Genomic DNA, 57671 nt, shown 5'->3' on the forward strand with positions numbered 1-57671 from the left:
ACAGCGAGCATCACCACCACCGACGCCACGCCGATGATGATCCCGAGCAGGGTCAGGGCAGTGCGGAAGCGGTTGATCCACATCACCCGCCACGCCGCGTGCAAGGCGTCCACCAGTTCGCCTTTCCAGGCGCCGGTGGCCTCGGCGCCCTCGACCAGACGCTTGCGCAGATCCACCGCTTGCAAGGCGCCGGGGTTGGCCGTGGTTTGCGCCTCGGGATTGTCCTTGGCGCTGTCGCTGATGATCAGGCCGTCGCGTATTTCGATGATGCGCTTGGCCCGGGCCGCCACTTCGCGGTCGTGGGTAATGAGAATTACCACATGGCCCTGGCTCGCCAGCTCATCGAGCAGCGCCATGACCTCTTTGCCGCTGTGGCTGTCGAGGGCACCGGTGGGTTCGTCGGCCAGAATGATGTGGCCGCCGTTCATCAAAGCGCGGGCAATCGACACCCGCTGTTGCTGGCCGCCGGAGAGCTGGTGCGGACGGTTGCCGGTGCGCGAGGACAGGCCTAGACGGTCGAGCAGGGCGGCGGCGCGGGCATGGCGCTCGGCGGCCGGCGTGCCGGCGTAGATCGCCGGCATCTCGACGTTTTCCTGCGCCGAGCCGGACGGGATCAGGTGATAACCCTGGAACACAAAACCGAACGCTTCGCGGCGCAGCCAGGCCAGTTCGTCGCTGTCCAGGCCGGCGACGTTTTCCCCGGCGAAGCGGTATTCGCCGGACGTTGGCCGGTCGAGGCAGCCGAGAATATTCATCAGCGTCGACTTGCCGGAGCCGGAAGCGCCGACGATCGCGACGAACTCGCCGGCATGGATCGACAGGTCGATGCCACGCAAGACGTGAACTTCAGGGGCGTCGCCACCGCCGTAGGATTTGCGGATGTCCTGCAGGTCGATCAGGGGCGTCTGCATTCAACCACCACTGCCATCGGCCGGACCGATCAGCAAGTGATCGCCTTCCTTCAGACCATCGAGAATCTGCACCTTGAGGCGGTCACTGATGCCAGTGTGCACCTCTCGCGATTCGATGTTGCCGTTGGCGGCGACCACTCGAGCCGTTTGCCGATCGCCCTTGTTGCTGCCATTCAGGGCTGCCACCGGTGCGGTCAGGATGTCTTTGGCCTGATTGGCGACGAAGAACACCTGGGTGGTCATTTCGGCCATCAAGGCGTTGTCGGCGTTATCAACGTCGAGCAGCACGGTGTAAAGCACGACGCGGGCGCTGCCGCTTTTACTGCTGCTGGCCGGGCTGCCGCCGCCCTGGCTGGTTTGATCCAGCGGTTTGGGCGGCACCGGCAGGATCTGCCGCACGGTGCTGCTCCAGCGCCGGTTACCGCCGCTGAGGGTGGTGAAGTAAGCGATCATGCCCGGTTTGACGTGGCCTATGTCGGCTTCCGACACCTCGGCCCACACCGTCATCGGTGAGAGTTTGGCGATGCGCAGGATCAGCGGTGTCTGTTGCTGGGCGTTGAGGGTCTGGCCTTCGCGGGCATCGAGGGCGACCACGGTGCCGGCCATCGGCGCATAGATCCGGGTGTAGCCGAGTTCGGCCTGATCGCTGCGCAGGCTGGCTTCGGCCTGACGAATCTGCGCCTGGAACATGTCGACGCGGGCCTGCGTGGCTTTCAGTTCGGCGCGGGCGGTTTGCACGTCTTCTTCTCGGGTCGCACCGCCGGCGGCAAGATTCTGCTGGCGCTGGTACTTCTGTTGCGCCAGTTCATGCTGGGCGCGTTGTTCCTGCAATTGCGCCTTTAGATTCTCGACGGAGAAACGCCCGGCATCGAGCTTGGCCCGCTGCGTCGACGGGTCGATCTCCACCAGCAACTGGCCTTCCTTGACCACGTCGCCGACTTCCACGTGGATCTTCTGAATCTGTCCTGAAGCCTGTGCGCCCACGTCCACATAACGGCGCGGTTGCAGGGTGCCGAGCGCGGTGACGCTGCTTTCGATATCGCCGCGTGTGACTTGCACGGTGGCAAATTTATCCCGGCCCGGCGGCATGATCTGCCACGCGGCGTAAGCGACAACGGGTATCAGACAAAGGACTGCGAGCAGGGCGCGTCGGGCGGGGCGGGGACGTTTCATGCAGGGTTCCGGCCAGTGGAAATCGGCCCGTCGTTCGGCTGGCACACAGATTCGGGCAGCGCTGAACGCTGTCGCAGGGCACGACAGACACGGGAAGCTGTCCTGTAAACGAGGAAAGTGCAGGGGAATTTAAGCGCTGACACACGATGTAACAGCAATAGCGCAGGACTATTTATCGGGCAAAGACAAACGCTACTTTAAATCTATATGAGAATTACTATAAATTACGCACCTCACGTTGCCACTATCTTGCTACCGCTCATCGCGTGTTCATCGATCAGTGTGCTCAAGGACAGAAACCGCACCTTTTTGCGGCCGGGAGTCATGTTGGAAAACTACTATCGCGAGCTGGTGTGTTTCCTGAACGCCAAGCTGGGCAACCGTCAGGTTGCCGAGGATGTGGTGCATGACGCCTATCTGCGGGTGCTGGAACGTTCCAGCAACACGCCGATCGAGCAACCCCGGGCGTTTCTTTATCGCACGGCGTTGAATCTGGTCATCGACGATCATCGGCGCAATGCCCTGCGCCAGGTCGAACCGTTGGAAGTGCTCGACAATGAAGAGCGCTATTTCACGCCGTCCCCCCACGGCACCCTCGATCACGGCCAGCGCCTGGAAATGCTCCAGCGTGCCCTGGCCGAACTGTCATCCGCCTGCCGTGAAAGTTTTCTGCTGCGCAAGATCGACGGCCTGTCGCATCCGGAAATTGCTGAACAGCTCGGCATTTCCAAGGCTCTGGTGGAAAAGCATATCGTCAATGCCATGAAACATTGCCGTCTGCGGATCAAGCAATGGGATGCCCATTGAGCCATCGCCGGTAAATTTTATTTCACTGTCCTCGTTCCTACTCAACAGACGACCTGCTGACCTGCTCAAGGCCGGTCAGGTCACTTAGGCTCTCCTTCCCCTTGTTGAGGGGCTCATCCAGAGGACACTGGAAATGACACAGGCAATTGCATCGCCCATCGTTCACGACCTGATCGGCGTCGGTTTCGGCCCTTCGAACCTGGCACTGGCCATCGCTCTGCAAGAGCGCGGCCCGACGCACGGCGAACTGGATGTACTGTTCCTCGACAAGCAGGCCGACTACAGCTGGCACGGTAATACCCTGTCGACCCAGAGCGAATTGCAGATTTCCTTCCTGAAGGATCTTGTGACCCTGCGCAATCCGACCAGCCCTTACTCGTTCGTCAATTACCTCAAGTACCACGGTCGTCTGGTCGATTTCATCAACCTCGGCACCTTCTACCCGTGCCGCATGGAGTACAACGACTACCTGCGCTGGGTCGCCGGGCAGTTCACTGAGCAGAGCCGTTATGGCGAAGAAGTGCTGACCATCGAGCCGGTACTGCACAACCATCAGGTTGAAGCGTTGCGCGTGATTTCCCGCGACAGCCAGGGGCTGCAACATGTGCGCACAACCCGTTCGGTGGTAGTGAGTGCCGGTGGCACACCGCGAATTCCCGAGGCGTTCAAGGCGTTGAAAGGCAACTCACGCGTGTTCCACCACTCGCAATACCTGTCGCAGATGGCCAAGCAGCCTTGCGTGAACAATCAGCCGATGAGCATCGCGATCATCGGAGGTGGGCAGAGCGCGGCGGAGGCCTTTATCGATCTGAACGATTCGTTCCCGTCGGTGCAAGTCGACATGATTTTGCGTGGCTCGGCCCTCAAGCCTGCGGACGACAGCCCGTTCGTCAACGAAGTGTTCTCGCCTGAGTTCACCGATCTGGTGTTCCAGCAGAACAGCGCCGAGCGTGAACGTCTGGTCAACGAGTACCACAACACCAACTATTCAGTGGTGGACATCGACCTGATCGAACGCATCTACGGCATCTTCTACCGCCAGAAAGTCTCCGGGATTGCCCGTCATGCGTTCCGCACTTTGACCACCGTCGAGAGCGCCACCGCTACTGAAAACGGTATCGAGCTGGCCGTGCGCAACAACGCCACTGGCGAAGTCACCGTGCGCCTGTACGACGCCGTGGTGCTGGCCACCGGCTACGAGCGGCAGATGCACCGCAAACTGCTCGCGCCGCTGGAAGAATACCTGGGCGGCTTCGAGGTTGATCGCAACTACAAAGTGCTCACCGACGAACGCTGCAAGGCCGGCATCTACATGCAGGGCTTCTGTCAGGCCAGTCATGGTTTGAGCGACACGTTGTTGTCGGTGTTGCCAATCCGTGCCGATGAAATTGCCGGCTCGCTGTATGAGCATGGCAAGAATCGTGGGCACAGCCGTTCGATGGCGGATCTGCTGTTGGCGACTGCCAGCTGAATCAGCATTGCCTGATACACCGCATTCGCGAGCAGGCTCGCTCCCACAATGGTTCTGTGTACGCAGGACAAAATGTGGGAGCGAGCCTGCTCGCGAAGGGGCCATCAAAAGCACCACAAAATCCGAATCCTGAACCCTTCCTGAACGCCTCCCCACATTCCCCGAAACACCTCCTTTTGCCGGTTTACTCTCCAGACATCGAGGCGTAAGCTTCGCGCGTTTTCATCAATAGCGGAGACCCACAGTGGGTACTTGTTCGAGTGACAGTTGTCGGCCGGTCTCGGTAACCGGCAGATTCTCGGCAAGATAACGCGCCTCCTTTGTGCCGTTGTCTCGCCGTAATAGCGAGCAGCGGCATCCCGTGCATGGCCAGTCCTTGGTCGTGTCTCGACGTCCCTCTCATCGACACTGAAAGAGCGTGATTCCGACTTTTTAAAGTCGCCATCGCAGCCCTATCGACACGCCTGTCTTTTCTGACCGGCGCGCCAAACCTTGCCGTGCCGGTTTACCCGGCGAACGAGGCGCGGCCGTACCTGCTTGACGGTTTCCCGGCTGACCACAGGGGCAACAGCCATGAAACTTACGCTCAAGGAATTTTTCGCAGGCTTTCTGCGGACCCGCCACTTCGCCCGGCACTTCCGTCGCCTGGCGTTGCTGGAAACCATCAACGACACCACGGTCAGCCGTGAAGTCCCGCCCACTCTGGCCAACACGCTGGTCGATGCTGCGCATGGCGACAGCGCTGTGTTGCTGTCTTCAATGGGAACCCACGCCGAAGGCCTGACTGATTTCGAAGTCGACGCCCTGCGTGCGCAGTACGGCCTTAATGAAGTCGAGCACGAGCAGCCGCTGCCGTGGTGGACACACCTGTGGCACTGCTACAAAAACCCGTTCAATCTGCTGCTGACCTTGCTGGCGGTGATCTCGTGGCTGACCGAAGACCTCAAAGCCGCCGTGGTGATTTTCTCCATGGTGGTGCTGTCGACGCTGCTGCGCTTTTGGCAGGAAAGCAAATCCAACCAGGCCGCCGACGCACTCAAGGCCATGGTCAGCAACACCGCCACGGTGATGCGCCGTGACGCACCGCGCGCCGAGTTGCCGATCAAGCAATTGGTGCCGGGCGATCTGATCGTGCTGTCGGCCGGCGACATGATTCCCGCCGATTGCCGGGTGCTCAGCGCCAAAGACCTGTTCGTCAGTCAGGCGGCAATGACTGGCGAATCGATGCCGGTGGAGAAGTTCCCGCGTCAGGCTGATCGCGACACACGCAATCCGCTGGAGCTGGAAAATATCCTGTTCATGGGTACCAACGTGGTGTCCGGCACGGCGGTGGCAGTGGTTCTCACCACCGGCAACAGCACCTACTTCGGTGCCCTGGCGCAACGTGTCGGCGCGACTGATCGTGCGGTCACGTCGTTCCAGCTGGGCGTCAACAAAGTCAGCTGGCTGTTGATCCGTTTCATGTTCGTCATGGCGCCGCTGGTGCTGTTCATCAACGGTTTCACCAAGGGTGACTGGACCGAAGCGCTGCTGTTCGCGCTGTCGATTGCGGTCGGGCTGACCCCGGAAATGCTGCCAATGATCGTCACCTCGACGTTGGCCAAAGGCGCGGTGTTTCTGTCGCGCAAGAAAGTCATCGTCAAACGCCTCGATGCCATTCAGAACTTCGGCGCCATGGACGTGCTGTGCACCGACAAGACCGGCACCCTGACCCAGGACAAGATTTTCCTCGCGCGCAATGTCGACGTCTGGGGCGAAGACTCCGACGATGTGCTGGAAATGGCCTACCTCAACAGCTACTACCAGACCGGCCTGAAAAACCTGCTCGACGTGGCCGTACTGGAACACGTGGAAGTTCACCGTGAACTGAAAGTCGGCACCGCGTTTCGCAAGGTCGATGAGATCCCGTTCGACTTCAACCGTCGCCGTATGTCGGTGGTTGTCGAGGGGCGCGGTCAGCCGCATCAACTGATCTGCAAAGGCGCGGTGGAAGAAGTGCTGGCAGTGTGCAGCCGCGTGCGTCACGGCGACGTCGATGAAGCCTTGAGCGATGAATTGCTGACCCGGATTCGTCAGGTCACCGCAGCATTCAACGCTGAAGGCTTGCGCGTAGTGGCGGTGGCGGCCCGCTCGATGCCTGAAGGTCGCGACGTCTATAGCCTGGCCGATGAACAGGATCTGACGCTGATTGGTTACGTGGCATTCCTTGATCCACCGAAAGAAAGCACCGCGCCGGCGCTCAAGGCCTTGGCCGAGCATGGCGTAGCCGTGAAGGTGCTGACCGGTGACAACGAATGGGTGACCGCGAAAATCTGCCGCGAAGTCGGCCTCGCGCAACAGGGCTTGTTACTGGGCAACGATATCGAGCGCATGAGCGATGCCGAACTGGCCGAGGCGGTAGAGAAAACCAACGTCTTCGCCAAACTGACGCCGTCGCACAAGGAACGCATCGTGCGCATCCTCAAGGGCAACGGTCATGTGGTCGGTTTCATGGGCGACGGCATCAACGATGCGCCGGCGCTGCGCACGGCCGACATCGGTATCTCGGTGGATAGCGCGGTGGACATCGCCAAAGAGGCCGCGGACATCATCCTTCTGGAAAAGAGCCTGATGGTGCTGGAGGAGGGCGTGCTCGAAGGGCGGCGCACCTTCGCCAACATGCTCAAGTACATCAAAATGACCGCCAGTTCCAACTTCGGCAACGTGTTCTCGGTGCTGGTTGCCAGTGCATTCATTCCGTTCCTGCCGATGCTGCCCATGCATCTGTTGGTGCAGAACCTGCTCTACGACATTTCGCAGATCGCCATCCCGTTCGACAACGTCGATGAAGAGATGCTGAAAAAGCCGCAGCGCTGGCAGCCGGGCGACGTCGGGCGCTTCATGCTGTTCTTCGGCCCGATCAGTTCGATCTTCGACATCACCACGTTCGCTTTGATGTGGTACGTGTTTGATGCCAACACCCCGGATCACCAGACGCTGTTCCAGTCGGGCTGGTTCGTGGTGGGGTTGCTGACCCAGACGCTGATCGTGCACATGATCCGCACGCCGAAGATTCCGTTCCTGCAAAGCCGCGCAGCCCTGCCGCTGCTGGTAATGACCGGGATCATCATGGCGGTCGGCATCTTCCTGCCGATGGGGCCGCTGGCGCACTACTTCAAATTGCAGGCGCTGCCATCGCTGTACTTCGTGTTCCTGCCGGTGATTCTGCTGGCGTACATGGCGTTGACCCAAGCGGTTAAAGGTTTCTACATCCGCCGGTTCGGCTGGCAATAACAGCAGTACAACGCTGTTCCCCGTGTGGGAGCGAGCCTGCTCGCGAAGGCGTCGTGTCAGTTGCATTTATGTTGGCTGACATACCGCTTTCGCGAGCAGGCTCGCTTCCACAGGGGATTGGTATGTTTTCAAGGACAAGACTATGCAAGCCATCAACAACCTCAACCTGACCTCGCTGCTCGACACCCTGATCAGCCTCAGCGCCGCGTTCATCCTCGGCGGTCTGATCGGCTTCGAACGCCAGTATCGGCAACGCACTGCCGGCCTGCGCACCAATGTGCTGGTGGCGGTCGGCGCAGCGATTTTCGTCGACATGGCCAACCGTCTCGCCGGCGCTGAAGGCGCGGTGCGCGTGGTTGCCTACGTGGTGTCCGGTATCGGTTTTCTCGGCGCCGGCGTAATCATGCGCGAAGAGGGCAATGTGCGTGGCCTCAACACCGCCGCGACCCTGTGGACTTCCGCCGCCGTCGGCGCCTGCGCGGGTGCTGATCTGCTCGCCGAAGCCGTGCTCGGCACACTGTTCATCCTCGCCGCCAACACCTTGCTGCGGCCGATCGTCAACAACATCAACCGTCAGCCGCTGGACGTGGTCTCGGCGGAAGTCACCAACATCGTCTACGTGATCGCCCGCCGCTCGCAGCAGAAAGCCGTGTTCGCCTTGCTCGAAGCCGAACTGGAACGCAGCAATTACCCGGCCAGCGATGTCGACGTACATGCCTTCGGCGCCGATGAAATCGAGATCGAAGCGACGCTGGCAACCACCTCGGTTGATGGTGATGAACTGGACGCACTGGTCGCGCGGATCTCGACGTCGTCGCTGGTGGTGCAGGCGTTCTGGAGTCCAAGTACTACCGATTAGCGCTGGGAAATGTCCTACATCTCGGAGAGAAAGAACTTACATTTTCACTAGGGGGCATCACTCATTATTTTCCCCGGAGCAGAGATGCCCGGCGTCCTTAATAATCAGTGAGGCATCACTTTTTTCATAACTGTTGGGCCAAGAAAATACCGGCGGCGATGGCCAAAAGTATGGGGGCTTCAGTTGTCGAAATAAGCCATGGTTTATTTGTTACAGCGATAAACCAGGTTGCCGCTCGTGAGTTATTTGGGAAGCCAGGCCGCTGGGCCTGATAAATAACTATCCCTAGAGATGCCTACGATGAATAAGTTTTTCGCTGTGACTACCGCTGCTGTTGCCATGAGCCTTGCTTCTTTCGCCAATGCTGCGCCTGCAACCGGCAACCCGGGCACCGTGCGTTTTATCGGTGAAATCGTTTCCGGTGCGTGCGGTATCGACGCCAACTCCCTTGATCAAACTGTTTCGCTGGGTCAGGTGCCGTCGAACCGTTTCAAGGCTACCGGTGATCGCTCCGACCCGGTCAAGTTCGACATCGTCCTGACCGACTGCGACACCACCACCCAGAAGAACGCCCGCTTCACCTTCAGCGGCGTGCAGGATCCATCGGTTCCAGCGCTGTTCGCCACTACTGGCCTGGCCCAGAACGTCGGCATCCGCTTGCAGGCCAGCGCTGGTGAAATGCTCGATAACGGTAAGGAGCAGGTCGCGCCGGTCGTTCTGCAAGACGGCAACAACACCGTGACCTTCGCTGCCATGTACGAAGCCACCGCGGCTGCCGTGACCACCGGTGAAGCGGACAGCGTTGCCAACTTCACTGTTGCCTACAACTGATACGCCCGTATCGATTGTTTTAAGGAAAAGGGGCGATAGCCCCTTTTTTCTTATCCGTAAGAACACTGTTTAAAGGGTATTGCCCGTGTACTGCCGCACACTTTTCGTGTCTTGCGTATTGATCATCTCTGCGCGCTATTCAAATGCCGTGGAGTTCAATTCGGAGTTTCTGAATATTGATCGTAAAGACAATATCAGCCTCGGACAGTTTACCCATGCCCAATACACTGTGCCCGGCAGTTACTTGCTGGATATCACGGTCAATCAGCGTTACTTCGGCAACCGTTCCATTGAATTCAAAAGTGCTGACGATCCGCAGGAAAGTTACGCCTGCCTGCCGGAAGAACTGGTGGCGATGTTCGGTTTGAAACCGGACGTCTTGAAGGGCCTGCCAAGATTAGCTGGCGGCCAGTGCGTTGATTTGCGCGGGATCGACAACGCCAGCATCAAGTACATCAAAAGTCTGGGCCGACTCTCGATCAGTCTGCCGCAGGCGACGTTTGAATATGACGATCCCAATTACATTCCCCCGGCTGCCTGGAGCGAGGGGCTGGACGGCGCATTGCTCGATTACCGGGTGATCGCCAACAGCCGCCAGTCCACGGCGTCCGGAGACTCCCGTTCGTTGCAAAGTTACGGCACCGCCGGGTTGAACATTGACGCCTGGCGGATTCGTGCCGATTACCAGGCCCGGCAAGAGTCCGGTAACCAGAGCGGCGACATCAATAGCAAAGCGTTCCAGTTGAACCGTCTCTATGCCTATCGCGCCTTGCCGGCCATTCGCTCGAAACTGTCGGTAGGCGAAGATTATTTGAACTCCGATGTGTTCGATACGTTTGCGCTGCGTGGTGCGACGCTGAGCAGTGACGACCGCATGCTGCCGCCCAGTTTGCGCGGTTATGCGCCGTTGATCAGTGGTTTGGCGCGGACCAACGCGACCGTGACCGTGTCGCAGCAGGGTCGGGTGTTGTACTCGACCACGGTGACTCCCGGCGCATTCAGTATTCAGGATTTGAACAGCAGCGCCCAGGGCACGCTGGACGTCACCGTGCGCGAAGAGGACGGCACCGAGCAGACCTTCACGGTCACCACTGCGGCGGTACCGTTTTTGTCCCGCGAGGGCGAGTTGCGCTACAAGGTCTCGGCCGGGCAGCCGCGACTCAACGGCGCCGGCGGCACCGAGCCGGGGTTTATTGCTTCAGAGATCGCCTACGGTTTGCCTCGGGACTGGACGGTGTATGGCGGCGTGCTTGCCGCTTCGGATTACCTGTCGGATGCCATCGGCGTCGGTAAGGATCTCGGGGTGTTCGGCGCCTTATCGGCAGACGTCACCACGTCGCGGGCCAAGCTGCGCTGGAGTGGCGAAACGGTGGTGGGTAATTCGTACCGGATCAACTATTCCAAGCGTTTCGATGACATTGGCACAGACCTGCGGTTTCTCGGCTACCGCTTTTCTGACAAGACGTTTACCAACTTCTCGCAGTTTGTCGGCGACCCTGATTCCTATTCGCTGAACTCGGGCAAGCAGCGTTATTCGGTGACGCTGGCCAAGCATTTTTCCTGGCTATCGACGAGTGTCTCCTACGACCATTCCACCTATTGGGATGCGGCGCCTTCCGAGCGTTTCGGTCTGTCGCTGGCACGCAGTTTTTCCATCGGCAACGTCAAGAACATCAATGCCAACCTGTCGGCCTATCAAACCCGCAATACGCGGCAGAACGAATCGCAGATCTATCTTGGGATTTCCATTCCGCTGGGCGGTAACTCGATGCTGTCGAGCAATATGCAGCGCTCGGGGACCGGAGCGTCGTCGGGCAACGTCGGTTATAGCCATGACGACGGCGATGGCCTGAATTATCAGGTGTATGGCGGGATCGGTGACAACCGCTACGTCAACGCTTATGTCGGCAAACGAGCATCCACCTATCGCGCCAACGCTTCTGCTACCACCGATGGCAGCACCTACCGTTCGCTGACCGGCGAGTTCGACAGTTCGCTGGTCGCCACCCGCTATGGCGTGTCGGCCCATGGCAACGGTTCGAATGGCGATACCCGGTTGCTGGTGTCGACCGAGGGTGTGCCGGACGTGGCGTTCAGTGGTCAGACCCGCTCCAACCAGGCCGGCTACGCGGTGATGGACGGTTTGCCATCGTTCCAGGCCTATGAGGCGCGGATCAACATGGAAAAGTTGCCGCTCAACACCGAAGTTTCCAACCCGGTGCAGCGTCTGGCGCTCACCGAGGGTGCTATCGGCTATGTCAATTTTTCCACTGCCCGTGGGCGTAACGCCTACGTGACGTTAACCCGAGCGGATGGCAAACCGGTGCCTTTCGGCGCGTCGGTGCAGGACAAACACACAAACAAGGAAGTAGGCATCGTCGGTGAAGCCGGGGTGACTTATCTGCTGGGCGTCAAAACGCAGGCTGAGTTGGTCGCGGTGTGGGACGACGTCAATCGTTGTGCCCTGGCCGCACTGCCTGAGGAAGACGTCGTGACCAACATCGCCAAACCCGTGCGCTGCCTTTAATCCGGGCCCGAAGTTGACTCGGCCCTTATCCTTGCGGAGAACCTTCATGCAATCTCTTTCATTGTCCACAACCCGTGGCCTGTTCAATCGATTGGGCCTCATTGCAGGCCTGTGTGTGCCGTTGTTGGCGAACGCGGCCGTGGTGCCGGATCGAACGCGAATCGTGTTCGAGGAGAGCGCGCCGTCGGTAAGCGTCACGCTCAGCAACAAGAACGCGCAGTTGCCCTTTGTCGTGCAGTCGTGGATCGAAAACGAAGCTGGCCAAAAGGTCACGACGCCGTTCATGGTGCTGCCGCCATTGCAGCGCATTGAACCCAGTGAAAGCAGCGTGCTGCGCATCGTGAAACTGCCTGAGCTGGCCTTGCCCAAAGATCGCGAGTCGGTGTTTTACCTTAACGTGCGCGAGATTCCACCCAAGACCCAGGCCGTCAATTCGATGCAGATCGCCTTGCAGTCGAAAATCAAGCTGTTCTATCGCCCGGCCTCGGTCAAACGCGAACGTGGCGAAGATCTGGCATTGGGCCTGAAGCTGAAAATAGATCCGGGCAGCAAACAGCTTTTGGTGGACAACCCGACGCCGTTCCACATCACCGTTGTCGGGTTGCTGGCCGGTGAGCAAAAGACTCGGATGCCGATCGACACCATCATGATCGCGCCCTATGCCAACGCACGCTTTCCATTGACCAGCACCGCGCTTACCTCGCTGCGGGTATCGAACATGAACGACTTCGGTGGGCAGACCGATACGCTGTTCAATTGCGTGGCAAACGTCTGCACGGGCGTCAAACCATGAAGCGCACGCAGCTCAGGCTTTGTCTGGCGATGCTGTTGCTGATGTTTTCTCAGGCGTCCTGGGCGATGTTGTGTAAATCGTTGAATGACGGTTCCTACCTGAGCGAATACATCGGCCCGGTGTCGGTGCCCGATACAGTGCCGGACGGCACGATCATCTGGCGCTCGAAAACGCATGTGGTGCCCGCCAAGTGCTTTAAGGTTCACGACATCCATTTTGCCGAAGACGACCCGATTTATTTCTACGGCAACCCGGCCGGATTGAACGCGACGCCCTGGGGTATCGAATTTGGTCTGGTGTACAAGGGGGTGACAGCCTGGGACGGTGACTGGAGCGCCAACCCCACCCAAGGGGTGAATACCGGTTTTGTTTCACGGGGCTGCCCGTCTGCCACCAATGATGCGGAGATGCTGCCGTGTTCGTTGGTCAGTCCGAGCATCGCGTTTCAGGTGGTGATCCGCAAACGCGGGCTGTTACCGCTGCAGCGGCCCTCACAAGATACGTACGACGTATTCCAGTTCGACGGGTTGTATGGACTCAATGGCGGGCCGGGCAACCCATTCGGCAATTTCCGCTTTCAACTCAGCGGCCTGCAAAATATTGTCGGGACGGCTTGCAGTGTTGATGTAACGGTAACTCCGGAGCCTGGAATCGTCGATTTCGGGATCATCCAGAAAACCGCCACCGGCCTCTCTCCGCCCAATCCGACTCGGCCGTTCAGCCTGGCGCTGGAGAAAAGATGCAGCACAGCGATCAACCTGGGCGCCACATTGGTCACGACTCAGCAGCAGGGTGATTACACGATTGTGCCGGCCAGTGATAGCCAGTTCGGCATTCAGGTGCGGGACTCACGCAATCAATTGGTGCCGATCAACGAACCTTTTCCGCTGGTCAACTTTCCGCCGGACGTGACTCATATCGACTTGCCGTTCAGTGCTTCAGTCGTATCGTTGGGCGATCCGAAGGTCGGGCCTTTCGAAGCGATCATGGTGGTGCAGATCATCTACTACTGAGGCAGGCGGCCGGCGCCAACGCCGCCATTTTTTTGCAGGCGCTATCTCTGGGAAATTTCCTACATGACTGTCGGATAAGTCCTTCGCAACGTGCTCTCGGCTGTCGCCAATATGCCTGCTCTCAGGTCGATTAAGCGATGAATTGACGATGGCCTCCCCACGTATTCTGGTGTTGGAAAATCAAGGTTTTGCGCGCAGCGTGCTGGTGAAGATGTTGCAGCGTCTTGGCGTACACGACGTGGTACAAGCCACGGATGGCGAACATGCGATGGTGCAGATGCACCTGTATGGCGGCGTCGACATCGTGCTATGCGACCTGACCGATCGCGGGCTCGATTGCCTTGAGTTTCTGCGGCGCGCCAGTCAAAGCGGCATGGTACGCGCGGTGGTGCTATGCAGCGAATTGCAACCGGAGTTGCATCGTGCGCTGGGGCAAATGCATTCGCTGGCCGGGCTGCAACTGCTCGGGATACTCCGTCGGCCGATTCAACTGCGCTCGCTGCATCGTCTCTTGCACCGCTTCAGTCTCGCTCGTGCAATGCCAGTGCCGAACGTGCTACGCAAAGAACTGCCCACTGAAGAAGAGGTGCGCCGCGGTCTTGCGTTGGGGGAGTTTCGTGCCTGGTTTCAGCCGCAGATAAAACTGCAGACCGGCACCGCCGTCGGGTTCGAGGCGCTTGCTCGATGGCAACATCCGTCACGGGGTGTGTTGCTGCCCAGTGAGTTCCTGGCGGCAGTGCTGGCGTATGACTTGATTGATCAGATGTTCAAAAGTCTGCTGGAGCAGGGCTTGAGCCTGATGGGGATCTTGCGTCGCCAAGGCGTCAACCTGACGCTGGCGTTCAACCTGCATGCCTCGCAACTGGCAAGCGGTGAACTGATCGAGCACATCAAACGGGCACTCGAGCGACATGCCTTCAAGGGTTCGACGCTGATGTTCGAACTGGCGGAAAACGGCTTGCTCGACAGCGCCCCCGGCATCCATGAAAACCTGCTGCGATTGAGGCTGTTGGGCTGCGGTTTGTCGGTCGATGACTTCGGCGTGGGCTTCTCTTCGCTCAAGCTGCTTTGCCGGCTACCCTTCAATCAGATCAAGCTCGATGGACGCTTTGTTCAGCGCCTGGATCGTCAACGCAATCGCGCCATGGTGACCTGCACACAGGGGCTGGCGCAGTCGCTGGACATGAGGCTGGTGATTGAGGGCGTCAGCAGTTCGCGGATTCGTGAGGGCCTGCTTGAACTGGGTTGTGACACTGGTCAGGGGTTTCACTTGGCCCGGCCCATGACTGGGCACGATCTGCTGCAATGGCTGGAAGCAATGGAGAATGCACGGTGAGTACTTCAGGGTTTACTCCGATGTATTTGCAGAAATTTCCTACACTTCATTCGAGCTCGTGTATTTTTGCTGCACGCACCGAATGGCTTGCTGTAACACTCACACTCATGGCCTTGACGATGTCGGTTGCCGGCGTGCTTTCCAGAGGTTTTTATGCTTAAAGCGATAGTTGTGGACGATCATCCGTTCATTCGCTCTTCGGTCAAGATGCTGCTCAAGCAGGAACAGTTCGAGGTCGTGGCGGAGGCAGACAACGGCGCCGACGCTGTGCAACTGGCCCGTGAGCATGCCCCGGATCTGATTATTCTGGATATCGCCATGCCCAAGCTCGATGGGCTGGAAGTGATTTCGCGCATCAGTGCACTGGGGCTGTCGAGCAAGATTCTGGTACTGACCTCGCAGTCGGCGCTGTTCTATTCCATGCGCTGCATGAAGGCCGGCGCCGCTGGCTATATCTCCAAGACCAACGACCTCGATGAGCTGATCAAAGCCATCAAGGCCGTGATGGACGGCTATACCTTCTTTCCCAATCTGGCCACCAGTTCGGTGCGGCGCAGCGATGTCGATACCTCTGATCTGGAACTGATCCAGAGCTTGTCCGATCGTGAGTTGGCGATCCTGCAACAGTTGTCCAACGGCCTGAGCAACAAAGAAATCGGTGAAGCGATGCTGCTGAGCAACAAAACCGTCAGCACTTACAAGACACGCCTGATCGAGAAGCTCAAGGTCAAATCGGTGGTGTATCTCGCCGATTTTGCCAAGCGCAATAACCTTGTTTAGATGAATACTTCCTTCAAAAAGTGCTTCGTCGGCCTCCTGTTGTCTGGCTTGCTGGTTGCCGGCAATACCTTTGCTGCTGCGCCTGAAACATTGCAGTTGCTTGGGCGTTCGACGGTCGATGAGTATTCGGTTTCACTCGATGAGGCGGACTGGAGCTGGTTGCGGCATCGCAAAACTCTGTTGCTGGGTGCTTCGGCTCCCGATTACTCACCGTTTGGCATTACCACCAATGACAATGACTACGAAGGTCTGACGGCCGACTATGCGCAATTGATCGCTCAGTTGCTGCATATCAAGGTCGAGGTGCGTCGTTTTGAATCGCGTACCGAGGTGCTGGCTGCGCTCAAAAGCGGTGAGATTGATTTGCTTGGCACCGCTAATGGCTACGAGGCGGTGGATCCCGACCTGGCGATTTCCCATTCGTACGCCGACGATCAGCCGACGTTGCTGACCCGTATCGGCGACAACCAGAACCTGCCGGTGGATCTGGCTGGCAAGCGCGTGGCGATGCTCTATCACTATTTGCCGCCAGAAGTGGTGAAGGCGTTCTATCCCAAGGCCATCATTCAGTTGTACCCCTCGACCTTGAGCGCTATCGGTGCGGTGGCGTTCAGCCAGGCGGACGTGTACCTGGGCGACTCGATCAGTTCCAACTACCTGATCAGCAAAAATTACCTCAATAACGTGCAGCTCAGTGATTTCTCGCGGATGGAAGTGCAGCCATTCGGCTTTGCCGTGAGTCGTGGCAATGACCGACTGTTGCGTATCCTCAATACGGCGCTGGACACGATTCCCACCAGTGAACGCATGAGCATTTTGCGCCGCTGGAGCGCCGGGGGCGCGACCATGCCCGGGCGACAGATTCTGCATTTCAGCGTCAGCGAGCAACGCTGGCTGGAGCGTCATCCCAGGATAAAAGTGGCGATCAACGAGAATTTTCTACCGCTGACGTTCTTCGACAGTGAAGGTAATTTTCGTGGCATCAGTGCCGATGTCCTGGCCAAGGTCAGCCTGCGCACCGGCCTGAAATTCGACGTGCAACGGGCCGAGTCGGTCAGTGACCTTGTCGATCGGGTGACCAGTGGCAAGGCTGACATGCTTGCAGCGTTTACTCCCAGTACCGAGCGTGAAGGCGATTTACGTTTTACCCGGCCTTACCTGACCAACCCGTTCGTATTGGTCACGGCCAGCGGCGATGCAAATCCCCAGACCCTGGATCAAATGGCCGGCAAGCGCTTGGCATTGATTCGCGGCAACGTACTGCGCGAATACCTGGTGGAGCAGTTCCCTCAGGTGCACCTGGTGACGGCGCAGAATGCTGCCGACGCGATGAACATGGTTGCGCAGGGCGAAGTCGACGGTGCGATCAACTCTTTGATCAATGCCCGCTACTTGATCTCCCGCCAGTATCGCGGCCGGTTGCAAGTCACCAGCACCGTAGGGACTCAACAGGCGCGCATAGCGCTGGCCACCGATCGTGGTGCACTGGAGTTGTACTCGATTCTCGACAAGGCGCTGTTGAGCATTTCCCCTGAAGAAATGGATGAACTGACCAACCGCTGGCGTACTGACGTCGTGGTCGACGACAGCTATTGGTTACGCCACCGCAGTACGATCATTCAAGGGTTCGTCATTGCCGGTGTCTTGCTGCTGGTGGCGTTCGGCTGGATTGCTTACCTGCGCATGCTGATGCGCAAGCGGCGCCAGGCTGAAATCGCCCTCAACGACCAGATGGAGTTCATGCGCGTGTTGATCGACGGCACGCCGCACCCGATCTATGTGCGCGACCGCGACGGACGGCTGGTGACCTGTAACAGCGGTTACCTGCAAGTGTTTGGCGTTGAACGCGAGGCGGTGATCGGCAAAACCGTGACCGACGGTGTGCTGAGTGACCCTGTCGAAGCGCAGGGCTTTGCAAGCGATTACCGGCAAGTCATGGATGAAGGCGTGCCGCGGATTGAGGATCGAAAACTCAGTCTGGGAGACGGTCGTGTCCTGACTATTTATCACTGGATGCTGCCTTACCGTGGCAGTGATGGCGAAGTCAGCGGCATGATTTCCGGCTGGATCGACGTCAGCGAACGCCAGCAACTGTTGCACGAACTGCGCATCGCCAAAGACGGCGCCGACGATGCCAACCGCGCCAAGACGACGTTCCTGGCGACCATGAGTCATGAGATCCGCACGCCGATGAATGCCGTGATCGGGATGCTGGAACTGGCCATGAAAAAAGCCGATCAGGGCGTCATGGATCGTTTCGCCATCGAGGTGGCCTCGGGCGCGGCGCGGGGCTTGCTCGATCTTATCGGCGACATTCTCGACATCGCACGGATCGAATCCGGCCGTTTGTCGCTGGCGCCGGAGCGGGCCAATCTGCGTGAGCTGATCGAGTCGGTGGTGCGGATATTCGAAGGCTTGGCGCGACAGAAACAACTGCGCCTGCAACTGGATCTGGATGCGCTGGCCAACGTAGACGTATTGATCGATCCGCTGCGCTTCAAGCAAGTGCTGTCGAATCTGTTGAGCAATGCGATCAAGTTCACCGAGGTGGGCCACGTCGTTTTGCGCGTGCGGGTCGAATCTGCAATTGACCAGGATCGGTTGGCGCTATGCCTGCGGGTCGAAGACAGTGGTCGCGGGATATCCGTCGAAGATCAGCAACGGCTGTTCACGCCGTTCACGCAGGCTGGCAACCATGGCCAGTCTGCGCAGGGCGGTTCCGGGTTGGGGCTGGTGATCAGCCGCACCTTGTGCGAAATGATGGGCGGCACGCTGACGATGCACAGTCAGTTGGGGCAGGGCACGCAGATTGAGGTGCGCCTGAGTTTACCCACCCTCCAGCCCCAGGCCCGCGTTGTGGTAGCCGAGATTGAACCGGTGACGGTCAGTCGGGCGCTGAATATCCTGGTGATCGATGACTATCCGGCCAACCGTTTGTTGTTGTCTCAACAGCTGACTTATCTGGGGCACCGGGTCACGGACGCTGAAGATGGCGCCCATGGTTTGCGGGCCTGGCGCAACGAGACTTTCGATGTAGTCATCACCGATTGCAACATGCCGATCATGAACGGCTACGAGTTGGCGCGGGCGATACGTGACGAAGAGGGTGCACGAGCATTACCGCGCAGCCTGGTACTGGGTTTCACCGCCAATGCACTGGCTGAAGAAAAGGTGCGTTGCGCGGAAGCGGGCATGGACGATTGCCTGTTCAAGCCCATCAGCCTCAAGGATCTGAATGCGCGTCTGGCCTCTGTCACGCCTCACGACCGGCCTGCAACCGAAGGTGAGGATAGCGGCGTGGCGGACGGCGGCGCTGATTTTGACCTGAGCAGTCTTGAGCAACTGACCCGCGGTGACCGGGCGTCAATCAAGAGCCTGCTGACGGATCTGGCCACCAGTAATGACGACGACATGGCCAAACTCATGCGTCTGTTTACGCAGCATGATTTGCCAGGATTGGCGGATCTTGCACACCGGGTCAAAGGTGGCGCACGGATTATCAAGGTGCAGTCACTGATCGAGGCCTGTGAGGCCTTGGAAGCCGCCAGTGAAGGTCTGGATTCGGCGGTGTTGATCGAGGCGGTGGACGCCCTGCAGCAGGCCATGGAACACCTCGCCGCGCAATTGGAAACCTACTTGGCGAACTGATCGCGGTTCGCTGGATTTTTTACGATTTGAACGTCGATATTTGCGAATTTTCCTACATTCGCCAATGCCCCTCTCTCGCTAACGTGCCGTGGTGTCAGCCGAAGGCTGATTCAGACAACGGGCGATCGATATGGACTGTCAGCGCAACGCTGACGGCCCCTATCGAAGCGCCGCACGCAACGAGCAGGGTCACTGATTCTCGGTAACGCCGACCCCTTTCACGCTGCGTGTCATCCCACTTTTTATTGTTTGGAGCAGTTGATGAACTTTCAACATCTGTCTTCCCGTGCGCGACTTTCGGTCAGCGTGCTGGTTGTCGCGGCAGCTTTGAGTGCCTGTGCCAGTGCACCGATTCCGGAGCAACAGATTTCGCTGTCCAAAGATGCGGTCAATCGTGCCGTTTCGGCAGATGCGACCCAATATGCCCCGCTGGAAATGAAGGCAGCGCAGGACAAGATGTTCCTGATGGAGCGCGCCTTGGGCGAAACAAATTACCCGCAAGCCAAAGTGCTGGCTGAGCAGATCGAAGCTGACGCCAACCTGGCCGAACGCAAGTCGCGGGCTGTGAAGTGGCAGAAGCAATTGTCAGACGCCCGCAGCGGCATCCAGGTGCTCAAGCAGGAAATGCTGCAAGACCCGGTCACCGGCTTCAATCCGCCTGTCAGCGCTCAATAAGGAAAACCCCATGCAGACTTTCAAATTACTGCCAGCCGTTTCCCTGTTTGCCCTGATGCTCGGCGGTTGCGCCACACCGCCGGAAAACCCGCAATTGCTGCAAGCCCGTGCGCAATTTGTCGCGCTGCAACAAAAAGCCGAGTCAAACACCCTCGCGGCGATTGAAACCAAGGACGCGTTCACTGCGCTGAACAAGGCCGATCAGGCTTCCCTCAAGGATCGTCAGGCGCCGGACGTTGATCAGTTGGCCTATCTGGCCAGCCAGAAAATTGCTCTGGCCGAGCAGACCATTGTCGGTCGCCAGGCAGAAGCCGACCTGAAGAAAATCGACGCCGAACGCACTCAGGTGCAGCTTGATGTCCGTACCCAGCAGCTCAAGGCCCTGCAAGCACTGAAAGCCAAAAAGACTGATCGGGGTGAGGTAGTGACCTTCGGTGACGTGCTGTTCGATACCGGCAAGGCTGATTTGAAATACGGCAGTCAGCGTCAGTTCCAGCAACTGGCCGATTTTCTGGCCAGCAACCCGGAGCGCAAGGTGCGGGTGGAAGGCTTCACCGACAACGTCGGTAACGAAGCCGCCAATCAGGTGTTGTCCGAGCGCCGCGCGGACTCTGTCGCCAGTGCGCTGTCGCAATTGGGAGTGGATCGTCGGCGTATCGTGACCCAGGGATTCGGCGAGGAATTCTCGGTGGCCGATAACGGTAGCGCGACAGGCCGCCAGCAAAATCGGCGGGTCGAAGTGATCCTGTCGAATGGGGCCGAGGTGGTCGGCGCTCGCCACTGATCGCGTCAATGAAGCCTGTTACCCGCTCTCCTTTGAGGAGCGCGGGTTTGCTGCAAACGGTGCATTTTCGCTAGACGAATGCTTTTAATACCGCTCATGCGCTTCGGAAATTTCCTACAAACGTAGGGAAATTTCCTACTCAGAAAGTTCTCTTCGATCTCTAAATTACAGACCTCAACTGAGCCGCCGGCCTTCCGTCAGTCGTTGCTCAGCCCCTATGCCATTGGCATTTCCACTGCCGACTCGGCAGTACGAATGAGGTACTGAACATGAAGACGATCAACTCCAAAAAGAATCCAGCACTGACGCTTTCGCCCCTTGCCCTGGCCATCTTCCTGTTGCTGCCGGCACACGCGAATGCGTTCACTTCATCCGTTAACAGTGGTGCTGTAGTCGATGGTGAAACCGTGGTCGGTGGCACGCAGAATATCGGCACCAACGGTACGGCAAACAACACGTTGATCGAAGTCACCGGGACGCAGACGGTTTTTCAGAACGGTGTGTCGAATGACGCTACTGTCAACGGAGTCCAGGATGTTCAGAGTGGCATCGCCAACCGCAGCATCGTCAATGCCGGCGGCTCACAGAAGGTGGGCATCGCCAGTGTGGCCAACGACACAATTCTGAACGGTGGCGCGCAGACGGTGCAAAACCCGACAGGGCGGGCCAACCGTACAGTGATCAATCAGAATGGCGTGCAGACCGTCACGCTCATGGGCACTGCTGCTGACACGGTCATCAACAACGGCGGCCTGCAGGTAGTGACCAATAAGGGTGTTGCGAACGACACCCAGGTCAACAGCGGCGCAGAGCAGAGCCTGCAAAGGGGCATGCTCGGCGGCGTGGTGGCAACCAATACACGCATCGACGGTGGCTTACAGAGTGTCTATGACACCGCCACGGCCAACAACAGCACCGTGAGCAATGGCGGGCGGATCAACCTGTACCAGGGCGCACAGGCCAATGGGTTGGTAGCGGAGGCGGGGGGCACCGTCAATATCATGGAGGACGGTGTAAAAACCGTTGATTCCCTGACCCTCAATGGCGGCAGCCTGGCCTTCGTTCCGAGCGCTGATGGCAGCTTCAAGACGTTCACGGTCAACGCTTTGTCCGGCAGCGGCAGCATCTTGATGAACACCGATATTGCCAGTCAGCATGACGACTTGCTGGTGGTGCAGGGCGCGGGAATGGCCAGTGGCGATCACACGCTGATCGTAGGGGACTCGGGCCGCGAACCGACATCTATGGATGGACGTCTGGTGTTAGTGGACACCAATGGCGGCAATGCGAAGTTTGGACTCCATGGTGGTCATGTCGATGCCGGCGCGTTCCGCTACACCTTGCAGCAACAGGGTGATGACTGGGTGCTGGCCAGTGGTGGCAGCCTTCCTGTGGATCCTGTAACGCCTGTCGATCCAGTGACACCTGTCGATCCAGCAAACCCGCTGGATCCGGTGACGCCACCGACTCCGGTCAACCCACGACCCGAAAACCTCTCCAAGGGCACTAACGCCGCCATCGCCGCGCATACGGCAGGCGCCAGTCTGTGGAGTGCGCAAATGAATGCGCTGGTCAAACGTCTGGGCGAATTGCGCATGGGGCAGGACGATGGTGGTATCTGGACGCGTGCTATCGGTAAGCGCTTCGATGTCAGCGAACACTCCAGCCGTGCTTACACCCAGGACGTCAGTGGTCTGGAAATCGGTGCCGACAAAGCGTTTGCTGTCGAGAGTGGCAAAGTCTATGTCGGTGCAATGGTCGGCACGGCTCGTTCGGATCTGGACTTCGGCGAAGGCGCCTCGGGTGAAATCGACAGCCGCATGTTCGGGATCTATGCCACCTACCTGAACGATAACGGCGTCTATGTCGACAGCGTGTTGAAGTACAGCCGCTTCGATAACGACATCAAAACCCCGAGTAATCTGGGCGAGTCGGTAAAAGGTTCCTACAGCACCAACGGTGTCGGTGCAGACATCGAGATCGGTAAACGCATCGCGCTCAAAGATGGCTGGTTCGTTGAGCCGCAGGTCGAACTCACGGCCACCCAGACCCAGGGGGCGAGCTATACCGCCAGCAACGGTCTGCGGGTCAAGACCGATAATCTGGACTCGTTGCAAAGTCGCGTCGGTTCGCTCTTTGGTCGCAGTCTGGAACTGAGTAACGGTATGAAAGCTCAGCCATACGTCAAAGCGTCCTACATTACCGAGCACGCGGGTAGCGGCAAGGTCACCGTCAACGGCAATAAATTTGATGCCGAATTGCCAGGTAGCCGTGTGGAAGTCGGATTCGGTGGCGTGTTGCAAGTCACGGAGAAAAGCAAGATTTCCCTGGATGCCGAGTACGCCAAGGGCAACGGTATCGAGCAGCCATTCGGTGTGAGCCTGGGTTATCGCTATCTTTGGTAAGAAAAAAGGCCGCGTCGGGTAGTCCCGGCGCGGCTTTGTTGTGGGATTCCGGAAGTATTCGGATCGCTTTTCAGAACTTTCTTACATAGATCGTCGAGCCTTTTGGTTAGCGTGACCTGACCCGAGCCTCATGCTCTGATCTTCACGCCATTGTTGAAATCTCATGCCTTACAAATGCTGGCGAATCCTGATCGCCGAAGACCAGCCTTATCTGCGTGTCAGAATCGAGAAGTCTCTCAAGGAACTGGGTTGCCGCAGGCTCACAACCGCGCAGTCCTTTCGGGAGCTGCTTGGCCTGACTCATTACTCGCACGATCCTTTCGAAGGCTTTGAACTGATGATCATCAACGGCGAACTGTTGGCGGCTACCGGGATTGATCCGGTGCGATTTTTCCTCAGCAATCCGCAAATCCGCCACGGTTTGATCCATGACGCACGTCGAGGGCAGCCGAAGGCGGAGACGATTTATGCCAGCCAGCAACGTCAATTGAACCTGATTCGAACGCCCGACCGGCAGTCCCTGGACGCCGTGCTGGTGTCTCTTAATGCTTAGGAAAACTCCTACACATTTTTGGATCTTTCCTAGAGTGTTTAGTCCTCTGATTTTTGAAAATTGTCTTGCCCCTCAAGAGATGAGTCGATCGCCATGCCTACTTTGCCGCTCCGTGTCCTGGTTCTAGAAGATCATACTTTCCAGCGTTCCGTCGCGGTGAGTATGCTCCAGGCGTTGGGCTGCCAAGAGGTGTTCGAGGCCAGTGACGGCGCCCAGGCACTGGCGGTGCTGGAGACCGTCGGGCAGGTGGATATTGCCCTGTGCGACTTGCAAATGGAGGGCATGGACGGTCTGGAGTTTTTGCAGCGGGTGGGTGCGTCGGGGCAGGTCAAGTCGGTCATCATCAGCAGCTCGTTGTCGGCGGATCTGTGTCGGGCGGTGCATCAAATGGTGACGCTGCTCGGACTGGAGTTGTTGGGCGATGTGGGTAAACCGCTGGATGCGCAGGTGTTGCATGATTTGTTGAAAAAGGCCCTTGCCAAACCGGTCAGCCAGCAGTCACCGATCAGCGCGAGCCCACTGGCCAGCGAAGAGGCGGTGCGCGAGGCACTGGCGCAGCGGCAGTTAAAGGCCTGGTATCAACCCAAATTCAATCTGCAGACCAGCGAGGTCTGTGGTGTCGAAGTCCTGTGCCGCTGGCAGCACCCGACGAGGGGGATCATTCCGCCTGCGGTGTTCATGCCTGTGCTGGAGCGATGCGGCTTGCTCGACGAGTTGCTGTTTTGCCAAATAGATGAAGCGTTGACTTTGCAGACCAGTGCCAGGGCGCAAGGCTTTGTGTTGAACATCGCGTTCAATTTGCAGGCTTCTCAACTCGCCAACAGTGATCTGACGGCTGCCATCAGGCACATTCTGGTCAGTCATGCGGCACCCGGTTCAAGTCTGACCTTCGAACTGACTGAAAGCGGCCTGCTGGAAGCGCCGGCTACCAGCCTGGAAAGTCTGGTGCGCTTGCGCATGATGGGCTGCCGCTTGTCCATTGATGATTTCGGTGCCGGTTTTTCCTCGTTGCAACGCTTGTGTCAACTGCCGTTCAACGAAATCAAACTCGATGCCGATTTCGTGCGCAACCTTGAGCACGAACCGCGCTGCCGTGCGGCTATCAGCAGCACCCTGGCGCTCGGCGAAACCCTCGGCATGGCCGTGGTGATCGAAGGAATTGAAACCGATGCACAGCGCCTTCAATTGCTGGGGTTGGGCTGTACGCAGGGGCAGGGGTACTGGTACGCGCGACCGATGGCCGGGGACGATTTTCTCGCCTGGCTGCATCGGCGCAATGATCGTGAGGCCTCGGATCAATGAGCGTTTTTTTAGGAATAGTCCTACAGAGTCCGTTACGAAGCTTGCGTAGTCTTGCCGCTTCTCGAAATCGTAACCACCAGGAGATCGAGCATGATCAATAAAGCCCTGCGTATCCTGATCGCCGACCCACAGCATTTCCACCGGCTGAAAATCGAGCGTCTGCTAAACGGCCTCGACTACTTTCGCGTGGCGCCGGTGCAGAGCCTCGCCGAGCTGCTGACGCTGGTGGACTATGGGTGTGAACCGTTCGATGTCGTGATCATCAACGCCGAACTGGCAGCAGGCACGCTGGATTTGTTGGGTTTTCTTCTCGATAACCCACAGGTGCGTCATGCGTTGATCTACAACGAACCCTCGGCGCCGCTGCAAGTGGTTTCAGGCTTCGCGCAGGAAAACGTGCAGATCAATCATGCGGAGTTGCCCAGTGCGCAGGCGATCTGGCACTTGATGTCGATCGTCGACGTTCCCCAGTTGCAGCAGCAACGGCCCGTGCAGCGCCGGGCTTACGCATAGAAAAACGTTTATCGCAACTGTCAGACCTGACAGGTGCTTCATTTGCCGTTCCGTGTAACAGTCTCTGCGCAGCCACTGAGTCTGGATCAACCCATACCGGCGGTCATCGTTAACTGTTGCACCGGGAGTGCTCATGAAGTCAGCGCTGATCGTCGACGATCATCCAGTGGTGCGCGCCGCCATCCGCATCGTGCTGCAAGCCGAAGGGTTCAAGGAAATCTACGAAGCCTCCAATGGTAATGAGGTGCTGGCGTTGATCCGCGAGCACAAACCCCGTCTGGTGATACTCGACCTGCATTTGCCGGCACCTGATGGGCTGGATGTGCTGGTGCGGATTAGGGCCAACGACCTTGATTGCCGGGTCCTGGTGTTCAGTTCCCATGACCCATTGTTTTACCAGGAGCGCTGTTTACGCGCCGGGGCAATGGGCTACGTGACCAAAACCAATCAGTTGCAACAACTGCATAAAGCCATTCAAGCGGTGATGTCGGGTTACACCTATTTTTGCGCGCTGCCGGATAACGTCAGCGTGTTGAACGCAGTGCAGTCCACGGAAAAACAGATGATCGATCAACTCTCTGATCGCGAGCTGAGCATTTTCGTACAACTGGGGCAGGGCAAGGCCAACAAGGCGATTGCCGAGGACATGCACCTTAGCCACAAGACCATCAGTACCTACAAAACCCGTTTGATGAAGAAACTAGGGGTCTGTTCAGCAGTGCACTTGCGCGATTTCGCCAAGCGCAATCATTTGATCTGAGCGAGCAAACATGAGCCTCGCAGGGCGGGTTTGCTGGATGTGGCTGAGCCTTGTGGCCACCTGCGGGGCAACGGATGCGTCGCAAGTGCTGCAAGTGCTGACCCGCGCCGGGCCGGAGGATATTCAGGTTCGCCTGGACGAACCGGACCGCCAATGGTTGCGTCAACACGCAGTGTTGCGCATGGGCATTTCCGGGCCGGATTACCCACCGTTCGAAATCACCCGCAATCAGCATGAACTGGAGGGGCTCACGGCCGACTACGCTGATCTGCTCGCCCAGTTGCTCGGTCTCCGGATCGAAGTCCGGCGCTTTGCCGACCGGGATGCATTGATGGCTGCGCTGAAACGCGGCGAGGTGGATCTGCTGGGCACGTCCAACAGTTTTGAGTCGGCCGACCCGGCATTCATTCTGTCCCGTGCCTATGCCGAGGATCAGCCGATGCTGGTGAGCCGCCTCGACGAAGCCTTGCCGGTGGACCTGGCAGGCAAGCGCGTCGCCATGGTCGAGGACTATCTGCCGCTGGCGAGTGTGCAGGCGTTCTACCCCGAGGCGAGCGTGCAACGGTACTCTTCGGCGATGGATGCGCTCGGCGCAGTGGCGTTCGGCATTGATGATGTTTATCTGGGCGACTTCATCAGTGCCAATTACTTGATCAACACCAATTATCGCAACGACCTGCAATTGGCCGGGCCGTCAGGGCTGGATGCCAATCCGTTCGGCTTTGCGTTGTTGCGCAGCGATGTGCGCCTCAAACGCGTCATCGACAAGGCGTTACTGGCCATTCCCATGGAGCGTCGACAACGTATCGAGCAGCGCTGGAGTGCCGGTGTTGCCGATATGGCCGAACAGTCCCGGGTGCAACTCAGTGCCGCCGAGTTGCAATGGCTGGATCAACATCCTGTGGTGCGGGTCGGCGGCATTGGAGATTTCGCGCCACTGACTTTTTTTGATGCCGATGGCCGCTTCAGCGGGCTTTCGGCGCAACTGCTGAACTTGATCAGCCAACGCAGCGGGTTGAATTTCGAGATCGTGCGCGGGGATTCGCTGGATCGTCAGATCGAGCAACTGAAGGCGGGTGAACTGGACGTGCTGCCGGTGGTGACGCCCAGCAGCGAACGTGAAACCGAACTGCAATTCACCCGGGCCTACCTGAACAATCCGTTTGTGCTGGTCAGTGCATTAACGGCGCAGAGTCCGCGCAATCTGGATGATCTGGAGGGTAGACGCCTGGCGATTTATCGCGGCCATCCGTTGCGTGGTTATCTGCAGGAGCGCGTACCTCGATTGCGCTTCATCGAAGTCAAGAGCCCCGCCGAAGGTATGGAGTTGGTCGCCATGGGGCAGGCTGATGCCGTTGTGAGTTCGTTGGTGGTGGCCCGTTACCTGCTCGCCCGGCATTACCGCGAGCGTCTGCGCATCGCCAGCACGGTCGGCGATCAACCGGCCCGTATCGCGCTGGCCACAGCGCCGCAGGCGCTCATGCTGCATTCGATCCTGAACAAGGCACTGCTGAGCATTGCCCCGCAACAGATGGACGAACTGGTTGAGCGCTGGAGCCATGATGTGGTGCTGGAGGACAACTACTGGCTGCGTCATCGTCGCGAGATTTTCGTTGGCTTCGCCGGTGCGGCGGGCTTGCTGGTGCTGGCGCTGGGGTGGATCGGTTTTCAGCGTCGGCAGATCCGCCAGCGGCAGCAATGGTTGCAGCAATTGCAGCAGGCCAAAGAGGCGGCTGACGACGCCAATCGCGCCAAGACCACGTTTCTGGCAACCATGAGCCATGAAATCCGCACACCGATGAACGCGCTGATCGGCATGCTCGAACTGGCCCTGAAACGAGCAGAAGAGGGGGTGACTGATCGCCTGGCGATTCAGGTCGCGTCCAACGCCGGGCAACAGCTGCTCGCCCTGATCGGCGACATTCTCGACATCGCGCGTATTGAAACCGGGCATTTGTCCCTCGCCCCGGAACGGGCGAACCTGCGTGAACTGGTGGTATCGGTCTGCCGGGTGTTCGAGGGGCTGGCGCGGCAGAAACGCTTGCTGTGGCACATCGAACTCGATGCGTACAGCGACGTCGATGTGTTGATTGACCCGACGCGCTTCAAGCAGGTGCTGTCGAATCTGCTGAGCAACGCGATCAAGTTCACCGAAAACGGCGAAGTGAGTCTGCGCCTTGGTGTGACGCCATTGTCGGCCGAGCGACTGGCCGTGAAAGTGGTTATCGAAGACAGCGGAATCGGCATCAGTGCGCAGGATCGGCAACGGCTGTTCAGTCCGTTCGTGCAGGCGAGCAATCACGCGCAATCGGTGCGCAGCGGTTCCGGACTGGGCCTGGTGATCAGTCGCAGTCTGTGCGAAATGATGGGCGGCGCGGTGCGCCTCGACAGTGAGCCTGGCTGCGGGACGCAAGTTACAGTCAGTCTTGAGTTGCCTCTGTTGGACGCACTCGCACAAAAGCCTGCCACCGCTGAAGCGTCGGGTGCGACTGCGTGCTCACTGAGCGTTCTGGTGGTGGACGATCATCCGGTCAACCGTTTGTTGCTGTGCTGGCAGTTGAGTGAACTCGGGCATCGTACGGTCGACACCGAGGACGGCCATTCAGGGCTGGAGCGTTGGCGTGCGCAGCTGTTCGATGTGGTGATCACCGACTGCAACATGCCGCGACGCAATGGCTATGAACTGGCACGGACCATCCGTGATGAAGAGGTCGCGAGCGGTCGGCCACCCTGCCTGATCCTCGGGTTTACCGCCAATGCGCAGATCGAGGAAAAACGTCGCTGCCTCGACGCCGGCATGGATGAATGTCTGTTCAAACCGATTCGCCTGCATGATCTGCAGCAGGCATTGAATGGCGCGAGCCACTGCGAGAGTGATGTCGACTCGAATGAACAAATTGCTCTGACAGAAATCGACCTGAGTACGCTAGAGCAGATGGCCGGCAATGATCAATCGATGATCGAGCGCCTGCGCGGAGAAGTGCTGAATAGCCTGCATCTCGATCTGCAACGACTGGACAATCTGGGGCATGAGCATGACCGTGGAGGGCTGCGCGAGCTGGCTCATCACATCAAGGGTGGTGCGCAGATGGTCGGTGCCGCGCGCGTGGTTTCGGCATGCGCAGACCTTGAACAGGCTTGCCGCGAGGCCGAAGCCGTCGCGGTGATCATGGCACTCAATCAATTGCGCGAGGCCATGCAAAGCCTCGCGCAACGTCTTCGAGCCTGAGCCTTCAATCCCAGACGGGCGCAATGCCTTTCGGGCTGGTCAGACGATGGCCGCGATCCAGCGTGGCGATTTGCGCCATGTCGGCTTCGCTCAACGTCAGTGCCGTGGCACCGAGGTTGCTTTGCAGGTTGGCGCGTTTGGTCGACGACGGGATCACCGCGTAACCCGATTGCACGGCCCAGGCGAGGGTGACTTGCGCCGGGGTGGCGTGCAGGCGTTGGGCGATCTGCTGGATCAGCGGATCCTTCAGCACTTCGCCGTAAGCCAAGGTCATGTACGAAGTGATCTGGATGCCCTGACTCTGGGCGAACTCGACCACTTTGCGATTTTGCAGGTACGGATGCAGCTCGATCTGGTTGGTCGCGATTTTGTCGGCGCCGACCGCGGCAATCGCCTGTTTCATCAAGTCGATGGTGAAATTGGAAACACCGATCTGTCGGGTCAGGCCCAGGCGTTTGGCTTCCAGCAGCGCGCCCATGAATTCTTCGACCGGCACTTGGTCTTCCGGCGATGGCCAGTGGATGAGCGTCAGGTCGAGGTAGTCGGTCTGCAGTTTTTCCAGGCTTTCCCGGAGGCTGGCGATCAGGCGATCCTTGGCGAAGTTGGCGACCCAGATCTTGCTGGTGATGAACAGTTCTTCGCGAGGAATACCGCTGGCGGCGATGGCCGCGCCGACATCGGCTTCGTTTTCGTAAATCTGTGCGGTGTCGATGACCCGGTAGCCGAGCTCAAGGGCGGTGCTTACCGAATCGATGACCACCTGGCCTTGCAAGCGAAACGTACCAAGACCGAAAGCGGGGACAGACATTGACGACTCCAGGGTTGCAGTGGGAATGGGCAGGAGTATCCGCGTCTGCATCCGTGAGAAAAACCGTTGGTGTGGCAAAGCACTTTTGATCACAAGTCATGAATCTTTTGCGGGAATTGTGTTGTCTGGCTGGCCTCTTCGCGGGCAAGCCCGCTCCCACAGGTTTCTCTGGTGTTCGCACAATCTGATTTCACTGGAGATCCCTGTGGGAGCTGGGCTTGCCCGCGATGGCGTCGCCTCGGTTTTGAATCTGTCCGCGAGCTCACTGTTCTTCAGATAGAACAATGAAGCCGGTTTTTGCCGTCTAGTGCATTAATCGTCATGGATTTAAGCTCAATCCATTGCGTCACTTACCCAATTGGAGCCAACCATGAAAAACATCATCGGTATCTACACCAGCCCGCGCGGCCATTGGGTCGGCGATGGGTTCCCGGTGCGGACACTGTTTTCCTACGACAACCTGGGCAAACACATCAGCCCGTTCCTGCTGCTCGATCACGCAGGGCCTGCCGAATTCACCCCGACCACCGAACGACGTGGCGTTGGTCAGCATCCACACCGTGGTTTCGAAACCGTGACGATTGTTTACGACGGTGAAGTGCAGCATCGCGACTCCACCGGCAGTGGCGGCACTATCGGCCCGGGCGATGTGCAATGGATGACGGCGGCTTCCGGGATCCTGCATGAGGAGTTCCACTCGGAAAACTTCGCCAAAACCGGCGGCAAACTGGAAATAGTTCAGCTGTGGGTCAACCTGCCGGCCAAGGACAAAATGGCCGAGCCGGGCTACCAGACCATTCTGGACAGCGACATCCCGAGCATCGCGCTCAAGGACGACGCCGGCAGCTTGCGTCTGATCGCCGGTGAGTTCGACGGTCACAAGGGGCCGTCGCGCACCTTCACGCCAATCGATGTGTGGGATCTGCGCCTGAACGCTGGCAAGTTGCTGACGCTGGATCTGCACGATGGCCGCAATACGGCGCTGGTTGTGCTTAAAGGCTCGGTGCAGATCAATGGACAGGAATCGGCGGAGCAAGGGCAACTGGTGTTGTTCGAACGCGATGGCCAGCAACTCATCCTCGAAGCTAGCCAGGATGCGGTGGTGTTGCTGCTCAGCGGCGAGCCGATCGACGAGCCAATCGTCGGTCACGGCCCGTTCGTGATGAACACCGAGCAGGAAATCCATCAGGCCTTCGCCGACTTCCAGTCCGGGCGCTTTGGCCGGATGCACGGCTGACACTCACCCTGTAGGAGCTGCCGCAGGCTGCTTCTACATTGGGTTTTGCGGTGTTTTTTGGCGGGTGTTCGTTCTCTGAAATCAATTACTCCTACACTGTCCCCAATCTGTGCGATCTTCTCGCGATTGGCCCCCGTCGGAGTTGTTTGATGCTGTCTCTGCTGAGCGAACACCCGTTGTTTTGCGCGTTGATCCTGATCCTGCTCGATCTCGGTCTGTGGCGTCTGATCAGTTCCCATGGCAGCGAGTGGAAACTGCTGGTGCGAGTACTGATATTCACGTTATTCAGCGTCCTGCTGTTCAACGAAGGCCTCAACCCGATGGAGCCCGCGCCATGGGTCGATAACGTGCCGCTGCATCTGGCGGCGACCGGTTTGCAGATTGGTTGGTGGCTGTTCGGCGCACGCACCCTGACGGTGTTGATCGGCGCAGTGATGATGCAGCGTGTCGGGCACACCGGGCGGTTGCTGCAGGATTTGCTGGGTGCGGTGATTTTCCTGATCGCAATCATTGCGGCGCTGGCCTACGTACTGGATCTGCCGGTCAAAGGCGTGCTGGCGACGTCCGGCGCTTTGGCGATCATCGTCGGTCTGGCCTTGCAGAGCACATTGAGTGACGTGTTTTCCGGGATCGTGCTCAATACCACCAAGCCTTATCAACTGGATGACTGGATCTCCATCGACGGCACCGAAGGCCGGGTCACCGATATCGATTGGCGCGCCACGCGTCTGCAAACCAGCCAGGGCAGCATGGCGGTCATTCCCAACTCGCTGGCGGCCAAGGCCAAGATCATCAACTTCAGTCGGCCGAGCAACATGTTCGGCGTCTCGGTCAGCGTGCAAGTTAGCCCGCATGCGCGACCCAGTTCGGTGATCGATGCGCTGGAGCGGGCGATGCAAGGCTGCCGGCAATTACTGGAAACACCGGCGCCGAGTGTGGCGTTGAAAAGTTCTGGCAGCAGCGGTTCGGAGTACGAGATCAGTGGTTTCGTCGCGTCGATGGGCGAAAAGCGTGTGGTGCGCAATCAGTTGTTCGATCTGGCGTATCGGCACTTGCAGGCATCCGGGGTCAATCTGCTGTCGAGCGTCGAACCTGTCGTGGCGGGCAATCTCTCGCGGCCACGGGCATTGCTCGACAGCTCGCCGATTTTCTCGACCCTGCGTCAGGAAGAGAAAGACACCTTCAGCCAGAACATGACCCTGCAAACCTTCCGCGCCGGCGAGCAGATTCTGGGGGCAGGGGAGGTCAGCGACCACCTGTTCATCATTGAGTCCGGCGTGGTTACGGTGGCACTGATGCGCCATGGCGCACCGTTCGAGTCCGGACGCATGGGGCCGGGCGAAGTGATCGGCGAGGCCGGCATTCTTTCCGATTCGTCGGTGCCCGCCACGTTTACCGCAAAGACCTTCTGCGCTTTGTACCGCATCGAAAAGACCTATCTGAAGCCGTGCCTGGATGCCCGTCACGATATCAGCGATGCCATGAAAACCTTGCTTGATTACCGGCTGCACAAAGCCCAGGCCCTGACTCAGGACGAGCCGGTGGTCGTGCCGAAGAAAGGCTTTTTGCAGTGGCTGCGCAATCGCGCCTGAGTGATCCTGCGTTACTTGTAGCTGGCGAGTTTCTGTTCCAGGTGCAGGCGCACTTGCGGCCACTCGTCGTCGATGATGCTGAAACGCACCGAGTTGCGCTTGCGCCCGTCCGGCATGATCCGTTCGTGGCGGACGATGCCTTCCTGTTGCGCACCGAGGCGCAGGATCGCATGGCGTGATTTCTGGTTGTTCTCGTCGGTGGTGAACTGCACGCGCACGCAGTTCAGCACGTCGAAGGCGTGACGCAACAGCAGGTATTTGGCTTCGGTGTTGACGAAGGATTTCTGCCAGCTCGCCGAGATCCAGCTGCTGCCGATTTCCAGTTTGCGGTTGAGCGCGTCGATCTTCCAGAAACGGGTAGAGCCGATCACCTCGCCGCTGTCCTTCAGCACGATGGCAAACGGCATCACAGTCCCGGCCTCGCGGCCATCAAGGGCTTTTTTCAGGTAGCTATCGACGGTGGTCGCCGAGGGCACGACGGTGACGGTGAGGTTCCACAACTCGCCGTCGGCGGCGGCTTGGAGCAGGTCGGCGGCGTCGCTGTACTGAAGCGGGCGCAGAAGGATGCGCTGGCCTTCAAGCTTGGTTTGCATGGAATTCTGGTCTCGGCAGTGCGGGCGAATGACGAGCGCCTATTACGCCGCAGCGAGACGATCCGATGCAACCAGTGCGGTGGCCGCAGGGTCACTATTTCTATCCCTACCGGCAGGAGCCCGGACGATGAAAAACCTGCGGATCGCCACGTTCAACGTCAACGGCCTGCGCGCACGGTTGCCCAACCTGCTTGATTGGCTCAAGCGCGAGCAACCGGACATTGTTTGCCTGCAAGAACTGAAATCGCTCGACAGTGCGTTTCCCGCCGTCGAGCTGGAAGCGGCCGGTTACGGCGCGATCTGACACGGCCAAGCTGCCTGGAACGGCGTGGCGATTCTCGCCCGTGATGCGCAACCGCTGGAAAGCCGCCGAGGCTTGCCGGGCGATCCCGAAGACAAGCACAGCCGTTATCTGGAAGCCGCGGTGCATGGCGTGCTCGTCGGTTGTCTGTATCTGCCCAACGGCAACCCGCAACCGGGGCCGAAGTTCGATTACAAATTGGCCTGGTTCGAGCGGCTGATCAGTTACGCGGAGGATCTGCAAGGCAGCGATCACCCCGTGGTGCTGGCCGGCGACTACAACGTCGTGCCCACGGACATGGACATCTACAACACCCGCTCATGGCTCAAGGATGCGTTGCTGCAGCCCGAGAGTCGCGAGTGTTATCAGCGCTTGCTTGACCAGGGCTGGACCGATTCGCTGCGGCATCTCTGCCCGGACGATCGCCTCTACACCTTCTGGGATTATTTTCGTAACCACTGGCAAACCAACTCGGGTTTGCGCATCGACCATCTGCTGCTCAACCCGGCGCTGAGCCCTTATCTGCACGAGGCCGGTGTAGACGCCTGGGTGCGCAACGAACCACATGCCAGTGACCATGCGCCGACGTGGATTCGTATTGGTTCACGCAAGAAACGCTAGAGGCGATTGGTGAAATCAATTGTCGAAATCAGTGCCCGATCCCGTATACATGGCGACCATCAACGCAGTGACCTGCGGCCCCATGCAAAAGGACTGAGCAATGAGTGAGCCACGCCTGACGAGTTTGACGCTTTATCTGCAACGCCTGGGTTTCGATGCACTGCCGGCGCCGACGCTGGAAACCTTGCGTCAGCTGCAGTTGCGTCACACCGGCGTCTTCCCCTTCGAAAACCTCGCGACGATTACCGGTGCACCGGTAATGATCGATCTTGCGTCAATTGAACAGAAAGTCCTGCACGATGGCCGAGGCGGTTACTGCTACGAGCTCAATCACCTGTTTTTTGCGCTGTTGTCTGAATTGGGCTTCGACGTTCGGGCGATCAGTGGGCGAGTAGTGATGAATCAGCCCGAGGGCACCTGGACCGCGCGCACGCACCGCTTGAGTCTGGTGACACTCGACGGCGTGCGTTACATCACTGATGTCGGTTTCGGTGGCATGGTGCCGACTGCACCGCTGATCCTCGACACCGAGGCTGAGCAAGCCACTCCACACGAACCGTATCGCATCGAAAAACAGAACGATGGTTACATGCTGCGCGCCAACGTCGCGGGAGAATGGCGGTCGATGTACCTGTTCGATCTACAGCGCCAGGAGGACATCGATTTCACCATCGGCAACTGGTACGTCTCGACCCATCCGCAATCACCGTTCGCCAATCGGCTGATGGTCGCGCGCACGGGTAATGGCTGGCGCAAGACGTTGAACAACGGCAACTTCGCCGTCCATCGCATGGGCGCCGATAGCGAACGGTGCGAAGTGACCGACGTTGATGAGCTGATTGAATTGCTGGAGCAGGAATTTGATCTTCGCCTGCCCGAACAACCGCAACTGCGCCACGCGCTGGGGCGGATGATTGTCGCGCCTGAAGCCTAGGGCTTCGCATCCGGCTCCAGTACCCGACGAATCTCCCCGACGGCCGCCGACAGCTTTTTCTCAAGACTCTTGAGGTCGGCGGCGGTAATACCTTTCTTGAACTGCCCGCCGTGGTCAGACTCGGTCTGGCCCTGACTGTCTGCGCCGTTGAGCAAGGCATGGCGAAGGGTGTTATTGATCACCGTCTGATAACCAAACCCTTCGTTTTCCGCCACGGTGCGCGCGGCCTCGATAACTGCATCGTCGAGCATGATGGTGATGCGGGTTTTGCCCTTGGTGGACACCACTGCGCCACGTTTGCCCTGAGAGAAGTCGTATTCGTCTTTCATCGGTCAATCCTCCAGAAAATACTCGCAACGTTCGCCCGGTGTGGCGACACGCGCAGAAATGATTCGTATGACATTCGCTTCGCGGTAACTGTACGCAACCACCAGTAAACGTCCCTTGGCGTCGAGGCCGAGGGTGATCCAGCGTTGTTCGTCATGGTCGTTGTCCTCAATCTTCAGTGCTCTTTCGTCGTGAAAAACCGCTTCGGTCTCGGCAGGCTCACGCCTCTGTGCTTGAGTTTGTTGGCTGCGTTCTTGCTTTTGTCGTACTGAATAGTGAATGACTTCATTATGCATACTTTGTATGTATAAAAAAGAGTGCAACCACACCGTCGGTCGCCGTGAACACTTCAGCCTAGTGGGGGATGGTGGAGGGGGCAGCGGGGCATGTGTTGCCGGATTTGTGGGGGATGCAAGCAGCGGGATAGAAGGTTGGGTGGCTACCTATCCATTATGTGACTGACAAGTTGTATACAACTCTATGGACATTTGTCACAAGTATTGAATACAGTGTGCGCATAACAAAAACCAGGGAACCCCCCAACCATGAAAACGCCCCATGTTTCACACCAACGGCCCGAGGACGAAAATCTCGGGGTCGGCGCGAATATGGCTTACGGCCTGCAACATGTTCTGACCATGTATGGCGGTATCGTCGCGGTACCACTGATCATCGGTCAGGCGGCCGGGCTGTCGCCGGCGGACATTGGTTTGTTGATTGCTGCTTCATTGTTTGCGGGGGGGCTGGCGACGTTGCTGCAAACCCTGGGTCTGCCGTTTTTTGGCTGTCAGTTGCCGCTGGTGCAGGGCGTGTCGTTCTCCGGCGTTGCGACCATGGTGGCGATCGTCAGCAGTGGCGGGGAGGGCGGCTTCCAGTCGGTGCTTGGCGCGGTGATAGCGGCCTCGCTGATCGGGCTGTTGATTACCCCGGTGTTTTCGCGAATTACCAAGTTCTTCCCACCGTTGGTGACCGGCATCGTCATCACGACCATCGGTTTGACGCTGATGCCGGTGGCCGCGCGTTGGGCCATGGGCGGTAACAGCCATGCGCCGGACTTCGGCAGCATGCAGAACATCGGTCTGGCGGCGGTTACGCTGGTATTGGTGTTGCTGCTGAGCAAGGTCGGCAGCTCGACCATCTCGCGTCTGTCGATCCTGTTGGCCATGGTGATCGGTACCGTGCTGGCGGTGTTCCTCGGCATGGCGGATTTTTCCAGCGTCACCACTGGCCCGATGTTCGGCTTCCCGACGCCGTTTCACTTCGGCATGCCGACGTTCCACTTCGCCGCGATCCTGTCGATGTGCATCGTGGTCATGGTGACGCTGGTGGAAACCTCGGCGGACATTTTGGCCGTCGGTGAAATCATCGGCACCAAGGTTGACTCAAAACGGCTGGGCAATGGTCTGCGTGCGGACATGCTGTCGAGTATGTTTGCGCCGATCTTTGGCTCGTTCACCCAAAGCGCTTTCGCCCAGAACGTCGGGCTGGTGGCGGTAACCGGGATCAAGAGCCGTTTTGTGGTGGCCACTGGTGGTCTGTTTCTGGTAATTCTCGGCCTGCTGCCGTTCATGGGCCGGGTGATCGCGGCGGTGCCGACTTCGGTACTCGGCGGTGCCGGTATCGTGCTGTTCGGCACGGTGGCAGCGAGCGGTATTCGTACTCTGTCGAAGGTTGATTACCGCAACAACGTCAACCTGATCATCGTCGCCACTTCGATCGGTTTCGGCATGATCCCGATTGCTGCACCGAATTTCTACGATCACTTCCCAAGCTGGTTCGCGACCATTTTCCATTCGGGCATCAGTTCGTCGGCGATCATGGCGATCCTGCTCAACCTGGCGTTCAACCACTTCACCACCGGTAACTCGGACCAGCAGTCGGTGTTTGCGGCAGCGGAAGAGCGAACCCTGCGTTTTCGCGATCTGGCGGCGCTGCGTGAAGGCGATTACTTCAGCGACGGCAAACTGCATGATTGCGATGGCAAAGAAGTGCCGGTGATTGAACCTGATGCGGAGCATGATCATGGGCACGGTGCGCCGAAGGTGCAGACTAAAAGCAGCGAGCATGTCTGAGCGCTGTGTCTGAATAGAAAAGGGCCGATCAGTCGCGAGACTGATCGGCCCTTTTTATTGCGCCGGTTTTTCGACCGTCCACAAAAAAGCCCCTGAATCTTTCAATTCAGGGGCTTTGCTATTTGGCTCCACAACCTGGACTCGAACCAGGGACCCAATGATTAACAGTCATTTGCTCTACCAACTGAGCTATTGCGGAATTGGTGCGTATGTTACTGATTCAAAAAGAGAAGTCAAGCATCGGTTGTGAAAATAGGCGATTCGACGAGACGGACGGTGGTTTGTCAGCGATTGACGGTTACCAGAACCGCGCCGGAGGTCTACCATGGCCGCCCGGAAGTGGTAACACGCGCTGCCGGTCATTCGCCGAAAAGGTACGCGCCATGAATCGCCCAGCTATCAAATCTCGCAACAGCGGGGTGCTCGCATGAGCATCGCTCAGATCAGCCTGCCCAAAGGGGTTGGCCCGCACGCCGAAAAGCTCTTCGATGCAATCACTCAAGCCAGCACCGCTGAAGAGTTGAACCGCGCCGGCGGCAAAGCCGAAGGTTTTGTCCTGGGCCTGGAAAGCACCAAGGCGATCAAAAGCCAGATCGCCGAATCGCTCTACGTCGCCTATGACGATGCCGCCAGCCAGCGCGCGACTGAACTGGCTTAACTGCCGAAGGTAATCGTGCCGAGCATCAGTTTGGCGTAAGCCGCGGTGGCTGCAAGTTGCACCAGCCACAGCACCAGACCGCCGAGGAAGACCCCGGCCGCGACTTGCAGTACCAGGCTTTTTTCGCGTTTGGCCGAGGCGCGGGGGATGAAGTCATCCAGGTCGTCACGGTCGGCACGCAGGTTGTCGTTTTTCATTTGGGTTCTCTTCAAAAATCTCGGGTGTACACAAATCTGTAGGAGTGTGTGCAGTCTAGAGGGTGTGGACACGTTTCCGGGACAAATAAAAAACGGGAAGCCCAAGGCTTCCCGTTTTTCATCACGCTGCGAAATCAGATGACTTGAACAATCGCATCCGTCACAGCCTTGATGTTGTTCTGGTTCAGCGCCGCCACGCAGATGCGGCCGGTGTCCAGGGCGTAGATGCCGAACTCGTTGCGCAGGCGGTGAACCTGTTCAGTGGTCAGGCCGGAGTAGGAGAACATGCCGCGCTGACGGCCGACGAAGCTGAAGTCACGCTGTGGCGCTTTCTCTGCCAGCATCGTCACCATTTGCTCGCGCATGCCGCGAATGCGCAGACGCATTTCCGCCAGCTCCGCTTCCCACTGAGCGCGCAGTTCCGGGCTGTTCAGCACGGCAGCGACGATGCTTGCACCGTGGGTCGGCGGGTTGGAGTAGTTGGTGCGGATCACGCGTTTGACTTGCGACAGCACGCGCGCGCTTTCTTCTTTCGATTCGCTGATGATCGACAAAGCACCAACGCGCTCGCCGTACAGCGAGAACGACTTGGAGAACGAGCTCGACACGAAGAAAGTCAGGCCGGACTCAGCGAACAGGCGCACAGCAGCGGCGTCTTCGTCGATGCCGTCACCGAAACCCTGGTAAGCCATGTCGAGGAACGGCACGTGCCCTTTGGCCTTGACCACTTGCAGTACGTTGTTCCAGTCCGCCGGGCTCAGGTCGACACCAGTCGGGTTGTGGCAGCACGCGTGCAGGACAACGATCGAGCCGTTCGGCAGGGCGTTGAGGTCTTCGAGCAGGCCGGCACGGTTCACATCGTGGGTGGCGGCGTCGTAGTAACGGTAGTTCTGCACCGCAAAGCCGGCGGTTTCGAACAGCGCGCGGTGGTTTTCCCAGCTCGGGTCGCTGATCGCCACGACAGCGTTCGGCAGCAGTTGCTTGAGGAAATCGGCACCGATTTTCAGTGCGCCAGTCCCGCCGACGGCCTGAGTGGTGATGACGCGACCGGCGCTGATCAGCGGCGAGTCGTTGCCGAACAACAGCTTTTGCACGGCCTGGTCGTAGGCAGCGATGCCATCGATCGGCAGGTAACCGCGCGAAGCGTGTTGAGCAGCGCGAACGGTTTCGGCTTCGATCACGGCGCGCAGAAGTGGAATTCGCCCCTCTTCGTTGCAGTAAACACCTACACCCAGGTTGACCTTGGTGGTCCGGGTATCGGCGTTGAATGCTTCGTTGAGGCCCAGGATTGGATCGCGGGGTGCCATTTCGACAGCGGAGAACAGGCTCATTATTACGGCGGCTCTGAATGGAGTGTGGAGGGACGTGTCGCGCTCCAGCCGGATGCACTAGAGCGGTGCACAAACGGGGAGCTAGTATAGAGGCCATCACTGAGCAATGGCGACAGGCGAATCGGCTTTTAGGGCAAGTTTTTCCGATTATTTCTCGACCGTTAGTCGATTGGTCGTGTCAGAGTCTTTACCGGATGTAGGACGTTTACCTTGAAAGCTGAGGCAATCGACACCACATTGAGCACAATCCAGGTTCTTTCTTGCGCGACATCGGTCGTTTGCGGTGTTTCTCGTGGTGATCCGCTTTGCTTGGATCTCCGCGACCCCAGAGGTGTTTATGTCCGAATTCCAGCTAGTCACCCGCTTCGAGCCCGCCGGCGATCAGCCGGAAGCCATTCGCCAATTGGTGGAGGGCATCGAAGCCGGGCTGGCGCACCAGACGCTGCTCGGTGTGACCGGCTCGGGCAAGACCTTCAGCATCGCCAATGTCATCGCGCAAATTCAGCGCCCGACTCTGGTACTGGCGCCGAACAAGACTCTGGCCGCGCAGCTGTACGGCGAGTTCAAGGCGTTTTTCCCGAACAACTCGGTCGAGTATTTTGTTTCCTACTACGACTACTACCAGCCCGAAGCGTATGTGCCATCGTCCGACACCTTCATCGAGAAGGATGCGTCGATCAACGACCACATTGAACAGATGCGCCTTTCCGCGACCAAAGCGCTGCTGGAGCGCAAGGACGCGATCATCGTTACCACGGTGTCGTGCATCTACGGTCTCGGTAGCCCGGAAACCTATTTGAAGATGGTGCTGCACGTCGATCGCGGCGACAAACTCGATCAGCGTGCGCTGCTGCGGCGTCTGGCCGATCTGCAATACACCCGCAATGATATGGACTTTGCCCGCGCGACCTTTCGCGTACGCGGTGATGTAATCGACATCTACCCGGCGGAATCGGATCTGGAAGCCATCCGCATCGAACTGTTCGATGACGAGGTCGAGAGTATTTCCGCGTTCGATCCGCTGACCGGCGAAGTCATCCGCAAGATGCCGCGCTTCACTTTTTACCCGAAAAGCCACTACGTCACGCCGCGCGAAACCCTGCTGGGTGCCATCGAGGGGATCAAGGTCGAGTTGCAGGAACGTCTCGAATACTTGCGCAGCAACAACAAACTGGTGGAAGCCCAGCGTCTGGAGCAGCGCACCCGCTTCGATCTGGAGATGATTCTCGAGCTGGGCTACTGCAACGGCATCGAAAACTACTCGCGTTACCTCTCGGGTCGCGACTCCGGTCAGGCGCCGCCGACCTTGTTCGACTATCTTCCGGCCGATGCCTTGCTGGTGATCGACGAATCCCACGTCAGCGTGCCGCAGGTCGGCGCGATGTATAAAGGTGACCGCTCGCGTAAAGAAACCTTGGTGGAATACGGTTTTCGTCTGCCATCGGCGCTGGACAACCGGCCTATGCGTTTCGACGAATTTGAAGGCATCAGCCCGCAAACGATTTTTGTCTCGGCCACGCCGGGCAATTACGAGGCGGAACACGCCGGTCGCGTTGTCGAGCAACTGGTGCGTCCGACCGGTCTGGTGGACCCGCAAATCGAAATCCGTCCGGCGTTGACTCAGGTGGATGATCTGCTCTCGGAAATCACCAAGCGTGTGGCGCTGGAAGAACGCGTGTTGGTCACCACGCTGACCAAGCGCATGTCGGAGGATTTGACCGATTACCTCGCCGACCACGGCGTGCGTGTGCGTTATCTGCACTCGGATATCGACACCGTCGAGCGGGTTGAAATCATCCGTGACCTGCGCCTCGGCACCTTCGATGTGCTGGTCGGGATCAACCTGCTGCGCGAAGGTCTGGACATGCCTGAAGTGTCGTTGGTGGCGATTCTCGATGCCGACAAGGAAGGCTTCTTGCGCTCCGAGCGCTCGCTGATCCAGACCATCGGCCGTGCCGCGCGTAACCTCAATGGCCGGGCGATTCTGTACGCCGACCGCATCACCGGTTCAATGGAGCGGGCGATTGGCGAAACCGAGCGCCGCCGTGACAAGCAGATCGCCTTCAACCTCGAAAACGGCATCACCCCGAAAGGTGTGTTCAAGGACGTCGCCGACATCATGGAAGGCGCCACCGTGCCCGGCTCGCGCAGCAAGAAGCGCAAGGGCATGGCCAAGGCTGCCGAGGAAAACGCCAAGTACGAAGCCGAATTGCGCTCGCCGAGCGAGATCACCAAGCGTATTCGGGCGCTGGAAGAGAAGATGTATCAGCTTGCTCGGGACCTGGAGTTTGAAGCGGCGGCGCAGATGCGCGATGAAATTGCCAAGCTGCGCGAGCGTCTTCTGGCTGTGTGATTGTGCGGTGAATTGTCCGGCCTCATCGCGGCCAGCGGACCTGACAGACACAAACCTGGCTTAAATGCCCTGCCCGCTGGAGCGGGGCGGGTGTCGCCTGTTACCATTCGCCGCTTGATTGTTTTGCTTTTCATTCTTTTCGAGACATGCCATGACCACCGTCCGCACTCGCATCGCGCCATCGCCTACCGGGGACCCCCACGTAGGTACCGCTTACATCGCATTGTTCAACTACTGCTTTGCCAAGCAGCATGGCGGTGAGTTCATCCTGCGGATCGAAGACACCGACCAGTTGCGTTCGACCCGCGAGTCCGAACAGCAGATCTTCGACGCCCTGCGCTGGCTGGGTATCGACTGGAGCGAAGGCCCGGATGTCGGCGGCCCGCACGGTCCATACCGCCAAAGTGAGCGCGGCGAGATCTATCAGAAGTATTGCCAGCAACTGGTCGACATGGGCCATGCTTTCCCGTGCTTCTGCACCGCTGAAGAGCTGGACCAGATGCGCGCCGAGCAAATGGCTCGCGGCGAAACCCCACGCTACGACGGCCGCGCGCTGCTGCTGTCCAAGGAAGAAGTGGCAGCACGCCTGGCCGCTGGCGAACCTCATGTGATCCGCATGAAAGTGCCGAGCGAAGGCGTCTGCGTCGTGCCGGACATGCTGCGTGGCGACGTCGAGATCCCGTGGGATCGCATGGACATGCAAGTGTTGATGAAGACCGACGGCCTGCCGACGTACTTCCTCGCCAACGTTGTCGACGATCACCTGATGGGCATCACTCACGTACTGCGCGGCGAAGAATGGCTGCCGTCGGCGCCGAAACTGATCCTGCTCTACGAATACTTCGGCTGGGAACAGCCGGAGCTGTGCTACATGCCGCTGCTGCGTAACCCGGACAAGAGCAAGCTGTCCAAGCGCAAGAACCCGACATCGGTAACGTTCTACGAGCGCATGGGCTTTATGCCGGAAGCGATGCTCAACTACCTGGGGCGCATGGGCTGGTCGATGCCGGACGAGCGCGAGAAGTTCTCGCTGCAGGAAATGGTCGACAACTTCGACCTCAAGCGTGTGTCCCTCGGCGGACCGATCTTCGACATCGAGAAGCTGTCGTGGCTCAACGGCCAGTGGTTGCGCGATCTGCCGGTGGAAGAGTTCGCCGCCCGCGTGCAGAAGTGGGCATTCAACTCCGAATACATGATGAAGATCGCGCCGCACGTTCAGGGCCGCGTCGAAACCTTCAGCCAGGTTGCACCGTTGGGCGGGTTCTTCTTCGCCGGTGGCGTCAACCCGGATGCCAAGTTGTTCGAATCGAAAAAGCTCTCGGGTGACCAGGTTCGCCAGTTGATGCAACTGATCCTTTGGAAGCTCGAAAGCCTGCGTCAGTGGGAAAAGGACAACATCACCGCGACGATTCAAGCGGTGGTCGAATCCCTGGAGCTGAAACTGCGTGATGCGATGCCGCTGATGTTTGCGGCGATCACCGGGCAGGCCAGTTCGGTGTCGGTACTCGATGCGATGGAAATCCTCGGGCCGGACCTGACACGTTACCGTCTGCGCCAGGCGATTGACCTGCTGGGCGGCGTGTCGAAGAAAGAAAACAAAGAGTGGGAAAAGCTGCTGGGCGCTATCGCTTAAGAGCGTCTGACTCTGCAGGAACCGCCGAAGGCCGGGATCGTTTGATTTCGGCCTTCGGCGTTTTTCCCCCGGACTTTCGGGGGGAGGGCGGTAAGTGATTGTTATGCCGACAAAAAACTTTGAAATATTTTAAAAATAAGTTTGACAGCCCTCCGATACGCCCTTAAGATTCGCCCCGTCCTCAGCGATGACATCAACGATGAGGGGCTTTAGCTCAGCTGGGAGAGCGCCTGCATGGCATGCAGGAGGTCAGCGGTTCGATCCCGCTAAGCTCCACCAATTTTACAAGTTCAAGGTCTGGCCACACCGGCCTTGAATCGATCAGCTCTCAGCACTGATCAGTTGTATAGAAGGGTTTGTGTCCCCTTCGTCTAGTGGCCTAGGACACCGCCCTTTCACGGCGGTAACAGGGGTTCGAGTCCCCTAGGGGACGCCACGATTACCCGCTCTGCGGGATTTATAAGGGTCATTCAATTATTGAATGGCCCTTTTGTTTGTCTGGCGTTTGGCCAATTCTCCTTTTTCCTTACACTGTGCTTCAGACCAGCGGTCATATCCTCGACTTGCAGAATATTATTATGCGAATAATATTCTAGTCGTAATATTCGGAGGCAACGATGAACGATAAAAAAGCTCAAACCCGCGAACGCATCCTCAAGGCTGCCAGCGCCGCACTGATCCAGCGCGGCCCGGCAGACCCAAGCGTGGGCGAAGTGATGGGCGCGGCCGGCCTGACCGTCGGCGGTTTTTATGCGCACTTCGAAAGCAAGGACGCAATGATGCTCGAAGCGTTCAAGCAATTGCTCGGCCGCCGTCGCGACCTGATTGCCGACATGGACGCCGAACTGACCGGCGAAGAGCGCCGCGCACTGGTCGCAGCTTTTTACCTGTCGCGCAAACATCGCGATTCCAGCGAGTCAGCATGCCCAATTCCGGCCTCTATCGGCGAACTGGGGCGTTTGCCGGAGTCGTTCCGCATCGCGCTCAACGAACATCTGGAATTGATGCTTGCGCAGTTGGCGTCCAGCCCTGAGGACACCGACAAAGCCTTGGCCGACGTGGCCTTGATGGTGGGAGGTCTGGCACTCGCAAGAGCGCTCGGCCCTGGCGATTTATCTGATCGATTGCTGCGCGCGGCCAAGTCGGCGGTGCGTTGACCTGAAGGCAACACGCCTGAGGAGAGAGCGATGAACACGTTGAAGTGGGTTCGTGGCGTTAATGGCACCTTGGGCTGGATTGCACCGAAACGGGTAGCGAGCAAAATGCGCCTGGCGTTCATGACGCCGCGTGCGCTACCACTGCGGGATTGGGAGTTACCGTTGCTGGCCAATTCCGAACGGATCACGTTGCGCTTTGGTCTGTCAGCCCTGCGCTGGGGGCAAGGTCCGACCGTTTTACTGATGCACGGCTGGGAAGGGCGGCCAACCCAATTCGCCGCGCTGATCACCGCGCTGGTCGAGGCCGGTTACACGGTCGTCGCACTCGATGGCCCGGCTCACGGCAGATCGCCGGGGCGCGAGGCCAACGTCGTATTGTTTGCCCGAGCGATGCTCGAAGCCGCCGCCGAGCTGCCGCCATTGCAAGCCGTGATCGGTCACTCCATGGGCGGCGCCAGTGCGATGCTGGCCGTGCAACTGGGCTTGCGCACCGAAACTCTCGTCAGCATTGCTGCTCCCGCGCGAATTCTCGGCGTGCTGCGCGGTTTCGCACGCTATGTCGGGATGCCACCCAGAGCACGTTCCGCGTTCATTCGTCAGGTCGAGCAGGATGTGGGCATGCGTGCCGCCACGCTGGACGTCGCCCACTACCAACTGGATATGCCCGGCCTGATCGTGCATGCCGAGGACGACAACTTCGTCTCGGTCAAAGAATCGCAACTGATCCACGAAGCCTGGTTCGACAGCCGGCTACTGCGCCTGGAAGCCGGCGGCCATCAGCGTGTGTTGGCCGACCCTCGGGTGATTGATGGCGTGTTATCACTGTTGGCCGGTCGCAGCCTTCAGGCCCGGCAATCGGCGTAAGCATCCGTTACACTGCCCCGGTTGAATAATCTGACCGGGAGTGGGGCATGGGCTGGGATCGGGCAACGCCGTTTACCATTGATCTGCAAGTGGGCGCCGAGGACATCGACGGACTGGGTCACGCGAACAACGCGGTTTACGTCACCTGGCTCGAACGCTGCGCCTGGCGCCACTCGCAGCGACTGGGGCTGGATCTGGTCGAGTACCGGCGCCTGGATCGGGCGATGGCGGTGGTGCGTCACGAGATTGATTATCTGGCGGCGGCCTATGAAGGCGACGAGTTGCAGTTGGCAACGTGGATTGTCGATTGGGATCAACGCCTGAAAATGACCCGGCATTTCCAGCTGATTCGCCCGAGCGACAACGCCACGCTGCTGCGCGCTCAAACCACGTTCGTGTGCATCGAGCTGTCCACCGGCAAGCCCAAGCGCATGCCGGCCGAGTTTGTCGAAGGCTACGGGCCGGCGATCCAGATCCCGGAACAAGCCTAAATCCCTCCCTGTAGGAGAAATGGGTTTAGCCTGCAAAAACCAGTAAACTGCCGCACGTTTTTCCTTTAAGTAGTGTTTCCCATGCAAATTGCTCTGGCGCCCATGGAGGGGTTGGTCGACGACATCCTTCGCGACGTGCTGACCCGCGTTGGCGGCATCGACTGGTGCGTGACCGAATTCATTCGGGTCAACGATCAGTTGCTCACTCCGGCCTATTTCCACAAGTTCGGCCCGGAGCTGCTCAACGGTGCCCGCACGGCGTCCGGCGTGCCGCTGCGTGTTCAGCTGTTGGGTTCCGACCCGGTGTGCCTGGCGGAAAACGCTGCGCTGGCCTGTGAACTCGGTTCCGAAGTGATCGACCTCAACTTCGGTTGCCCGGCCAAAACCGTCAACAAGTCCCGTGGCGGTGCGGTGCTGCTCAAAGAGCCGGAACTGCTCAACCAGATCGTCGAGCACGTACGTCGCGCCGTGCCGGCACACATTCCCGTAACCGCCAAGATGCGCCTGGGCTTCGACAGCCCGGACGGCTCGCTGGTCTGCGCCACCGCGTTGGCTGAGGGTGGGGCGGAACACATCGTGGTTCATGCCCGGACCAAAATGGACGGCTACAAACCGCCGGCGCACTGGGAGTGGATTCCGCGCGTGCAGGACGTGGTCAAAGTGCCGGTGTTCGCCAACGGTGATATCTGGAGTGTCGAAGACTGGCGTCGTTGCCGCGAAATCAGCGGCGTGGAAGACATCATGCTCGGTCGCGGCCTGGTGTCGCGCCCGGATCTGGCCAAACAGATCGCCGCTGCACGGGCCGGCGAAGAAGTGGTCGAGATGACCTGGGCCGAGCTGATGCCGCTGATCCAGGACTTCTGGTTGCAGGCCAAGGCGCAGATGACTGCACGTCAATCCCCGGGTCGTTTGAAGCAATGGCTGGCCATGCTGACGCGCAATTATCCTGAAGCCACCGAGCTGTTTACCGTCCTGCGCCGTGAGACCGAACCGGATCATGTCTCGCGTTTGCTCGGTCTGCCGGTCGCCGAAGCGGCCTGAAAAAAATCTGCAAATAATCTCTTGAAATCAAATCAGCGGTCCCTATCTAAGGGGTACGCGATGCCGAATTCGGGTCGCGGAATCAAAAAACCTTGCTGATTGTTTTCAGGAGATTTGAACCATGAGTACTGCATTTTCCCTCGCGCCACTGTTCCGTTCCTCGGTGGGTTTCGACCGTTTCAACGACCTGTTCGAAACCGCTCTGCGCAACGAGCCAGGCAGCACCTATCCTCCCTACAACGTTGAAAAACACGGCGACGACCAATACCGCATCGTCGTAGCGGCAGCCGGCTTCCAGGAAGAAGACCTGGAGCTGCAAGTCGAGAAGGGTGTGCTGACCATCAGTGGCGGCAAACGTGATGCCAACGAAGGCGTGACCTTCCTGCATCAGGGTATTGCCCAGCGTGCCTTCAAGTTGTCCTTCCGCCTGGCCGATCACATCGAGATCAAGGCTGCCGGCTTGAGCAACGGTTTGTTGAGCATCGACCTGTTGCGGGTGATCCCGGAAGAAGCGAAAGCCAAACGCATCCCGATCAACGGGGAGCAAAAACCGGCTCTGCAGCACTGAGTCATAAGCAGCAACACACTCGTCTGAACAGGCGATGAGTCGCTGAACGAAGGCCCCGATACGTCGGGGCCTTTTTTGTGCGCGCAGTAAACGCGCTCACAATATTTGCCGCTCCTGCCACGGCTCTTTACAATCCGCGTCAACAAGGCCGGCACTCCCTCATTCCCGCTGGCTCCGGAGCCTTTCTTCATGGACGAAATGGAACAGCGCTGGCTCTATGCGCTTTCTGCGCCTTTGGTCGCCCTCAATCCCGATGCGGACTACGCCGCACCCACATACTGCTTTGACCTCAAGCATGTCGACGTCGAAGGCGGCTGGGGCATTACAACGCGCCCGCAATTGCTCGACATGCTGAGCACGGCCGACGATGGGCACGCGACCTATTTGAATGAAGCCTATCGACAGTGGGAGCGTTGCCTGCCGTCCGAATGGCAAGCCTTGCTCGGCTCGCTGGATACCCGTCAACGCGCCTTTTATGAGTTGGCCAGTCGCACGTTCGGCGAGTGTGGCTCGGGTGGTATTCGCGCCTGGGACATTGGCCGAATGGGCTTTCTGTTGCGCTCGGCGGTACTGCATGGCTGGATCGATCTCACCGAAAGTCTCTGGCTGCACGGTCGCATGGCGGCGCGTGCGCGGTACTACTACGACAGTTGGACGAGTTACCTGAATGGCTTCGTCCTCGGCAAAGCCTTCTGGCATTGCCTGGGGAATAAAGATGAGGAACTTGCCCATGAATACGATCGGCAAGGCGACTACATCGGCACTACGGTGGTCATCAGAAAGCTTGATCGCGATGCCCGCGAATTCTTTGCCCAATTGCCCTGGGATATGCCCCTGCATCTGCCTGAGCGGCCGGACTCACTAGGGGAGTTCGACTGGTCATGAGCTGCTGGATTCGCTTGGGTATCGAGCCCACCAAAGACAATGACGCCATTCGCGGTGCCTATCGTGCGCGTTTGCCGCAACACCACCCGGAAACCGATCCGGAAGGTTTTCAGGCCCTGCGCGAGGCCTATGAACTGGCACTGCGATTCGCCCGCGAGGAAGTATCTGAAGCGCACGTGCCGACCGACGATGAGGTGAGTCCTGCTGACCAGATGTTGGCGGACTTCGAAGCGCTACTGCTCGATTCGACGCGTCGATTCACTCCGACGGCCTGGCAGGCATTCAACCTTGAGCTTGATCGACTGCCGCTAGAGGTGCTGGACGAAGTCTGCTGGCCGCTGTTGCGCGCGTTGCTCGACGCCGGACCGATTTCCCACGTCTGTGCGCGTTTGCTCGCGCAGCGCATGGGCTGGGCGAGTCGGATGCTCGATCTGGCTTTCGACAACGCCCGCACTGTAGATGAGTTTTTGAAGGCTATCGACGCGCCGGATCCGTTCGACACCTCGTTGATGAGCCATTGGCCAGCCACCGCGCAACTGGAGACCCTCTGGTACGTGCGCACGTTGAATCATCTTCACCGTAACGCATCGCTGGACGATTTCCGCTACTTCGCCAGCCTGCATACCTGCATTGCGCTGCCTGGGGATGACGCGCTGTTACAACGTCTGGCAATACAGTTCAGTCAGGCCGGCATTGCCAGTAAAGACTTTCTCGACATCATCAGCGAGCAGCATCGGCTCGCGCCGCAGGATGTTGACTGGCTTTATCTGCTGGCATGTCAGCGCAGTGCGCTGGGCATGGAAGAGTTGGCGCTTCAGGCCTGGGTGCAACTCTGGCGAGAGCATCAACACCCAAAAGCCGCCACCTGGTTGCTGGATCTGTGCGCGCGCCATCAACCACAGCGCTTGCCATTGCTGATCCAGGCGTTCGATCGTCTGGAAAACTTCCGCGGCTGGTCCGCTGACCTCAGTGATGTCACCCAGGAATACGGCAGTCCATCGCAGCGCCCGGAAACGTTGGGGCGCTGGTTCCGCGCACGGCAGCTCGACTTGCAGGGCATCGCCGATGCCTTTGTTGAATGGCGCGTCAGCGGTGATGAATTACCCCTGCTGGCGTGGTTGATCATTGAAAGCGACGACCCGTCACTCCAAACCCTGTACCAACATGCCTGGGCCTTGCATCGTGGTGATGTGACCTTGTTGCAACGAATCATGGATGCGCCAGAGACTCCGGAGATTCTTGACCAGTTGGTGCTAGAGGGCTTCAAGTATCAAGCCGATCAGCAGATCTGCTGGCTGTCCCAGGCACCCATTCCGCGTGCGCTGCATGCGTTTCTGGCCAGCGATGCAGCGGCGCAACTGCCGCCGGAACTGCAAAATGGCGAGCCGCTAGAGCTCAGTCTGCTGTGGATGCGCCGCTTGCGAGCTTATGACGCGCGTTCGCTGGCGCGGCTGGACGAAGCATTCAGTCTGAACAAGCGCGATGTCGTGCTCGACGGCCTGAAACTGCAAGCACAGTTGGCGGAACAGGGCATGTTGCTCCCGACCATCAATACCCATGGTGATGTATGGGAATGGCATCGTCAGGCGTTGTATTTGCTGGCGACTCTCGATGAGCCGGCACGTTGGCTAGGTGCTCAATCGGCGCACTGCGTTGATTCGATGAACGTTGCGCGTGAGCATCCATTGGCGCGTTTGCAGCCTCTGCTGTGCCGATTGAATCGCGAGCAGGGCAGCGCCAGTGGTCTGCTGGGCTGGCTGCAAGCGAAGGATCCAGTGCATGCCTTGCTCGCGCGTAAATTGTTCAGCGTCCAGGAAGCGCTCGACAGCACACGGCTGTTGAGCAATGACCGCTTGTACGAGTGCATGCGCAGCGATATCAGCCGTTTCAATGAGGATTTGCTCGGTCGCATGTTGTTGGGTGGGGTGCTTTATCACGATCCGCTGCTGAATGCGCAGCAGCGCAAATACCTGCTTGAGAGCATCACCGAAGTCGTCAATCCTCAGGACTGGTTCGACGGATTCCGCCACAGTCTGATCAAAGGTGAACCCATACGCCCGCCGCGTGAGGTGCTGGAGGATGACGGCGTTGATTACACCGACTCGTTTTACCTGGCGCTGGATGTGCTCAAGGATCTGGCGCGTTACGGTAGCGCCGGGGTGCCGCGACAGAAAATTCTGATGCGCATGCAGCAGGCCAAGGACAACACGCACAATGGCCTCGGCTTACGCTTTGCCTTCAGTGCATTGCTGTCGTGGTCAGAGCGTTTGCTGTTGGCCAAGGCTGACACTCGGCCGACGCCTGCAACCGCGTTCTGGCGCCTTGGCACACGACTGGGGCGCGAGGCATTTATCGGTCAGGTGATCGGCATCGTGCTGCTTACGCCATTGCTGGCCTTGTTCAGTGGCTCGATGTTTTCCGCTTTCGTGGTGTTGGCAGCGGCGCTGGTGCTGATGCTCAGCGCCATTCTGAGGCGCCTGCATGATATGGGCCGAGGTGTTGCCAGCTTTCTGATTCTGGCCGGCCTGACCCCGGTCTTGCCATTTCTGCCGCTGGTGCTGTTCGGCTTTCCCGGCGAGAAGTTGCCCAACCGCTACGGTGTACCACCGGACAGTGATCGTGAGGACACGTTATCCGGTGGTTTGCAGGCCGCGTTGCGGCGACTCAACGGTTAGAGACGCAGCTCATCCAGCACTTTGTTGAGTTGTGAGCGATGGCTGGCGATTTCTTCTGATCGCTGGCCACTCAGCACCGTGGTGAAACTGTCCAGCCATTCAGCGATGCGCTGACGCTCCTCGCCAAGGCTTTGCATCCAGGCACGTTCCAGTCGCGCCAGCAGGGTTCGGTTGGGCAGAGCATCGCGAGGATGAATTTTCAGGCTGGACAAGCGTTCCTGGCTGGCCTGACGCGATTGCTCATCGAGCCCGGTCGGGCTGCGGTCGATGCTATGGCTGTGGCGCTCGCCGGTTTCCAGCAACGTGACGTCGACTTCGAGCAAGCCATTGATGTCGTAACTGAAGCGCACGTCCAGCGCCTGGATGTGATCGCTGGGTGTCAGCGTGACATCGAAGGCATCGATGAAGATGTTGTCGCGCACCCACGGCCGTTCACCCTGATAGACCGCAATGCGGATGACTTCCTGCCTGGGCGAAGTGGTGTGGAAGCGCTCCACCCGTGACGTCGGAATGATGGTGTTGCGTTCGATAATGGGTGAGAACGCGCCTTTGACGTCATCGCCGCGCATGGTCGAAATCCCCAGCGTGTACGGACAGACATCGGTCAGGATCAACTCTTCAACCGCTCCATCCCGTGCCTTGCACGCCGCTTGCGTGGCCGCGCGGAGCGCGACAATTGTGTCCGGATCAAGATGCCGATAGGGCAGGCGCCCGAACAGCGTGGCGACCATCTGCTGCACTGCCGGCATACGCGTGGCCCCCCCCACCAGCACCAGACTGTCGAGGTCACGCGGTTTGAGCCGGGCATCGCGCAGGGCTTGTTCGATCGGTGCGCGCAGGCGGCCGAGCAGTGGCTCCCAAATCTTCACGGCACCCGCTTCGTCCAGCGACCATTCGAATGTCTTGTCGGCATGCCGCCAGCTCAATGTCTGGGTACCTTCGCCGAGTTTGCATTTGAGCTGCTCCAGCGTATCGCCAAGGCTGGCCATGCCTTGCGCATCAATCATTGACGGGGTCAGTTGCCAGTCTTTCAGGCAGGCCTGCAACAGCGCAGCGGTGAAGTCTTCGCCACCGAGAAAGTTGTCACCGGTCGACGCATGCACCTCGATCAGTGGCAGCGCATATTCCAGCACCGTGACATCGAAGGTGCCGCCGCCCAGATCGAAAATCAGCGTGCGTTCGAATTTCTGCTCATGCAGCCCATAGGCCATGGCAGCGGCAGTCGGCTCGTTGATCAGGCGCGTGACGGACAGGCCGGCCAACTCCGCAGCAAACAGCGTGCGTTTGCGTTGTTCGTCGCTGAAATAAGCCGGCACGGAAATCACCGCCTCAGAGATCGAATGACCGAGAAAGGCTTCGGCGTCCTGCTTGAGTGAGCCAAGCACCAGTGCCGACAACTCCTCCGGTCTGAACTGGCGACTGCCGAGTTCTATTTGTTTGTCGCTGCCCATGAACCGCTTGAACGCAGCGGCGGTGCGCTCCGGGTGCGTGGTCAGTCGGGCGCGGGCGGCTTTGCCGACCAGAATCGTGTCGTCTTCATCGAGACTGACCACCGATGGGGTCAGCACGTCGCCGAGGGCGTTGGGAATCAATCGGGCCTGGCCGTCCTGCCAGACGGCGATCAGACTGTTGGTGGTGCCAAGGTCAATGCCCAGCAGGGCCGGGCGGGGGAGGGTTGCATCCTGCATGATCGATCTCGAAACGGCGCAAAAAACGCGACCCTACAGGTTGCCGTCAGCACTGGCAATTGCCGGTCTGTTGCAACCTGCGCGCATCAGGGCAGCAGCTTTTTCAGACCCTCCAGGGGCAATGGCCGGCTGTGCAGATAGCCCTGATACAAGTGGCAGCCCAGACCTTGCAGGAATGCCAGTTGCTCAGGGGTTTCCACGCCTTCGGCAATCACTTCGAGTTCCAAGCTGAGGGCCATGGCAACGATGGCGCGGATGATCTCCGCGTCGTTCGGATCGGTGGTTGCGTCGCGAATGAACGACTGGTCGATTTTCAGCGTGTCCACCGGCAAACGCTTGAGGTAAGTCAGCGACGAATAGCCGGTGCCGAAATCGTCCATGGCGAAGCTCACGCCGAGTTTTTTCAGACGACGCATTTTACTGATGGTGTCTTCCAGGTTCTGAATGACGATGCCTTCGGTGATTTCCAGTTTCAGCAGCGAGCAAGGCAGGCCGTGGCTGGTCATGCTGTGTTCGATGCGCTCGACGAAGTCATTCTGACGGAACTGTCGTGGGCTGATGTTCACGCACAGGCTGAAATTCAGCGGATCGACCAGCTTCAGGGCGATTAGTTGTTTGAAGGCTTCGCAGGCTTCGTCGAGGATCCACGTGCCGACCTCCAGAATCAGGCCGCTGTCTTCCAGTACCTTGATGAACTCGGTCGGCGACTGCGCACCGAGTTCCGGATGATTCCAGCGCACCAAAGCTTCGGCGCCAATGATGCGGTTGTCGCGCGCGTCGATCTGCGGCTGAAAATGCACATTGAATTCGCCGCGAGACAGCGCCAGGCGCAAGTCGGTCTCCATGCGCAGCCGTTCGCTGGCCGCCTTCTGCATGGTGTTGTGATACATCGTCGTGGTGTTGCGCCCGGAATCCTTGGCCCGGTACAGGGCGATGTCGGCGCGTTTGAGCAGATCAGTCGGGGTCGAGCCGTGGTCTGGAATCAGCGCCACGCCGATGCTCGGCGTCACTTGCAGGCGCTGGCCATCGAGGAACATCGGTTCCGAGAGCAGTTCGCGAATGGTGTCGGCCAGATTGCGCACCTGCGCGCTGACTTCGTTGCGCGAGCCTTCCAGGCCGCTGAGCAACACCACGAATTCATCGCCACCCAGGCGCGCCACGGTATCTTCCATGCGTACGCTGGCCTCGAGCCGTGCGGTGATGATCTTCAGCACGGTGTCGCCGACCGGGTGGCCGAGGGAGTCGTTGATGTGCTTGAAGTGATCCAGATCGAGAAACAGCAGCGCACCGCGCAGGTTGTGGCGTTTGAGCAGGGCGATCTGCTGGCTCAGACGATCCATCAGCAGGGCACGGTTGGGCAGGTTGGTCAGCGGGTCGTGGTAAGCCAGATGACGGATCTGTGCTTCGGCGTTTTTCAGCAGGCTGACGTCCCGGGCAGTCAGCAGCAGGCACGCCGTTTCGTTCAGGGTGATCGGCTCGACCGAGACCTCAACCGTGAGCATTTCCCCGCGTTTGTTGCGCCCGAGCATTTCCTGATGATGCACGCGGCCCTTGATCTGCAACTCGGCCAACAATGCCGAACGTTGTTTCTCCTCGGCCCAGATGCCCACCTGATATACGGTTTTACCGACCACTTCATCGGCGCGATAGCCGGTGAGGCGACAGAAACCATCGTTGACCTCCAGATAGCGCCCGGTGTCGCGCTCGGTGATGGTGATCGCGTCGGGGCTGGAGTGAAAGGCCTTGGCGAATTTCTCTTCGCTGGCCTTGAGTGCGGCTTCCGAGCGTTGCTGTTGGGTGATATCCCGCAGCGTGGTGACGATGCACGGTTGGTTGCCGACGCTGATCTGCCGGCTGGAAATCACGCAAGTCAGCGACTGTCCGTCCTTGTGCTGGACGATGATCGCGACATTGCTCAGGCCCTGTTCACGGATGACCCGTTCGATGCGTTGCAGGCTTTTTGCAGAGGCGTCCCACAGGCCGATATCTTCGGCGGTGCGACCGATCACGTCAGCAGCGCTCCAGCCGAACGTTTGGGTGAAGCTGGAGTTGATTTCGATGAAATCGCCGCTGTCCTGGCGGGTAACGCAGATCGGGTCGGGGCTGACCTGGAACAGCGTGGCGAATTTTTCTTCCGACGCCACCAGCCGCTGCTCGCGCTCGACCTGATCGGTGATGTCCAGCAGTGTGCCGGCCATGCGCAGTGGCGCGCCGTTGTCGTCGCGATAGAGGCGCGCGCGGCTTTCCAGATAACGTGAGCTGCCATCCGGCAGTTGCACGCGATACGTCAGTTGATAATTTCCTGCCGGGCCTTCGCGCAGGCTGCGATACGCATCGCGCATGCTGTCGCGTTCTTCGCCGGGCACGCCTTCGAAAAACTCGTCGAACGATTCATGAAACGGAATCGGTTCCAGGCCATGCAGTTGCGCAGCACGGGCCGAGCCGTAGAGCATGCCACTGGGAATGTGCCAGTCCCAGGTACCGAGCTGCGCCGAGTCCAGCGCCAGATCGAGGCGTTCCTGGCTGTCTTTGAGGGCGTGTTCGGCAACTTTGCGATCGGTGGTGTCGAGGAAGGTGCTGAGCAGATAGGGCTGGCCTTCGAGTTCGACCTTTTGCGCACTGAGGATGCCGTCGTGGACCTGGCCGTTACTGGCGCGAAATTGCACTTCCATGCTGATCAGGTCGCCCTTGGCCTTGGTTTTCTTGACAAGCTCGGCGCGTTGCTCAGGGTGAACCCACAGGCCCAGTTCCAGGGTGGTGCGGCCAATGGCGCTCTGTACCGGCCAGCCGAAGAGGCTTTCGAAATACTGGTTGGCTTCGCTGATCAAGCCGTCTTCCTGGCGGGTCAGCAGAACCATGTTCGGGCACAGGTGAAACAACGTGGCGAAACGTTTCTCCGAGCTGCTCAGGGCTTGTTCGCGTTGGCGCTGGTGGGTGATTTCGCGAATCACCCCGATCATTCGGGGGCGGCCGTTTTTGTCCGGGAGCAAACTGCCGTTGATCTCCAGCCAGTGCAGGCTGCCGTCGGGCCAGCGGATGCGGTGGTGCATCGCCTGTTCCAGCGGTGCGCCGGCAATCACCGCGTGGAAGGCGCGGACGGTTTTCGCCCGATCTTCCGGCGGCAGCAAATCGAGGTACTCGAGATCTTCCGGCAGCGGCTGGCGCGGATCGAAGCCGAACAATGCCTGGGTGCCCCGTGACCAACTGATTTGCCCACGCTCGATATCCCAATACCAGGCGCCGAGCCGCGCGCCGTTGAGCGCCGCGAGCAATTGCGGCGCGCTCTCCCAGCTCTGCTCGGAGTGTCGCGGGTCAATGGCTTGAATGCGCGGCATCGGCGGAATTCGGTCAACAGATTTCGGCATCGTTAACAGGCCTTGAGCGGGTGGTGGCGTTAGGCACAGAGACAGCAGCTCTATAGGAGTAGCACAAGTTAGCCGTGAGTCCCTGGCAGATCGATTTGTGCATCCAGCAAGGCCATAAACGCCCTTGCCGCATTCGATAGCGTCCGTTCGGTGTGCACGATATAGCCTAGCTGGCGAGTGAGCTGTATGCCCGGCAATGCGATGCTCGCCACCTGATCGTCGAGCATGGTGCGCGGCAGAACGCTCCAGGCCAGGCCGATCGAGACCATCATTTTGATGGTTTCCAGATAGTTGGTGCTCATGGCGATGTTCGGCGTCAGGCCCTGCGCCTCGAATAACCGCTGAACAATATGGTGTGTAAATGTGTTGCCGCCGGGGAAAACCGCCGGATGACCGGCGATGTCCGCGAGGCTGACGGCGCCATTGCTGATCAGCGAATGCTCGGGAGCGACCACGAAATCCAGCGGGTCGTCCCAAACTGGCGTGGCTTTGACCAGTGTGTGGGGCTCCGGGGCGAGGGTGATGACCGCCAGTTCCGCACGGCCATGGAGAATTTCTTCGTAGGCCACTTCCGAATCGAGAAACTGAATATCCAGCGCGACTTGTGGGAAGCGGCGGGTGAACTCCCTTAATAGAG

43 protein-coding genes, 3 tRNA genes and 2 pseudogenes (2 of these 48 cut by a window edge) are annotated in these 57671 nt (G+C 58.9%); 36 read left to right on the forward strand and 12 right to left on the reverse strand.

Going from position 1 to position 57671, the window contains the following annotated elements:
• Window positions 1-911, reverse strand: the start of a protein-coding gene (locus ACIOVB_RS05490) for a MacB family efflux pump subunit (protein ID WP_401265594.1). Its footprint begins 1063 nt before the window's first position; 911 of the gene's 1974 nt are visible here — the first part of the coding sequence; its start codon is at window positions 909-911; its stop codon lies beyond the left edge, outside the window.
• Window positions 912-2084 (reverse strand): efflux RND transporter periplasmic adaptor subunit, encoded by a 1173-nt coding sequence (locus tag ACIOVB_RS05495; RefSeq protein ID WP_401265597.1) that lies wholly within the window; start codon window positions 2082-2084, stop codon window positions 912-914.
• A 324-nt stretch (window positions 2085-2408) separates the two neighbouring features.
• Here ACIOVB_RS05495 and ACIOVB_RS05500 point away from each other — a divergent pair, with 324 nt between their 5' ends.
• The 19 genes from ACIOVB_RS05500 (at window position 2409) to ACIOVB_RS05590 (ending at window position 29643) form a co-directional block, all read left to right on the forward strand.
• Window positions 2409-2891: a sigma-70 family RNA polymerase sigma factor gene (locus ACIOVB_RS05500; protein WP_401265599.1), complete on the forward strand. Its 483-nt coding sequence runs from the start codon at window positions 2409-2411 to the stop codon at window positions 2889-2891.
• Window positions 2892-3024: 133 nt separating this feature from the next.
• On the forward strand, window positions 3025-4362 hold the full coding sequence (locus tag ACIOVB_RS05505; protein WP_401265602.1) for a lysine N(6)-hydroxylase/L-ornithine N(5)-oxygenase family protein: 1338 nt from the start codon (window positions 3025-3027) through the stop codon (window positions 4360-4362).
• Between the two features lie 573 nt (window positions 4363-4935).
• A complete protein-coding gene (gene mgtA, locus ACIOVB_RS05510; protein WP_401265605.1) occupies window positions 4936-7635 on the forward strand; it encodes a magnesium-translocating P-type ATPase in 2700 nt (899 codons plus the stop codon).
• A 142-nt stretch (window positions 7636-7777) separates the two neighbouring features.
• Window positions 7778-8494 carry an MgtC/SapB family protein gene (locus tag ACIOVB_RS05515; protein WP_187676895.1) on the forward strand — a complete coding sequence of 239 codons (717 nt, stop codon included), beginning with the start codon at window positions 7778-7780 and terminating at the stop codon, window positions 8492-8494.
• A 300-nt stretch (window positions 8495-8794) separates the two neighbouring features.
• A complete protein-coding gene (locus ACIOVB_RS05520; protein WP_123448617.1) occupies window positions 8795-9325 on the forward strand; it encodes a fimbrial protein in 531 nt (176 codons plus the stop codon).
• Window positions 9326-9431: 106 nt separating this feature from the next.
• A complete protein-coding gene (locus tag ACIOVB_RS05525; protein ID WP_401265608.1) occupies window positions 9432-11852 on the forward strand; it encodes a fimbria/pilus outer membrane usher protein in 2421 nt (806 codons plus the stop codon).
• Between the two features lie 46 nt (window positions 11853-11898).
• A complete protein-coding gene (locus ACIOVB_RS05530; RefSeq protein ID WP_401265611.1) occupies window positions 11899-12645 on the forward strand; it encodes a molecular chaperone in 747 nt (248 codons plus the stop codon).
• The gene (locus ACIOVB_RS05535) at window positions 12642-13658 is read left to right on the forward strand and encodes a fimbrial protein (protein ID WP_401265614.1); all 1017 of its coding nucleotides are present in this window, start codon (window positions 12642-12644) and stop codon (window positions 13656-13658) included. The genes ACIOVB_RS05530 and ACIOVB_RS05535 overlap by 4 nt, the downstream gene beginning before the upstream one ends.
• Window positions 13659-13806: 148 nt before the next feature.
• Window positions 13807-14994: an EAL domain-containing protein gene (locus ACIOVB_RS05540; RefSeq protein ID WP_401265615.1), complete on the forward strand. Its 1188-nt coding sequence runs from the start codon at window positions 13807-13809 to the stop codon at window positions 14992-14994.
• A 153-nt stretch (window positions 14995-15147) separates the two neighbouring features.
• Window positions 15148-15774: a response regulator gene (locus ACIOVB_RS05545; protein WP_401265617.1), complete on the forward strand. Its 627-nt coding sequence runs from the start codon at window positions 15148-15150 to the stop codon at window positions 15772-15774.
• A complete protein-coding gene (locus ACIOVB_RS05550; RefSeq protein WP_401265620.1) occupies window positions 15775-19422 on the forward strand; it encodes a transporter substrate-binding domain-containing protein in 3648 nt (1215 codons plus the stop codon).
• 261 nt (window positions 19423-19683) lie between these two features.
• The gene (locus tag ACIOVB_RS05555; RefSeq protein ID WP_401265622.1) at window positions 19684-20097 is read left to right on the forward strand and encodes a DUF4398 domain-containing protein; all 414 of its coding nucleotides are present in this window, start codon (window positions 19684-19686) and stop codon (window positions 20095-20097) included.
• A 10-nt stretch (window positions 20098-20107) separates the two neighbouring features.
• Window positions 20108-20881 (forward strand): OmpA family protein, encoded by a 774-nt coding sequence (locus ACIOVB_RS05560; protein ID WP_401265625.1) that lies wholly within the window; start codon window positions 20108-20110, stop codon window positions 20879-20881.
• 269 nt (window positions 20882-21150) lie between these two features.
• Window positions 21151-23286 carry an autotransporter outer membrane beta-barrel domain-containing protein gene (locus ACIOVB_RS05565; protein WP_401265628.1) on the forward strand — a complete coding sequence of 712 codons (2136 nt, stop codon included), beginning with the start codon at window positions 21151-21153 and terminating at the stop codon, window positions 23284-23286.
• Between the two features lie 163 nt (window positions 23287-23449).
• Window positions 23450-23839, forward strand: a complete 390-nt coding sequence (locus tag ACIOVB_RS05570) for a hypothetical protein (RefSeq protein WP_187676904.1) — start codon at window positions 23450-23452, stop codon at window positions 23837-23839.
• Between the two features lie 93 nt (window positions 23840-23932).
• Window positions 23933-25141, forward strand: coding sequence for an EAL domain-containing protein (locus ACIOVB_RS05575; protein ID WP_401265631.1), 1209 nt, complete (start codon window positions 23933-23935; stop codon window positions 25139-25141).
• A 90-nt stretch (window positions 25142-25231) separates the two neighbouring features.
• A complete protein-coding gene (locus ACIOVB_RS05580; RefSeq protein ID WP_401265634.1) occupies window positions 25232-25654 on the forward strand; it encodes a chemotaxis protein CheY in 423 nt (140 codons plus the stop codon).
• Window positions 25655-25787: 133 nt separating this feature from the next.
• Entirely contained in the window at window positions 25788-26414 is a 627-nt protein-coding gene (locus ACIOVB_RS05585) for a response regulator (protein WP_401265637.1), read from the forward strand.
• 10 nt (window positions 26415-26424) lie between these two features.
• Entirely contained in the window at window positions 26425-29643 is a 3219-nt protein-coding gene (locus ACIOVB_RS05590) for a transporter substrate-binding domain-containing protein (RefSeq protein WP_401265639.1), read from the forward strand.
• Window positions 29644-29647: 4 nt separating this feature from the next.
• Here the strand turns inward: ACIOVB_RS05590 and dkgB are convergent, their stop codons facing one another.
• Window positions 29648-30451, reverse strand: coding sequence for a 2,5-didehydrogluconate reductase DkgB (gene dkgB, locus ACIOVB_RS05595; protein ID WP_401265642.1), 804 nt, complete (start codon window positions 30449-30451; stop codon window positions 29648-29650).
• Window positions 30452-30821: 370 nt separating this feature from the next.
• On the opposite strand from dkgB, the gene ACIOVB_RS05600 reads away from it, so the two are divergent.
• Complete coding sequence (locus ACIOVB_RS05600; protein ID WP_401265644.1) at window positions 30822-31688, forward strand: pirin family protein; 867 nt, start codon at window positions 30822-30824, stop codon at window positions 31686-31688.
• A gap of 149 nt (window positions 31689-31837) precedes the next feature.
• On the forward strand, window positions 31838-33280 hold the full coding sequence (locus ACIOVB_RS05605) for a mechanosensitive ion channel family protein (protein ID WP_187676911.1): 1443 nt from the start codon (window positions 31838-31840) through the stop codon (window positions 33278-33280).
• Window positions 33281-33291: 11 nt separating this feature from the next.
• Here the strand turns inward: ACIOVB_RS05605 and ACIOVB_RS05610 are convergent, their stop codons facing one another.
• Complete coding sequence (locus ACIOVB_RS05610; RefSeq protein ID WP_401265647.1) at window positions 33292-33873, reverse strand: GNAT family N-acetyltransferase; 582 nt, start codon at window positions 33871-33873, stop codon at window positions 33292-33294.
• A gap of 127 nt (window positions 33874-34000) precedes the next feature.
• Here ACIOVB_RS05610 and ACIOVB_RS05615 point away from each other — a divergent pair.
• A pseudogene (locus ACIOVB_RS05615) lies at window positions 34001-34795 on the forward strand (exodeoxyribonuclease III).
• Between the two features lie 100 nt (window positions 34796-34895).
• A complete protein-coding gene (locus ACIOVB_RS05620) occupies window positions 34896-35729 on the forward strand; it encodes an arylamine N-acetyltransferase (RefSeq protein WP_401265650.1) in 834 nt (277 codons plus the stop codon).
• On the opposite strand, the gene ACIOVB_RS05625 is transcribed toward ACIOVB_RS05620, so the two are convergent.
• Together ACIOVB_RS05625 and ACIOVB_RS05630 are read right to left on the reverse strand one after the other, a co-directional pair.
• The gene (locus ACIOVB_RS05625) at window positions 35726-36058 is read right to left on the reverse strand and encodes a BrnA antitoxin family protein (RefSeq protein ID WP_401265652.1); all 333 of its coding nucleotides are present in this window, start codon (window positions 36056-36058) and stop codon (window positions 35726-35728) included. The genes ACIOVB_RS05620 and ACIOVB_RS05625 overlap by 4 nt on opposite strands.
• 3 nt (window positions 36059-36061) lie before the next feature.
• Window positions 36062-36345: pseudogene (locus ACIOVB_RS05630) on the reverse strand (BrnT family toxin).
• Between the two features lie 256 nt (window positions 36346-36601).
• Between ACIOVB_RS05630 and ACIOVB_RS05635 the strand changes: the two are divergent.
• Window positions 36602-38128, forward strand: a complete 1527-nt coding sequence (locus ACIOVB_RS05635) for a nucleobase:cation symporter-2 family protein (RefSeq protein WP_401265654.1) — start codon at window positions 36602-36604, stop codon at window positions 38126-38128.
• 123 nt (window positions 38129-38251) lie between these two features.
• On the opposite strand, the gene ACIOVB_RS05640 is transcribed toward ACIOVB_RS05635, so the two are convergent.
• Window positions 38252-38327 (reverse strand) — tRNA-Asn (locus tag ACIOVB_RS05640).
• Window positions 38328-38555: 228 nt separating this feature from the next.
• On the opposite strand from ACIOVB_RS05640, the gene ACIOVB_RS05645 reads away from it, so the two are divergent.
• Window positions 38556-38786, forward strand: a complete 231-nt coding sequence (locus ACIOVB_RS05645) for a hypothetical protein (RefSeq protein WP_007943502.1) — start codon at window positions 38556-38558, stop codon at window positions 38784-38786.
• On the opposite strand, the gene ACIOVB_RS05650 is transcribed toward ACIOVB_RS05645, so the two are convergent.
• Together ACIOVB_RS05650 and ACIOVB_RS05655 are read right to left on the reverse strand one after the other, a co-directional pair.
• Window positions 38783-38983, reverse strand: coding sequence for a hypothetical protein (locus ACIOVB_RS05650; RefSeq protein WP_053118898.1), 201 nt, complete (start codon window positions 38981-38983; stop codon window positions 38783-38785). The two genes, ACIOVB_RS05645 and ACIOVB_RS05650, sit on opposite strands and share 4 nt — an antisense overlap.
• Window positions 38984-39117: 134 nt before the next feature.
• Complete coding sequence (locus ACIOVB_RS05655) at window positions 39118-40314, reverse strand: amino acid aminotransferase (protein ID WP_401265656.1); 1197 nt, start codon at window positions 40312-40314, stop codon at window positions 39118-39120.
• Window positions 40315-40651: 337 nt separating this feature from the next.
• Here ACIOVB_RS05655 and uvrB point away from each other — a divergent pair, with 337 nt between their 5' ends.
• The 11 genes from uvrB to ACIOVB_RS05710 all read left to right on the forward strand — a co-directional run bounded on the left by uvrB (window position 40652) and on the right by ACIOVB_RS05710 (window position 51981).
• On the forward strand, window positions 40652-42667 hold the full coding sequence (gene uvrB, locus ACIOVB_RS05660) for an excinuclease ABC subunit UvrB (protein ID WP_401265658.1): 2016 nt from the start codon (window positions 40652-40654) through the stop codon (window positions 42665-42667).
• A 151-nt stretch (window positions 42668-42818) separates the two neighbouring features.
• On the forward strand, window positions 42819-44300 hold the full coding sequence (gene gltX / locus ACIOVB_RS05665; RefSeq protein WP_187676921.1) for a glutamate--tRNA ligase: 1482 nt from the start codon (window positions 42819-42821) through the stop codon (window positions 44298-44300).
• 203 nt (window positions 44301-44503) lie between these two features.
• Window positions 44504-44579: transfer RNA gene (locus ACIOVB_RS05670), tRNA-Ala, on the forward strand.
• A gap of 81 nt (window positions 44580-44660) precedes the next feature.
• Window positions 44661-44736: transfer RNA gene (locus tag ACIOVB_RS05675), tRNA-Glu, on the forward strand.
• Between the two features lie 181 nt (window positions 44737-44917).
• A complete protein-coding gene (locus ACIOVB_RS05680) occupies window positions 44918-45457 on the forward strand; it encodes a TetR/AcrR family transcriptional regulator (RefSeq protein ID WP_187676922.1) in 540 nt (179 codons plus the stop codon).
• 30 nt (window positions 45458-45487) lie between these two features.
• Window positions 45488-46321: an alpha/beta fold hydrolase gene (locus ACIOVB_RS05685; protein WP_187676923.1), complete on the forward strand. Its 834-nt coding sequence runs from the start codon at window positions 45488-45490 to the stop codon at window positions 46319-46321.
• 47 nt (window positions 46322-46368) lie between these two features.
• Window positions 46369-46812, forward strand: a complete 444-nt coding sequence (locus tag ACIOVB_RS05690) for an acyl-CoA thioesterase (protein WP_401265661.1) — start codon at window positions 46369-46371, stop codon at window positions 46810-46812.
• Window positions 46813-46893: 81 nt separating this feature from the next.
• Window positions 46894-47853 carry a tRNA-dihydrouridine synthase gene (locus ACIOVB_RS05695; RefSeq protein WP_116031011.1) on the forward strand — a complete coding sequence of 320 codons (960 nt, stop codon included), beginning with the start codon at window positions 46894-46896 and terminating at the stop codon, window positions 47851-47853.
• A 121-nt stretch (window positions 47854-47974) separates the two neighbouring features.
• Window positions 47975-48421, forward strand: coding sequence for an Hsp20 family protein (locus ACIOVB_RS05700; protein WP_187676925.1), 447 nt, complete (start codon window positions 47975-47977; stop codon window positions 48419-48421).
• Window positions 48422-48610: 189 nt separating this feature from the next.
• Window positions 48611-49306, forward strand: a complete 696-nt coding sequence (locus ACIOVB_RS05705) for a DUF1266 domain-containing protein (protein ID WP_187676926.1) — start codon at window positions 48611-48613, stop codon at window positions 49304-49306.
• The gene (locus ACIOVB_RS05710; protein WP_401265664.1) at window positions 49303-51981 is read left to right on the forward strand and encodes a DUF805 domain-containing protein; all 2679 of its coding nucleotides are present in this window, start codon (window positions 49303-49305) and stop codon (window positions 51979-51981) included. Before ACIOVB_RS05705 ends, ACIOVB_RS05710 begins: the two co-directional genes overlap by 4 nt.
• Here the strand turns inward: ACIOVB_RS05710 and ACIOVB_RS05715 are convergent.
• The 3 genes from ACIOVB_RS05715 to ACIOVB_RS05725 all read right to left on the reverse strand — a co-directional run.
• Window positions 51978-53669: an Hsp70 family protein gene (locus tag ACIOVB_RS05715; protein WP_401265666.1), complete on the reverse strand. Its 1692-nt coding sequence runs from the start codon at window positions 53667-53669 to the stop codon at window positions 51978-51980. The two genes, ACIOVB_RS05710 and ACIOVB_RS05715, sit on opposite strands and share 4 nt — an antisense overlap.
• Before the next feature lie 86 nt (window positions 53670-53755).
• The gene (locus ACIOVB_RS05720) at window positions 53756-57034 is read right to left on the reverse strand and encodes a PAS domain S-box protein (protein ID WP_401265668.1); all 3279 of its coding nucleotides are present in this window, start codon (window positions 57032-57034) and stop codon (window positions 53756-53758) included.
• Window positions 57035-57102: 68 nt separating this feature from the next.
• Window positions 57103-57671 carry the 3' portion of a LysR family transcriptional regulator gene (locus tag ACIOVB_RS05725; protein ID WP_187676930.1) on the reverse strand. Its footprint extends 322 nt past the window's final position, so the window shows 569 of its 891 coding nt (coding positions 323-891); its start codon lies beyond the right edge, outside the window — the gene reads right to left on this strand; it ends in the stop codon at window positions 57103-57105.

This window comes from Pseudomonas sp. NPDC087639, assembly GCF_044743385.1.
Classification (GTDB): Bacteria; Pseudomonadota; Gammaproteobacteria; order Pseudomonadales; family Pseudomonadaceae; genus Aquipseudomonas.

Coding starts and splice junctions, on each gene's coding strand:
- ACIOVB_RS05495 (WP_401265597.1), bottom strand. CDS start 2,084: ATGAAACGTCCCCGCCCCGCCCGACGCGCCCTGCTCGCAGTCCTTTGT.
- ACIOVB_RS05500 (WP_401265599.1), top strand. CDS start 2,409: ATGTTGGAAAACTACTATCGCGAGCTGGTGTGTTTCCTGAACGCCAAG.
- ACIOVB_RS05505 (WP_401265602.1), top strand. CDS start 3,025: ATGACACAGGCAATTGCATCGCCCATCGTTCACGACCTGATCGGCGTC.
- mgtA (WP_401265605.1), top strand. CDS start 4,936: ATGAAACTTACGCTCAAGGAATTTTTCGCAGGCTTTCTGCGGACCCGC.
- ACIOVB_RS05515 (WP_187676895.1), top strand. CDS start 7,778: ATGCAAGCCATCAACAACCTCAACCTGACCTCGCTGCTCGACACCCTG.
- ACIOVB_RS05520 (WP_123448617.1), top strand. CDS start 8,795: ATGAATAAGTTTTTCGCTGTGACTACCGCTGCTGTTGCCATGAGCCTT.
- ACIOVB_RS05530 (WP_401265611.1), top strand. CDS start 11,899: ATGCAATCTCTTTCATTGTCCACAACCCGTGGCCTGTTCAATCGATTG.
- ACIOVB_RS05535 (WP_401265614.1), top strand. CDS start 12,642: ATGAAGCGCACGCAGCTCAGGCTTTGTCTGGCGATGCTGTTGCTGATG.
- ACIOVB_RS05540 (WP_401265615.1), top strand. CDS start 13,807: ATGGCCTCCCCACGTATTCTGGTGTTGGAAAATCAAGGTTTTGCGCGC.
- ACIOVB_RS05545 (WP_401265617.1), top strand. CDS start 15,148: ATGCTTAAAGCGATAGTTGTGGACGATCATCCGTTCATTCGCTCTTCG.
- ACIOVB_RS05550 (WP_401265620.1), top strand. CDS start 15,775: ATGAATACTTCCTTCAAAAAGTGCTTCGTCGGCCTCCTGTTGTCTGGC.
- ACIOVB_RS05555 (WP_401265622.1), top strand. CDS start 19,684: ATGAACTTTCAACATCTGTCTTCCCGTGCGCGACTTTCGGTCAGCGTG.
- ACIOVB_RS05560 (WP_401265625.1), top strand. CDS start 20,108: ATGCAGACTTTCAAATTACTGCCAGCCGTTTCCCTGTTTGCCCTGATG.
- ACIOVB_RS05565 (WP_401265628.1), top strand. CDS start 21,151: ATGAAGACGATCAACTCCAAAAAGAATCCAGCACTGACGCTTTCGCCC.
- ACIOVB_RS05570 (WP_187676904.1), top strand. CDS start 23,450: ATGCCTTACAAATGCTGGCGAATCCTGATCGCCGAAGACCAGCCTTAT.
- ACIOVB_RS05575 (WP_401265631.1), top strand. CDS start 23,933: ATGCCTACTTTGCCGCTCCGTGTCCTGGTTCTAGAAGATCATACTTTC.
- ACIOVB_RS05580 (WP_401265634.1), top strand. CDS start 25,232: ATGATCAATAAAGCCCTGCGTATCCTGATCGCCGACCCACAGCATTTC.
- ACIOVB_RS05585 (WP_401265637.1), top strand. CDS start 25,788: ATGAAGTCAGCGCTGATCGTCGACGATCATCCAGTGGTGCGCGCCGCC.
- ACIOVB_RS05590 (WP_401265639.1), top strand. CDS start 26,425: ATGAGCCTCGCAGGGCGGGTTTGCTGGATGTGGCTGAGCCTTGTGGCC.
- dkgB (WP_401265642.1), bottom strand. CDS start 30,451: ATGTCTGTCCCCGCTTTCGGTCTTGGTACGTTTCGCTTGCAAGGCCAG.
- ACIOVB_RS05600 (WP_401265644.1), top strand. CDS start 30,822: ATGAAAAACATCATCGGTATCTACACCAGCCCGCGCGGCCATTGGGTC.
- ACIOVB_RS05605 (WP_187676911.1), top strand. CDS start 31,838: ATGCTGTCTCTGCTGAGCGAACACCCGTTGTTTTGCGCGTTGATCCTG.
- ACIOVB_RS05610 (WP_401265647.1), bottom strand. CDS start 33,873: ATGCAAACCAAGCTTGAAGGCCAGCGCATCCTTCTGCGCCCGCTTCAG.
- ACIOVB_RS05620 (WP_401265650.1), top strand. CDS start 34,896: ATGAGTGAGCCACGCCTGACGAGTTTGACGCTTTATCTGCAACGCCTG.
- ACIOVB_RS05625 (WP_401265652.1), bottom strand. CDS start 36,058: ATGAAAGACGAATACGACTTCTCTCAGGGCAAACGTGGCGCAGTGGTG.
- ACIOVB_RS05635 (WP_401265654.1), top strand. CDS start 36,602: ATGAAAACGCCCCATGTTTCACACCAACGGCCCGAGGACGAAAATCTC.
- ACIOVB_RS05645 (WP_007943502.1), top strand. CDS start 38,556: ATGAGCATCGCTCAGATCAGCCTGCCCAAAGGGGTTGGCCCGCACGCC.
- ACIOVB_RS05650 (WP_053118898.1), bottom strand. CDS start 38,983: ATGAAAAACGACAACCTGCGTGCCGACCGTGACGACCTGGATGACTTC.
- ACIOVB_RS05655 (WP_401265656.1), bottom strand. CDS start 40,314: ATGAGCCTGTTCTCCGCTGTCGAAATGGCACCCCGCGATCCAATCCTG.
- uvrB (WP_401265658.1), top strand. CDS start 40,652: ATGTCCGAATTCCAGCTAGTCACCCGCTTCGAGCCCGCCGGCGATCAG.
- gltX (WP_187676921.1), top strand. CDS start 42,819: ATGACCACCGTCCGCACTCGCATCGCGCCATCGCCTACCGGGGACCCC.
- ACIOVB_RS05680 (WP_187676922.1), top strand. CDS start 44,918: ATGAACGATAAAAAAGCTCAAACCCGCGAACGCATCCTCAAGGCTGCC.
- ACIOVB_RS05685 (WP_187676923.1), top strand. CDS start 45,488: ATGAACACGTTGAAGTGGGTTCGTGGCGTTAATGGCACCTTGGGCTGG.
- ACIOVB_RS05690 (WP_401265661.1), top strand. CDS start 46,369: ATGGGCTGGGATCGGGCAACGCCGTTTACCATTGATCTGCAAGTGGGC.
- ACIOVB_RS05695 (WP_116031011.1), top strand. CDS start 46,894: ATGCAAATTGCTCTGGCGCCCATGGAGGGGTTGGTCGACGACATCCTT.
- ACIOVB_RS05700 (WP_187676925.1), top strand. CDS start 47,975: ATGAGTACTGCATTTTCCCTCGCGCCACTGTTCCGTTCCTCGGTGGGT.
- ACIOVB_RS05705 (WP_187676926.1), top strand. CDS start 48,611: ATGGACGAAATGGAACAGCGCTGGCTCTATGCGCTTTCTGCGCCTTTG.
- ACIOVB_RS05710 (WP_401265664.1), top strand. CDS start 49,303: ATGAGCTGCTGGATTCGCTTGGGTATCGAGCCCACCAAAGACAATGAC.
- ACIOVB_RS05715 (WP_401265666.1), bottom strand. CDS start 53,669: ATGCAGGATGCAACCCTCCCCCGCCCGGCCCTGCTGGGCATTGACCTT.
- ACIOVB_RS05720 (WP_401265668.1), bottom strand. CDS start 57,034: ATGCCGAAATCTGTTGACCGAATTCCGCCGATGCCGCGCATTCAAGCC.